The sequence below is a fragment of the Actinomadura nitritigenes genome (genome assembly GCF_017573545.1).
Lineage (GTDB): Bacteria > Actinomycetota > Actinomycetes > Streptosporangiales > Streptosporangiaceae > Spirillospora > Spirillospora nitritigenes.
Window position 1 is genome coordinate 166,716 of sequence record NZ_JAGEOK010000010.1, and the last position, 54,813, is coordinate 221,528.

Here is a 54,813-nt window from a genome sequence, read left to right on the forward strand (position 1 = left end):
CGTCGTCATCCTCACCAACTACGGCCTCGACGAGTACGTCTTCAACGCGCTCCGCGCCGGCGCCTGCGGCTTCATGGTCAAGGACACCGAGCCCGCCGACCTGCTTCAGGGGGTGCGGGTCGCGGCCCGCGGCGACGCGCTGCTGTCGCCCGCGATCACCCGCCGGCTGATCGCCGAGTACGTCGCGCGCCGTCCCGAGCCCGCGCCGCAGGCGCTCGACGTGCTGACCAACCGGGAGCGCGAGGTCACCGCGCTGGTGGCGCGGGGCCTGTCCAACGACGAGATCGCCGCCCGCATGGTGATCAGCCCGACCACCGCGAAGACGCACGTCAGCAGGGCGATGACGAAGCTGCGGGCCAGGGACCGCGCCCAGCTCGTGGTGTTCGCCTACGAGTCCGGCCTCGTCACGCCCCGCCGCACCTGACCCGCGCCCGCGCCCGCGCCCGCGCTCGCGGTCACCAGGGGATCGGGCCCTCCTCGCCGAAGAAGCCGCCGGTCGGCCCGTCCGCGCCGAGCGTGGCCAGCCGGACCACGACCGCCGCGCCCTGCTCCACGGTGAGGACGCCGGTGTGGTCGTTGCCGTCCGTCGCGACGAAGCCGGGCGCGACGGCGTTGACGAGCACGCCGTCCTTGCGCAGCTCGTTCGCGTACTGCACGGTCAGCGCGTTCAGCGCGCTCTTGGACGGCGAGTACGCCGCCGACGGCAGCAGCGACGCCATGGGGCCGTCCGGGGCGCTGAAGATCGTCAACGAGGCGGCATGGCTGCTGACGTTGACGACGCGCGGCTCCGGCGACCGCCGCAGCAGCGGCAGCATGGCGTTGGTCACCGCGATCACCCCGAACACGTTGGTCTCGAACACCCTGCGGACCATGTCCAGGTCGACGGTGCTCGGGACCTGGTCGTGGGCGTCCGCGGGTGCGACCTGCCCGGAGCCGGTGATGCCGGCGTTGTTGACCAGCACGTCGAGGCGGCCGAAGCGCTCCTCGACCAGCGTCGCCGCCTCCCGGACGGAGGCCGCGCCGGTGACGTCCAGGGCGACCGCGTGCACGTCGCCGCCCGACTCGCGCAGCGCCGCGGCGGCCTCCTCGCCGCGCCGCGGATCCCTGGCGCCGACCAGGACCGTCATGCCCGCCGCGGCGAGCTCCGCGGCGACTCCGCGCCCGATCCCCTTGTTCGCCCCCGTGACCAGCGCGACCTTGCGGTCTGCGGCCTGCTCGCTCATGTCCCCGCTCCTCGTCGTGGAAAGGGCGCGTCCGTCTCGGCACCCGTTGTCGGACCCGAGACGACGCAGCCCGTCCGCCTGTGACATGCGGGGCGGAGGAGCCGGGATCAGTGCTTGTGCGCCTCCTCGAAGGGCGTCCCCGCCAGCCGCGCCGCGAGCACGTCGGCGAAGTTCGGGCATTCGAAGACGTTGTCGTGCGGGCAGGCCAGGCCGTGGGCGATCGCGGTGCGCGCCGCCTGCATCCGGGCGATCTGCCGGTCCAGCTCGGCGAGCTTGCCCCGCTGCAGCTCCCGCCAGTCGCCGCCCGACGTACGGGCCCCGACGAGTTCCTTGACCTCGCGCAGCGTGAAGCCGACCTCGCGCAGGAGCAGGATGAGCCCGACGTGTTCCACCGCGGACGGCGGGTAGCGCCGCTGTCCCGACACCCGGGCCGGCGCCGGCAGCAGGCCGAACTCCTCCCAGTAGCGCAGAGCGGAGGTGGCGACCCCCGTCCGGTCCGCCACCTCGCCGATCGTCAGCCGCTCGTCCCCCATGGTGGGTTCAAGCGTAGGTGAAGGGACCGCCACGTGATCGGGAGGACGGGACCGCGGTCGCGCCGCCTTTCCGGCGCCCTCTCCGAACCGGCCGCGATCCCGGCTCTGACCAGGCTTTTCCTGGAATGCCCGGCCTGCGAGGGGGTATCGCGAGCCAATGGGCAGTGAACGCAGGGACGCTCTCCGCGTCGCCGACGACGTGACCGCCGAGCGGGACGCCGTCGCGGCGGACTTCGGCGCGGCCGTCAACATGACGCCCAAGGAACTCGAGGAATGGCTGGACACCGACGAGTCCAAGTCCGTCGGCCAGAAGAAGGACGGCGGCGAGGCGACCGGCCACGCGTCCGGGCGGCGGATCGTCCGGCTGATGCGCACGAAGCGGGCGGACCTGTCCGACGACGACTACGCGCACATGACCAAGGTGGTCGGCTACGTCCACCGGCACCTCGCCCAGCGCCCGCCCGGCGACGTCCGGGACACCCCCTGGCGCTACTCCCTGATGAACTGGGGCCACGACCCCCTGAAATAGCCGCCCCCGCCGGTCGTGAGGCGGTCGTGAGGCGGTCAGAGCGCGGCCTGGGCGCGGAGTCCGCGGACGAACAGGTCCAGGTGGCGGCGGGCGAGGGCCTGCTTCTCCTCGGGCGGCAGCGGACCCGGGAGCGGGCGGGCGATGCGGACGGCCATCATGCCGATGTCGGCGAACGTGACGTCGTCCGGCAGGCTCCCGGCCGCGCGCGCCGCGGCGACGAGGCCCTCCAGGAGCCGGCGGCTCTCCGCCCGCAGCGGCGCGAGTTCGGGATCGCCCTCGAGATCGACCCGGCCGAGCAGCGCCGGCAGCACCGCGGAGACGCGCAGTTCCAGCGTCCGCCGCAGGTACCGGGCCAGCGCCTCGAACGGGTCGGGCTCCTGCTCGCAGGCGTCCCGGGCGGCCTCCAGGGTGCCGGTCAGCGCGTCGAGGGCGACGGCGTGCAGCAGCGTGCCGCGGTCGGGGAAGCGGCGGTACAGCGTGCCGCTGCCGACCTCCGCCCGGCGCGCGACGTCGTCGAGCGGGACGTCCGGGCCGCGTTCGACGATCATGTCCCGCGCGGCCGCCAGGATGCGCTCCTGGTTGCGCCGCGCGTCGGCCCGCATCGGCCTGGCCATCGTCCACCTCCTCGCCCGGAGCCGGCGTTCTCGCAGGGACACGGTAGCAGCAGAACCGGGGAAAATTCCCCCGCTTCTCGCGGGCGGCTACGGCGTCAGGACGACCTTCCCGGCGACGGTCCCGGACTCGGCGAGCCGCATCGCGTCGGCGGCGCGGGCGAGCGGCAGCTCCGCGGCGATCCGGGGCGTGACGTCACCGCGCTGGAGCGCGGCGAAGACCTCGGTGAGGTCGGCGCGCAGCCGGGCCCGGAACCGCTTCTTGGACAGCGCCCGCCCCGCCCAGGCGTTGAAGAAGTAGGCGCGGCGCCCGTTGGGCAGGGCGTTCCACATCCAGACGCGTCCGAGCAGCTTGAAGACGGGCCACTGCTTGGAGCCCTCGTCGTCGCGGGTGGAGGCGCTACCGTAGGAGACGAGGGTGCCGCCCGGGGCGAGGAGGCGCCAGGAGTCGACGATCCCGGCGCCGCCGACGTGGTCGAACACGGCGTCCACCCCGCCGGGGGCGAGGGCGCGGACCTGTGCGGCGACGTCGCCGGCGCGGTAGTCGACGGGCGCGACGCCCTGCTCGCGGAGCAGGTCGTGGTGGCGTGCGGACGCCGTCCCGATCACCTTCGCGCCCGCGGCCTGGGCGAGTTGGACCAGGACCGAGCCGACGCCGCCGTTGGCGCCGTGCACCAGCACGGTCTGCCCGGCGCGGACGTGCGCCTTGCGGTGCAGCATCTGCCAGGCGGTGATGCCGTTGACGACGAGGGTCTCCGCCTCCGCCGCGCCGATCCCGTCGGGGACGGGCACGGTGTCCGCGGCGTCGAGGAGGACGTGGCTGGCCCACCCGCCGACCTTGGTCAACGCCGCGACCCGGGTGCCGATCAGGCCCGGGTCGACGCCGGGTCCCGCGGCCTTCACGGTGCCGACGAGGTCGTAGCCGGGCACGAACGGGAACGCGGGTTGGTCGTAGTAGCGGCCGCGGCGCATCTGCTGCTCGGCGAAGGAGACGCCGGTGGCCTCCATCCGCACCACGACCTGGCCCGGCCCCGGTACGGGGACGTCCCCGTACCGGATCTGCAGCCCCTCCGGCTCGACCCTGCCCGGCAGGACGACCTCGACGAGCTCTTCGGTGTTCATGGCTCCTCCATCGCACTCGGATGATGCTCTAGCTTCTGTTAGAAGTTATAACCAGCATCTCGTGCGAGTGTCAATAGGCTTCGTGATACCCTCTAACTAAATCTTCGAGTCGTAGCGACGGACGGGAAGGCGGCAGGGCATGGCGGAGACGGGGACGCGGACCCCGCGCGAGCGGTACCGCACCCAGGTGCGCGCGGAGATCAAGCAGCACGCCTGGGAGCAGATCGCCACGACGGGCGCGTCCGCGCTCTCGCTCAACGCGATCGCCAAGCAGATGGGCATGAGCGGGCCCGCGCTCTACCGCTACTACGCCGGCCGCGACGAACTGATCACCGAGCTCGTCAGGGACGCGTACCAGAGCCTCGCCGACACCCTCCGCTCGGCCGCCGACGCCGGCGCCGGGCTCGCCGAGCTGGCGCACACGCTGCGCGCCTGGGCCCTGGAGGACCCCCAGCGGTACCTGCTCATCTACGGCACCCCCGTCCCCGGCTACGACGCGCCGGACGACATCACCCGCATCTCGGCCGAGACCATGGCGGTCCTGCTCGACGCCTGCGCGGCGCTTCCGGCCGACCGTCCCGAGACGCCGTTCGACGCCCACCTGGCGGGCCACCGCGACTGGGCCGGCGACCACCCCGCCCAGCCCGCGGCCCTGTGCCGGGCCCTGACCTTCTGGACCCGGCTGCACGGCGTCCTGTCGCTGGAGCTCGCCGGCCACTTCACCGGAATGGGATTCGACGCCGCGCAGCTCTTCGACGCCGAACTGGACGCCCTCCTGTCGCCCTGACCCCGCCGGCCCCGCTCCTGCTCCGGCTCTCCTGGCGCCTCCTGAGGCCGCCGACGACGGCCGTTGCCGGGAACGCGATGTCAGGCGAGGGTGGTGAGCAGGCGGGCCAGGGGGACGGCGAGGTCCGGGCGGCTGGACGCGGCGGTGTGCTCGCGGAGGCGGTCGAGGCAGTGCAGGTAGAGCGGCACGAGTTCCCGCCGGAGCAGTTCGGCGGCCGCGGCGGCGTCGCCGATTCCGTTGGACCGCCAGCGCCCGGCCGCGGTGACCAGGCCGCTGGACGGCTGCGGCGGGGCGGTGTACCAGTGCGCGGCGTCGTCGTTGCGGCCGAGCAGCCCGGTGGCGGCGGTGTAGAGGAACCGGACGGGGAACAGCACGGTCTTGGTGGCCGCGCGGGCGCCCTCGGCGGCGAGGCCCTCCGGGTGCTTGAGCGTGTGCGCGTAGGCGGGGTCGGCGAACCTGGTCGCGGCGAAGGCGGCGCTGTCGAGGAGAAGTTCGTCCCGTCCGGGCCGGGCGCAACCGGAACGGCGGTCGGAGCCGTACAAGAGGATGCCTGAGTCAAGGAGGTCGAGCCGGTCGGTCGCGGGGAACCGGCCGGCTTCGGTGCCGTCCGCCAGGTTCTCCCAGTCGCTCCAGAAGAGGGAGAGGCGCGACGCGAGGGCGTGGTGAGGGGTGCCCGCGTACCGCCGGATCGTGTCGCGGCGGACCGCGTCGACGGCCGTCGCGGCGGTGGCGTCGGCGCGATCGACGACGAGGGCCACGTCCACATCGCTGACCAGGGGAGCGAACCCGCCGTGCGCCAGGCTGCCGATGGCGAAGGCGGCCACGAGCCGCTCGTCCAGACGCATCATGGCCTGGGCGAGCGCGGCCTGGACGACTTCCTGGCCGGTGGGATCGGACAGGGCGGGCGGAGGGGAACGGTGCTTCATGCGTTCAATGGTGGCCGTGCAGGGCGGCGTGGTGGTCGGTTCCGTCCGTGCCGTCGGGATCGGCGTGGACGGTGGCGGCGCGCAGCCGGGGCAGGCCGTGGATCAGGCGGTGCTCCGCCTCCACCGCCACCGCGTGCGCCTGCACGAGGGACAGGTCCGGGTCGAGCACGATGTCGGTCTCGGCGCGCAGGGTGTGGCCGACCCAGCGCAGCCGGACGCCGCCGACGCGCCGAACCCCCTCCACCCGGGCGAGGATTCGCTCGGCGGCGGTGACCAGTTCCGGATCCACGGCGTCCATCAGCCGGTGGTAGACCTCCCTGATCGCGTCGCGCAGCACGAAGCAGATGGCCAGGGTGATGAGCAGGCCGATGACCGGGTCGGCGACGGGATGGCCGAGGGCGGACCCGGCGGCGCCGGCCAGCACGGCGAGCGAGGTGAAGCCGTCGGTCCGCGCGTGCAGGCCGTCGGCGACCAGGGCGGCGGAGCCGATCTCGCGGCCGACCCTGATGCGGTACCGGGCCACTCCCTCGTTGCCGAGGAACCCGACGACGGCGGCCGCCGCGACCCAGCCGAGGGCCTTGACGTCCTGCGGGGCGAGCAGGCGGCGGAACGCCTCGTAACCGGCGAGGGCCGCGGAGGCGGCGATGACCACGATGATCACCAGCCCGGCCAGGTCCTCGGAGCGGCCGTACCCGTAGGTGAAGCGGCGCGTCGCGGCGCGCCGGCCGAGCAGGAACGCGATGCCGAGCGGTACGGCCGTCAGCGCGTCCGCGACGTTGTGCAGGGTGTCGCCGAGGAGCGCCACCGACCCCGACAGCACCACGATCGCCGCCTGGGCGGCCGCGGTGGCGGCCAGCACCGCGAGGGACAGCCCGAGCACGCGCAGCCCGCGGCCGCTGGTCTCCAGCGCCTCGTCGGTCTTGTCGGCGGAGTCGTGGCCGTGCGGGGCGAGCAGGTGCCTGGCCCGGGCGAGAAGGGACGAGGCGGTCCCGTGCCCGTGCCCATGGCCATGCCCGTGACCGTGTCCATGCCCGTGGCCTGGCGAGAATTCGGGGCCGGTGGAATCCGACATGGGCCTCCTCGGTTGCGAGCGAGCCGTGCGCCCGAGTATATGTAGTCGAGTATGCACGCGGCTACATTGCAGGTGCGAGGTCCATGCAACAGCATCCTTCGAGCGCTCAGATCGAGGCGGCCACGGCGGCGTTCCGGATGCTCGCCGACCCGACCCGGCTGCGGCTGATGTGGCTCCTCACGTCCGGCGAGTACGACGTCACGTCGCTCGCCGACCTCCTGGAGACGTCCCGGCCGCTCGTCTCCCAGCACCTGGCGAAGCTCCGGATGACCGGTCTGGTGCACACCCGCCGGGAGGGCCGCAGGGTCCTGTACCGGGCGCGCGACACCCACGTGCGGACGCTGATCACCGAGGCGTTCTCCCACGCCGGCCACGAGGTGACGGGCAGGCCCCGGCACGACGGCTGACCGGCGCCCCGGCCGGGGCCGCAGCGGTCTGGGGCGGTCAGGGGCGGTCAGGGACGTAGGCCGGGAGGACGGCGCGGGGGACGGGACCCTTGTTGCGCCGGCCGCTCTGGGACTCCTCCCAGGCGTGGGCGAGGATCCCGACGCTCCGGCTGAGGACGAACAGGCCGCGCGCCAGCGGCGCGGGGAACCCGAGCTCGGCGTAGATGATGGCGGTGGCCCCGTCGATGTTCATCGGGACGGGCCTGTCGCGGCCCTCGGCGAGGCGGGCCTCGATCGCCTTGCCGGCCCGCAGGTGGCGGCCGGGGACGACGCCGTCCCGCACGGCGTCCTCCACCAGGGCGAGCAGCGGGTCGCGGCGGGGGTCGCGGGGGTGGAAGCGGTGGCCGAAGCCGGGCAGGTAGCGGGGCCCGTCCGCGATGGCCCGATCGGTGGCCGTGCGCAGGTCGAGCCCGGCGTCCTCGCGCCGGATGACGTCGTCCAGCAGCCGGACGCACTGCTCGCCCGCCCCGCCGTGCGCGTCGCCGAGGGTGTTGACGGCGCTGGCGACGGCGTTGTTCAGGCCGACGCCGCAGGTGGCGGCCATCCGGGCGATGGCGATGGACGGCGCTTGCGGCCCGTGGTCGACGGCGGCGACGAGCGCCGCGTCGAGAAGGGCGGCCTGGCGGGGCGCCGGGAGGTCGCCGCGCAGCATCAGCCAGATCATGGACGTGAGGCCGGTCGTGCCGATGAGGTCCTGGACGGGGCGGCCGCGCAGCTCGATGACGCCGGGTTCCATCCGGGAGACGGCGGTCGCCCACCAGTCCGCGACGGCGCCGGTCGGGTCGATCTCGTTCACGGGAGCCTCCTGCGCTGCACGGTCGGTCATGGGGTGACGGCGTTCTCGGCCCGGCCGTTCCAGCGGTCCGCGAGGGCGTCGCGCCCGGCGTTCTGGTCGCCCAGCAGCGGCGGGGGGCCGGTGGGCCGCAGGGGCTCGCCGTCGTGCAGGACGCCGCCGCCGGAGACCTTGAGCACCCGTCCCGAGCCGTCGGGGAAGGGCAGCTCGGTGAAGAAGCCGCGGTGCTCGAGCTGGTCGAGGCCGACGGCCTGGGGGACGGTCACGACGCGGGCGGCCGGGACGCCCGCGGGGGCGAGGATCCGCTCCCACTCGCCGGCGGTGCGGCGGCGCAGCGCGCGGTTGAGCTCGCCGGTCAGCTCGTCGCGGTGCCGCTTGCGCCGCTCCCGGTCGGTGAAGCGCGGGTCGTCGAGGAGGTCGCGGCGGTCGAGGAGGTCGCACAGCGTCTCGAACTGCCGCTGCCGGTTCGCGGCGATGTTGAGCGGGCCGTCGGCCGCCTCGAAGGTGCCGGACGGGGCGGCGGTGGCGTTCTGGGTGCCCATCGGCTCCGGCGGGACGCCGCTGACCAGGTAGTTGGAGACGGCCCAGCCCATCGCCGAGACGGCCGACTCCAGCATGGAGACGTCGAGGAACGTTCCCTTCCCGGTGCGGGCGCGGCCCGCGAGGGCGGCGGAGATGTGCAGCGCGGCGGTGAGCCCGCCGACGGTGTCGCAGACGGGGAAGCCGATCCGCAGCGGGGCGGTGTCCTCGGTGCCGGTGATGCTCATCATGCCGGAGAGCCCCTGGATGATCTGGTCGTAGGCGGGCGCCTGGCTCATGGGGCCGCTCTGGCCGAAGCCGGAGATGGCGCAGTAGACCAGCCGGGGGTTCAGCTCGCGCAGCCGCGGCCAGCCGAACCCGAGCCGGGCGAGGACGCCGGCGCGGAAGTTCTCCAGCAGCACGTCGGCGCCGCGGACCAGGTCCTCGAAGGCGGCGCGGTCGGCGGCGTCCTTGAGGTCCATCTCGACGGACTTCTTGCCCGCGTTCTGCGCCAGGAACGAGGCGCCGAGCCCGGCCCGGTTCAGCTCGGCGTCGGGACCGAGGTGCCGGGCGAGGTCGCCCTGCCCCGGCACCTCGATCTTGACGACCTCGGCTCCGAGCAGCATCAGCTGGTAGCTGCAGTACGGGCCGGCCAGCACGTTGGTCAGGTCGAGGACGCGTACACCGCTGAGCGGTCGCTCTGACATGCGCTTTGCTCCTTCAGGTCACGCCGTGGGTCCGGCCGCGGGTCAGCGCGCGGGGCTGAGCGGGTGGTCGAAGCCGCGCTCCGACATCTCCGCGGCCACCTGGCGCAGGTCGGCGGCGTACTGCTCGACGACGTCGTCGGGGAAGCGGACGGTGGGGCCGCTGAGGGACAGCGCGGCGACGACGGTCCCGGACCGGCCGAGGACGGGCACGGCGACGGCGGACAGGCCGTCCTCGCGCTCCCCGTGGCTGACGGCCCAGCCGCGGTGCGCCGCCTCGTCGATCCACTCGCGCAGCCGTTTGACGTGGCCCTCCCCGTAGGGGGAGCTGACGGCGACGCGCCGGAGGAGGGAGTCGGGCGCGTCGCGGAGGAGGGCCTTGGACGAGGCGCCGGCCCAGAGGGGGAGTTCGTCCCCGACGTGCACGACGTGGCGGAGCGGCTGCGGGCTCTCCTGCTGGGCGACGCAGACGCGGTAGATGTCGCGGAGCATGTAGAGGTTGACGGTCTCGCGGCGGCGGGCGCCGAGGTCGCGCATGTACCGGCGGGTCTCCGGGGGCAGCTCCCAGCTGCTGCGCGCGAGGTGGGCCCAGCGCCAGAGGCCGGGCCCGGGGAGGTAGCCGTTGGGCGCCGCCCACAGCAGGCCGTTCTGCTCCAGCGTCTGGACCAGCCGGATGACCGTGGTCTTCGCCAGGCCGGTCGCCTCGACGATCTCGCGGATCGAGATCACCGGGCGCTCCTCGCTGAGCAGGGACAGGATCTCGACGGCGCGCTGGACGCTGCGGACGCCCCCGGCGTCGGCGGCCGGCTCGGTGCCGGGCTTCTTGGCTGGGCTCACTGGTCCTCGATCTCCCCGATGTCGGCGGTAGTGTCCGGGAAACCCGGCGTGCTGCGCTCGGCCGCGGATGGAGAGCGGGAGCCGGCGCGGGGCCGTGCCCGGTGCGGCCGGGGACGGCTCGTACGTTACACGCAGTCCACACAGTGGTCTAGTTGGACCGTCAGTCGGTATCCGTGGGCGGTTTCGGAACTTTTCGGTGCACTCTTCCCCTCGGTGAGCCACGTCACCTATAACTAACTCACTGGTTCGAACATTAGGAGTCGACCCGGGAGGTGGCAGAGCCGTGCGACCGGCCGTCCCGCTGAGTTCCCGCCCCCAACTTTCTCGCCGCCGACCCTTGTCAGCGCGCGGCACCGACCCGTACGTTGACTCGAAGTCCACATGATGGCACTAACGGTCCGCTTGGTGGATCTGGAGGAACGGATGCTGGAAGCGCTGCTCGCGGCCGCGGCCGAGGGTGAACCGGTGCAGGCCGCGGCGCTGGTCGCCGGCCGCTGGGAGTCGGCGGGTCCGCAGGGCGAACGCGTCGGACCGTTCGTGCGCAGGCCCGTCAGCCGAGCCCCGGCCGCCGGTCCGGACGACATCGAGGCGGTCCGCGGCTGCGCGCGCGCCTTCGCCCGGACGGTGGCGCGGCTCGCACCGGCCTCGCGGGCCGAGATCCTGGAGAGGGCCTCGCGCGCCGCCGCCGAGCACCGCGAAGGCCTCGCCCGGCTGCTGGCCCTCGAACTGGGCAAACCGCTCAAGGACGGGCGCGGCGAGATCGACCGGGTCGCCGACACGTTCGCGGTGTGCGCCGCCGAGGCGCGGCAGATCGGCGGCGACACGCTCCCCGTCGCGGGCTGGGCGCGCGGCACGGGCACCACCGCCTTCACCTACCGGGCCCCCGCGGGCGTGGCCCTGGCCATCACGCCGTTCAACGCGCCCGCGAACCTGCTCGCGCACAAGCTGGGCGCCTCGTTCGCGGCGGGCAACACCACGATCGTCAAGGCGCCGCCGCAGGCGCCCGCCGTCTCCACGGCGATCGTGGCGCTGCTGGTCGAGGCCGGGATGCCGTACGAGGCCGTCCAGCTGCTGCACGGGGACGGCTCCGTCGGCGCCGAGCTGTGCGCGGCCGACGAGGTCGCCGTCATCAGCTTCACCGGCGGCGCCGCGACCGGGAACGCGGTCGCCCGCGCGGCGGGGGCCAAGCGCCTGGTCCTGGAACTGGGCGGCAACGCCGCGACGATCGTGTGCGAGGACGCCGACATCGCCGAAGCCGCTCGCGTGTGCGCGCGCACCGGCTACAGCAACTCCGGCCAGAGCTGCATCTCGGTCCAGCGCGTGTACGTCCAGCGTTCCCGCTTCGAGGAGTTCCTCGGAGCGTTCACCGGCCAGGTGGAGGCGCTGACCGTCGGCGACCCGCTCGATCCCGGCACCGACGTCGGCTCGATGGTCGACGAGGACGCCGCCGAACGCGTCGTCCGGTGGAGCGCGGAGGCCGCCGCGGCCGGGGCACGCGTGCTCCTCGGCGGCAGGCGCGACGGCGCCACCGCGCTGCCCACGATCGTGGCCGGCCCGCCCGCGACCTGCTCGGTCGTCCGGGACGAGGTGTTCGGCGCACTCGTCGCCGTGCTCCCGTTCGACGACCTCGAGCAGGTGATCGCGGAGTGCAACGAGAGCCGGTACGGGCTCCAGGCCGGCCTCTTCACCCGCGACATGGACCGGATCGTCACCGCGTGGCGGGACCTGGAGGTCGGCGGGCTCGTCGTCAACGGGTCGTCCAACTTCCGGCTCGACCACGTGCCGTTCGGCGGCGTCAAGGACTCCGGGTTCGGACGGGAGTCGCCCCGCTGCATGATCGACGACTACACCGTGGTCAAGACGATGATGCTGCGCGGGACCTCGCTGTGGGGTGCGGCGTGAAGGCGGTCGTCCTCACCGCGCCGGACGAGGTGGCCGTCGTGGACGACCGGCCGGAGCCGTCCTGCGGGCCGCGGGACGTCGTCGTCGCCGTCCACGGGGTCGGGCTCTGCGGCTCCGACCTGGCCGTGGTCGCCGGCCACCGCCCGGTGCCCGCGCTGCCGTGGGTGCTCGGGCACGAGGCGTTCGGCGTCGTCGCCGCCGCCGGCGAGGAGGTCGCCGACCGGTTCCCGGGGCAGCGCGTCGTCGTCGAACCGAACTACCCGTGCCTGGCGTGCCCGTCGTGCCGCACCGGCGCCACGGCGGGCTGCCCGAACCGCAGGGCGGCCGGCATCACCGACCCCGGGCTGCTCGCCGAGCGCGTCGCGGTCCCCGCCCGCTTCACCTGGCCCGTCCCCGACTCCTGGGACGACGCCGACGCGGTGTGCGTCGAGCCGCTCACGGTCGCGCTCAACGCCGTCCGGATGAGCGGCCTCGCCGCCGGCGACCGGTGCCTGGTCGTCGGCGCCGGCTCCCAGGGGCTGCTGGTCACCCTGGCCGTGGCGCACGCCGGGGGAGTCCCCTTCATCGTCGAACCCCACGAGGGGCGCCGCGCGCTGGCCGTCGAGCTCGGCGCGCGGGACGCCGCCGGGGACGCCTCCGCGACCGCCTTCCCCGCCGTGATCGAGACGTCCGGCGCGCCCGAGGCGTTCGAGGAGGCGCTTGAGCGCACCGCCCCCGGCGGCACCCTCATCGCCGTCGGGCAGAGCGTCCGGCCCGCCCGGCTCTCCACCTTCTCCCTCGTGCAGCGCCGCCTGACCGTGCGCGGCTGCCTCATCTACGACCACCCCGCCGATTTCCCCCGGACCATCGCGACGCTCGCCGGGCACGACCTGCGCCCCGGCCGGATCCTGCGCGAGCGCTTCGACCTCGCGGACGCGCCGAAGGCGTTCGCGCGGGCGGCGGAGACCGCCGGCAAGACCTGGATCAGCATGCCCCGAGGGGGGACGACCCCCCACGCCTCCCGGGCCGACTCCGTCGGCGCCTCCGTCACCCGAACCGAGGAGACCCCCTCATGACCGTGGACGCCCACCCCCAGACCGACCCCGCCGTGTCGGTGTCCGCGGCGGAGGCGCTCGTCCGGCAGCTCGAGCGCTACGGCGTCGAGTACGTCTTCGGGACCTGCGGCCACACCAACATCGCCCTGCTGGACGCGCTGGGCCGCAGCACGATCGAGTTCGTCATCGCGCGGCACGAGCAGGCCGCCGCGCACGCCGCCGACGGGTACGCCCGCGCGTCCGGGCGGCCGGGCGTGCTGCTCGTGCACGTCGGGCCCGGCATGATGAACGCCGTCACCGGCGTGGCGACCGCCGCGCTCGACTCCGTCCCGCTGGTCGCCATCGCCGGCGACGTCCCGTCCTACTACCGGGGCAGGCACCCGCACCAGGAGGTCAACCTCCACAACGACGCCGACCAGACCGCGATCTACAGGCCGTTCGTCAAGCGCGCCTGGCACGTCCACCGCGCCGAGGACCTCGGGCGGTTCACCGAGCGCGCGTTCTGGACCGCCACCTCCGGACGCCCCGGCGCGGTGCTGCTCAACGTCCCGATGGACCTGTTCTCCCGGCCGGTCGCCCCAGCAGAGCACCCACTGCCGGCGCACGGGGCCGTCCCTGACCTGCCGGCCGCGACCGCGGAGCGGATCGCGGCGCGGCTCGCCGAAGCCGAGCGCCCGCTGATCTACCTCGGCGGCGGGCTGCGCGGTGAGGCCGGCCGCCGCGCGCTGCTCTCGCTCGCCGAGCACCTCGACATCCCGATCGCCCATTCGCTGATGGGCAAGGGCGCCGTCCCCGACGACCACCCGCTGCTGCTCGGCATGCCGGGCTTCTGGGGGCTGGAGACCACCAACGACTACGCCCGCGGGGCCGACGTCGTCCTCGCCCTCGCGACGCGGTTCGCCGAGACCGACGCCAGCTCGTGGGACGACCGCTACACCTGGAACCTCGGCGGCCCGGACGCCCCGGCGACGTCCGGGCGGCTCATCCAGATCGACATCGACGCCGCCGAGATCGGCCGCAACTACCCGGTGGAGATCGGCGCCGTCGCCGACGTGACCCTCGCCGTCCAGGCCGTCGCCGAAGCGGTGCGGGCCGTCCACCCCGACCCGGTCGACCGGCCCGGACTGCGCGAACGGATCCGCGCCGCGCGGACCGACCTGTTCGAGCGGAGCCGCGCGCGCGGCCGCTCCGGCGACTTCCCGCTCCGGCCCGAACGCATCCTCGCCGACCTCCGCGAGGCGCTGCCGGCCGACGCGGTGCTGGTCACCGACGTCGGCTGGAACAAGAACGGCGTCGCCCAGTGCTACGAACTGCCCGCCGAAGGCCGCTTCATCACGCCCGGCGGCGCGTCCACCATGGGCTTCGGCCCGGCGGCGGCGGTCGGCGTGCAGATCGGCGCGCCCGGCCGCGTCGTGGTCGCGCTCGTCGGCGACGGCGGCATGAGCGCGCAGTTCCCCGCCGTCCCCATGGCCGTCGAACAGGGCCTGCCGGTGATCTTCGTGGTGATGAACAACCGCGCCCACGGCACGATCGCCGACCTGCAGGCCGCGAACTTCGGCGCGAGCCACGGCTGCGAGTTCCGCGACCCCGACGGCCGGCCCTACAGCCCCGACTTCGCCGCCTACGCCGAGGCGTGCGGAGCCGACGGGCACCGGATCACCGCACCGGACGCCCTCCTGCCCGCCCTGCGCGCGGCCGTAGCCGCGCGCCGCCCGGCCGTCCTGGACGTGCCGATGGTCAACGAGCCCGTGCCCACACCCGGGCACTGGAACATCAACGACATCTACCAGGGTGTCTTCCCCGGCGGCAGCGGCCACCCCGTGCCGCCCGCCTCCTGAGCCGACCTCCGAGCCCACCCCGCACCCACCCCCGACATCTCCACCCACCGAGGTGAATCCATGCGCACCATCCCCCGACTCCGTGTCTCCGCCCTGGCCGCCGGAGTCCTCGCCGCGGGCCTGACCGCGGCGTGCGGCGCCCCCGGTGAGTCGAAGGACTCCGGCTCCGGCGGCAGCGGCCCCATCAAGATCGCCGTGGTCGACGCGCAGAGCGGGCAGCTCAGCTCGCTCGGCAAGTGGGAGTACAAGGGCGCCAAGCTCGCCGTCGACGAATGGAACAAGGCCGGCGGCATCGACGGCCGCACCGTCAAGCTGGACGTCTTCGACGACCAGGGCGACCCGACCGTCGGCACCAACATCGCCCGCAAGATCGGCAGCCAGCACTACATCGCGATGATCGGCACCGCCGAGAGCGCCGTCACCATCGCCATGGCGCCCACCCTGCGCCAGGAGGAGATCCCGAACATCGCCTCGGGCCAGTCCAACGGGATGGTCGCGCTCAAGAGCCCGTTCCTGTTCCTCAACGGGCCCACGTCCACCACCTACGACGAGACGCTCGCCAAGTACGTGGTGGACGCCAAGAAGATGAAGAAGATCGCGATGATCAGCAACAACGGCTCCTACGGGAAGGGGGAGCACGACGCGTTCCTCAAGGCGCTGAGCGACCGCGGCGTCAAGCCCGTCGCCGACGAGGTCGTCACCACCGACCAGAAGGACTTCAGCGCCCAGCTCACCAAGATCCGCCAGCGGTCACCGGAGGTGATCTTCATCGGCTCGGAGGAGGTCGAGTCCGGGCTCATCGTCAAGCAGGCCCGCGACCTCGGCATCGACGCGCCGTTCGCCGGCGCGGCCCCGCAGGGCACCCCCGTCTACCGCGACACCGCGGGCGTGAAGAACGTCGAGGGCACCATCGTCAGCTCGCCCTACCTCAGCAACGACGTCAGCGACGCGTCGAAGAAGTTCGCCGCCGCCTACAAGGCCGCCTACGGCGAGGACGCCGAACTGCACGGGGCCAAGGCCTACGACGGGACCTCGATCCTGCTCACCGCGCTCAAGAACAGCAAGGTCGCGACCGGGAAGAAGCTGGCCGACGCGATCCGCGCCGTGCAGTACCAGGGGCTGCTCGGCGACTTCCGCTACGACGAGACCGGAGTCGGCATCAAGGCGACCTCCATCGGGATCATGAAGAACGGGACGGTCGTCAAGGCCGACGGCTGACGGCGGACCACCCGGACGACCGAGGGCGGCCGGGCCCCGCGGGCCCGGCCGCCCGCCCTCGTCCCCGCCGGCTCCGACGCCGGCCGCGCAGAAAGAGAACCATGCAGGTCTTCCTTCAGACACTGATAGGCGGACTGAGCCTCGGCGCGATCTACGCCCTGGTGGCGATGGGATTCTCCCTCGTCTACCGCACCATGGGCCTGGTCAACTTCGCGCACGCCGACGTGCTCATGATCGGCGCCTACGCCGCGTCCACGTTCTCCATGTCGACCAAGCTGCCGTTCGCCCTGGCCATGGTGCTGGCCATCGCGGTGACCGGTCTCATCGGGCTGTTCATCGAGCGGGTGCTGCGCCCGCTGGAGAACAAGGACTTCACCCTGATGCTGATCGGCACGATCGGGTTCGGGATGGTGCTGCAGGCCGTGGCCGTCCTGATCTGGGGCGCGACCGGACGGGCCGTCCGGACCCCCGTCGGCGGCGCCCCGCTGGAGTTCTTCGGGCTCCGCGTCCGCACCTACGACCTGGTCGTGCTCGCCATCGCCGCGGTGGCGGTGTTCCTCCTGGTCGCGTTCCTGCAGCGGACCAAGATGGGCGCCGCGATGCAGGCGGTCGCGATGGACCACGAGGCGGCCACCGCGGTCGGCATCCACGTGGGGCGCAGCAACGCGATCGCGTTCGCGATCGGCGCCGGGCTCGCCGCGCTCGCCGGCGGGCTCGTCGGCCCGCTGCTGTACGTGAACCCGACGATGGGCGGCACCATCGGCATCAAGGGCTTCGCGGCGGCCATGCTCGGCGGCTGCGGCAACATCCCCGGCGCCATCGCCGGCGGCTTCGCGATCGGGGTGCTGGACTCCTTCGCCGCCGGCCACTTCCAGGGCTACTCCGAACTCGTGGTGTTCCTCGTCTTCACGGTGGCCATCATGATCCGCCCGACCGGCCTCTTCGGCGAGACGACGGTGAGCCGAGCATGAGCACCCTCCTCAGGAACCGGTACGCGCCGAAGCTCGGGACGCTGGCGGCGTTCGTCCTCATCGCCTGGCTGCTGCCGTACACGGTCGGCGGCTACGCCATCCACGTCGTCGACATCGCGCTGGTGTTCGCGCTGCTGGCGATCGGCATGGGGCTCGCCATGGGCATCGCCGGGCAGATCAACCTGGCGCAGATCGCCTTCTTCGGGGTGAGCGCGTACGCGACCGCGATCCTCACCACCCACAACGGGCTCGGGTTCTGGCCCGCCGCGGCGCTGGCGCTGGTGGCGTCCGCGCTGATCGGGCTGCTGGTCGGCGTCCCGGCGCTGCGGATGCAGTCGCACTACCTCGGGATCGTCACGCTGGGGCTCGCGCTCGGCTTCATCAACTGGACCACCAACGCCGAGATCGCGGGCGGCGCCGAGGGCATCTCGGCGATCCCCGTCCCGCCGATGTTCGGCGTCGACCTGTCCAGCGAGTACCTGTACTACTACCTCGAAGTGGTCGTGTTCGCGGTCGCGCTGGCCTTCGGGCTGTTCGTGGTCCGCACCGGCCTCGGCCGCCGGCTGATGGCGATGCGGGACGACCCGCTCGCCGCCGGCGCGGTCGGCGCGGAGATCCCGCTGCTGCGGATGACGGCGTTCATGCTGTCGAGCGTGTTCGGCGGCCTCGCCGGCGTGCTGTACGCGGGCCTGATCCGCTACATCGCGCCCGACACGTTCAACATCGCCAACATGTTCCTGCTGCTGGCGATGGTCGTGATCGGCGGCCGGCAGAGCCTCGTCGGCTGCGTCGTCGGCGCGGTCGGCCTGACGCTGATCCGCGAGAAGCTGGTGGACCATCCCACCTACGCGCAGCTCGGCTTCGGCGTCGTCGTGGTCCTCATGGTGGTCTTCGCGCCCACCGGGCTCGCCGGCGTCCCCGCCCGGCTGAAGGCCCTGCTGGACCGCCGGCTCGGCAGGACCGCGGAACGGTCCGTCCTGCGGCCGTTCCAGCCCTACGAGGCCGCCGCCGACGCGTCCCGGGACGGCGGGGGACCGGCCGGCGGGCCGCGGCCGATGCTGGAGATCGACGGCATCGCCAAGCAGTTCCGCGGGCTCAAGGCGCTGAAGGACGTCTCCCTCACGGTCGAGCGCGGCGAGATCCGCGGCATCGTGGGGCCGAACGGTTCGGGGAAGACCACGCTGTTCAACGTCATCAGCGGCTTCTACCGGCCGTCCGGCGGGCGGGTCCTGATGGACGGGCAGGTCGTCTCCGGGTCCCGCCCGTACCGGCTCTCCCGGCACGGCCTGGCCCGCACCTTCCAGAACCTGCGGCTGTTCGGGGAGCTGACCGTCCGGGACAACCTGCTGGTCGCCCTCGACCGGTCCCGGACGTACGCGATCTGGAGGTACGCGCTGTGGCCCGTCGGGATCTGGCGGCAGGAGCGCCGCCTGCACCGGCGGGCCGACGACCTGCTCCGCCGCTTCGGGCTGACCGAGTTCGCCGCGGCGGCGCCGGGGGCGCTGCCCTACGGCATCCAGCGCCGGATCGAGATCGCCCGCGCGATGGCCGGGTCGCCGCGCCTGCTGCTGCTCGACGAGCCCGCCGCCGGGCTCAACGGCGAGGAGGTGCGCCAGCTCTCGGAGATCGTGCGGTCCATCCGCGACAGCGGCGTCACGGTCGTGCTCATCGAGCACAACATGGGCCTGGTGATGTCGCTGTGCGAGCGGGTGACCGTCCTCGCCGGCGGGTCGGTGATCGCCGAGGGCACCCCCGCCGAGGTCGTCGCCGACCATGCGGTCATCGAGGCGTACCTCGGCGACTCCGCGATGGCGGACATCCCCCTGCCGAACAGCACGGAGGTGAGCTCATGAACGCGGGCACGGCCGCCAAGGGCGGCGAGGAGGCCGGGGCCGAGACGGCTCCGGAACCGGCGACGCTGACGGTGGAGGGCCTCTCCGTCCACTACGGCGGGGTCTGCGCCGTCGACTCGATCGGCTTCACGGTGGGACCGGGCCAGTCGGTCGGGATCATCGGGGCGAACGGGGCGGGCAAGACCTCCACGCTCAAGGCGCTGATGGGACTCGTCCCGCGCAGCGGAGGACGCGTCACGTTCGGCGGCACGGACCTCACCCGGGTCAAGGCGCGTGACATCGTCCGGCACGGCATCGGCTACGTCCCGGAAGGCCGGCACGTCTTCCCGGGCCTCACGGTCGAGAAGAACCTGATGCTCGGCGCCTACGCGCGCGCGTGGCGCGGCGCGGAGACGAAGCGGTCGCTCGCCGAGGTCTACGAGCTGTTCCCGGTGCTGGGGGAGATGCGGTCGCGGCTCGCGGGCGCGCTGTCCGGCGGCCAGCAGCAGATGCTGGCCGTCGGCCGGGCGCTGATGGCCCGGCCCCGGCTGATCCTGCTGGACGAGCCGTCCATGGGCCTGTCGCCCAAGCTCGTCGAGGACATCCTCGCGGTGCTCGTGCGGCTGCGCGAGGAGGGGCTGAGCCTGCTGCTGGTCGAGCAGAACGCCAAGCTGACGTTCGAGGCGACCAGCGACTGCGTCGTGATGGAGAACGGCGAGGTGGCGATGGTCGGCACTTCCCGCGAGCTGCGCGACGATGTCCGGGTCCGCCGCATCTACCTGGGCCTCTAGGTGCACCGTCGCCGGGCTCGTCCTGATCGTCCGGTCCGAGCCCGGCCTGGAGACGGGGTGGCGCGCCGCGGGTCAGCGGCAGAAGGGCTTCATGCCCATCGCGGACTCGATGCCGTTCAGCACCAGGCTCTGGAACCGCTCCGCCCCGGCGAAGCCCGTGCCGTCGTCGGTGAACGCCTTGGCGTCGTGCCCGAGGGTGGTCAGGAACGCCCGGCCGCCGTCGTAGTACTGGCACCACGCGACGGGGTGGAACGAGCCGTGCCCCGGATGGTTCATGTTGCCGGTGACGCCCTGGGCGAGGGTCTTCTCGTCCACGGTGGCCAGGAACCGCACTTCGCTGGGGAACGGGACGAGGTTGTACCACTCGTCGCTGAAGTCCCACCGGCCCGGCAGCCCGGCGGTCGAGGCGTCCTTGCGGTCGACGGTCTGGACGGTCCCGGGCTGCGCGCGCCCGTGGTCGTAGAAGTTGGCGCCGCCGAGGAGCCCCTCGTACCAGGGCCAGTTGTACTCGGTGCCGAACGCGTTGTGGATGCCGACGAAGCCGCCGCCTCCGCGGACGTACTGCCGCAGCGAGGTCTGGGCCGCGTCGTCGAGGGCGTCGCGGGTGGTGCTCATGAAGACGACGGCGTTGTAGCGGAACAGCGCCGACGGCGACGCGAGCTGCGCCACGTCCTCGGTCCAGTCGACGCCGAACCCGTTGTCCTGCCCCATCTTCACCAGGGCCTTCTGGGCCACGTTGGCGTCGCTGAGCGGCGGGTTCATGCCGGGGCCGAGGGCGGGGCCGAGGTTGGCGTGCCGGGGCCCGGCGGTGCGGCTGTAGACGAGGACCCGGTAGCCCTCGGCCGGGTCGAAGTTGCCCCAGTCGTGGTAGCAGCGGGGGTCGGTGCCGCGGCAGACGCCGTAGACGGGGTCGCCGAGCTCCTGGGCGCCGGCGTTCCTCGGCTCGGCGCGCGGGCCGGCCGCGGCCGGCCCGCCGGTGAGCGCCGCGGCGGCCAGCACGGCGGCGGTGCCGAGGGCCGCCGCGGCGGCCGACAGCACGGGGGACGGGGGCCTCTTCATGGGGCGGGTCCTTTCCGGTGTTCCCGTTCACGCGGTCCATCTAGTGGACCAGTTGAACCGTCTAGAGGTTCTAGGACGATCTCACGCGGATCGGCCGTCGGCAATACCCCGGGTGTCGCCTGCTCGCGGCGGACCACGAAGATCCCCTGTCATGACTGGTGAAATTACCGATGTGCAGGAGCCGTTCGAGATGCAGGCTATTGCCAGAGCAGCGGAAGCGGCTTACCGTGTCGTCCGTCGATCGGACCTTTGAGTCCGTCTAGTGGACCACGGAACGGGAGAGAGCATGGATCGACGGAACTTCCTGACCGGGGCCGCCGCGGTCGTCGGCGGCACCGTGGCCTTCACGCCGCTCCGCGCTCCCGCGGCGAACGCCGACGCCGCCTCGACCCGCCTCGCCCTGCCCGTCCCGCCGCAGCCGACCGCCTTCGGCGCCACCGGCCGCGACTTCCCGAAGGTCTGCGGGAACCTCGGCAACCAGAACCACTCCACGCTCCGCGGGATCGACCGCGGCAACGTCCGGCGCCTCGGCGGCGCCTGGCACGTCAACCTGGAGGGCGGCAGCACGTCGGCCCGCTCCCAGCAGAGCACGATCGTCGTCCAGGACGGCGTGCTGTACGTGCAGAGCGGCCAGCAGAACGTCTTCGCCGTCGACGGCCGCACCGGCGAGGTCAAGTGGAAGACCAACGTCGGCTCGCAGCAGACGAACATGCGCGGCGTCGGGCTGGGGGAGGGGCTGGTCTTCACCACGTCCGGTTCCAACATCGTGTACGCGCTCGACCAGAAGACCGGCGCCGTCGTGTGGCAGCGCGAGTTGCTCGTCGCCGGGGAGGGCGACCCGAACTGCGACCCGCAGGAAGGGCAGTGCGGCGGCAACCGCGGCGGCCTCGCCGGCGCCGTCGTCTACTGGGACGGCCTCATCTACGTCGGCACCGAGGGCAGCACCGCCGGCGCCCGCGGCCGCGCCTACGCCCTCGACGCCCGGACCGGCGAGATCGCCTGGACGTTCTGGGGCCCGCCCGGACCCGGCGAGTACGGCAACGACACCTGGGAGGGCGACACCTGGAAGACCGGCGGCGTCGTCTGCTGGATCCACCCGGCGATCGACCCCGAGCTCGGCCTCGTCTACTGGACGTTCGGCAACCCGTACCCGCGCACCAACGGCTCCACCCGCGGCGGGACGAACCTGTTCGCCAACTGCCTGGTCGCGATCGACGCCAAGACCGGGAAGCGCCGCTGGCACTTCCAGTCCGTCCACCACGACATCTGGGACTTCGACAACGTCATGGCGCCGGTGCTGATCGACCTGAGGATCGGCCACCGCACGCGCAAGGTCGTCGTGTACGGCAGCAAGGTCGGGATGTTCTACATCCTGGACCGGGAGACCGGCAAGGGCGTGCACGGCATCACCGAGCGGCCCGTCCCGCAGGAGCCGCGGCAGAAGACCTGGCCGACGCAGCCGTTCCCGGGCGGCGAGCCGTTCGTCCACCAGGCGCCGAGCTTCCACGACACCACACGGCCCGTCCCGTACTACCCGACCGGCGAGATCTTCACGCCCTTCTGGGACGACGCGACCATCCTGTTCCCCGGGGCCGGCGGCGGCGCGGACTGGTCGTACATGTCGTTCAGCCCGCACACCGGGTTCGTCTACGTCGGGTACGGGCTCGTCAACTCCTCCTACTCCAACACCAACGGCGGCCGCGTCAACACCGCCCGGCCGCTCGGCGAGTACTTCTCCGGCGGCATCGCCGCCGTGGACCCGCGCACCAACAAGCCCGTGTGGCGCAAGGAGGGCGAGTGGTCCCTCGCCCACGGCAACGGCATCCTCACCACCGCCGGACGCGTCATGTTCCAGGGCGGCCCGGACGGCGTGCTCCACGCGATGGACGACGCCACCGGCCGCGACCTGTGGAGCTGGCAGTGCGGCGCCGGCGTCCACACCAGCCCGGTCAGCTACGAGATCGACGGCGAGCAGTACGTCGCGGTCTTCGCGGGCGGCAGCTGGCTGCCCTACCCCGACATCCCCAAGGGCGACCACCTGTGGGCGTTCAAGCTGAACGGCGAGGTCGGGCCGGCGCCCGCGCCGACCCCGCCGTCCAAGCGCAACCAGATCCGCACCGCGCCCGTCGCGGGCGCCGATGCGGACAACACCGTCACCCTCGGCCGGATCTGGGACTCCGCCGCCGGCGCGCCCGGCGGCGCGGAGAACACCGTCGCGCAGAACGCGATGTCCCCGCAGCACATGACCGTTCCCGCCGGCACCGAGGTCACCTTCGTCAACCCGTCCGGGAACGAGCACTCGCACGGCGCCGCGTCGTTCTTCGAGCACGTGTTCAACTCGGGGCGGCTCAAGCCCGGCGAGTCCTACAAGCACACCTTCACCGAGCGCGGCGAGTACTTCTACAACGACCCGGTCTTCCCGCAGAGCACCGGGAAGATCGTCGTCCAGTGACCCCCGGGCCGGAGGGCCCCGGGCCGCACAGATCCCCCACGGAAGGGAAGCACCAGAGATGACCCAGCACATCCCCGACGCCGAGACCGCGAACGCCGACGTCCACGACGCCCGGGCGCAGGGCGCCGCCGGGCGGACGGACTCCTGGTCCACGCCCGACTACCAGGTCGTGGAGACCTCCCTGGAAGTCACGGCCTACTTCGGCGTCGAGATCTGATCGCCGGCCGATGAGGGTGCGCGTTCTCGGCACCGCCGCGGGCGGCGGCGTCCCCCAGTGGAACTGCGCGTGCCACGGGTGCGCCGCCGCCCGCGCGCACCCGTCGCGGCGCCGCCGGCACGCCTCGATCGCGATCGAGGCGTCCCCGGGACGCTGGTACGTGGTCAACGCGACGCCGGACATCGCGGAGCAGGTCGAGGCGACCGCGGACCTGCGTCCCGGCCCGGAGCGGCGCCGCAGCCCGGTCGCGGGGGCGGTGCTGACCGACGCCGAACTCGACCACACGCTCGGGCTGCCGCGGCTGCGGGAGGCGGCGAGCCTGCGCGTCGTCGCGACCGCCACCGTCCGCGACGCGCTGGCGGGCGGCCTCCGGCTGGACCGCGTCCTCGCCCCGTACACCGAGCTGACCTGGGCGGAACTCCCCGAGGACGGGGCCGTCCCGCTCGACGGCACCGGAAGCCCGGAGATCGCGGCCGTCCGGGTCTCGGGCAAGCGCCCCCGCTACGCGGCCGGCCTCGACCTGCCGGACGGGGCCTGGTCCGTGGCGTTGCACGTCACCGACCGGCGCGCCGGCACCAGCCTCGTCTACGCGCCGGCGCTCGCCGGGTGGCCGCCCCGGCTCGACCGGGCCCTGTCCGCGGCGGACTGCGTCATCGTCGACGGCACGTTCTGGGACGACGGCGAGCCGTGCCGCTCCGGGTTCACCGAGCGGACCGCCACCGAGATGGGCCACCTGCCGATCACCGGGCCGGGCGGCACGGCCGAACGGCTCGCGGCGCTGCCCGCGGCGCGGCGCCTCTACACGCATCTCAACAACACCAACCCCCTCGTCGACCCCGGCCACGACGGCCACCGTGCCCTCGCCGGAATGGGGATCGAGGTCGCATCGGAAGGCCAGGTGATCGACCTGTGAGCACGACGACGGACGCCGCGCGCCGTCCCGCCCGCCCGCTGCCCTGGACGCCCGGGGAGGTGGAGCGCCGGCTCCGCGGGATCGCCGCCGAGCGCTACCACCACCGGCACCCGTTCAACCTGCGGATGCACGACGGGCTGCTGGCGCCGGAGGAGCTGCGCCGCTGGGTGCTGAACCGCTTCCACTACCAGCGGCACATCCCGATCAAGGACGCGCTCATCCTCGCCAAGCTGGACAGCCGGGAGCTGCGCCGGGCCTGGATCCGGCGCATCCACGACCACGACGGCCGCGACGGCGGCGCCGGGGCGCCCGGGGACGACGGCGGCATCGAGCGGTGGCTGCGCCTCGGCGAGGCCGCCGGCCTGGACCGGGTGCTGCTGCTCTCGGGAGAGGGCGTCCTGCCCGGCGTGCGGTTCGCGGTCGAGGGCTACGTCAACTTCTGCCGCCTCGCGACGCCCCTCGAAGCGGTCGCCTCCTCGCTCACCGAGCTCTTCGCGCCGGACCTGATGGTCACAAGGATCGGGGCCTGGGAGCGCCACTACCCCTGGATCGAGCCGGAAGGGCTGCGCTACTTCCAGGTCCGCGTGGGGCAGGGCCGCCGGGACGCCGACGAGGCCCTCGCGCTGGTGCACCGGTGGGCCGGGACGCGCGCCGACCAGGAGCGGGTGCTGGCGGCGTTCGCCTTCAAATGCGACGTGCTCTGGTCGCTGCTGGACGCGGTCGAGCACGCCACGGCCGCGGGGGGCGCGGATGCCCGCTGAACCCGCTCCGATGACGGCGACGGCGACGGGGGAGACGCGGCCCGCGCTCGCCCGTTCCGTCCTGCTTCGCTACGACCGCGTCCGCCGCGCCGAGCTGCTGCTGATGCCCGAGCGGGCCGTCCTGCTCAGCCCGGAGGCCGGCCGCATCCTGCGGCTCTGCGACGGGCGCCGCACCGTCGACGGCATCATCGCCGCCCTCGCCGCCGACCACCCGGACGCCCCGCTCGACCGGGACGTGCCCGAGTTCATCGAGAGGGTCCGCGCGGAAGGGTGGCTGCGATGACCGAGCCCGCCGCGCCGTGGGCGCTGCTCGCCGAACTGACCCACGCGTGCCCGCTGCACTGCCCCTACTGCTCCAACCCGCTCGAACTCGTCCGGCGGCGCACCGAACTGGCGGCCGACGAGTGGGCGCGGGTCCTCGCGGAGGCCGCCGACCTCGGCGTCGTCCAGGCGCACATCTCCGGCGGCGAGCCGCTCCTGCGCCCCGACCTCGAACGGATCGTGGCGGCGGCGCACCGCGCCGGCGTCTACACCCAGCTCGTCACCAGCGGCCTCGGCCTCACCGCCGGCCGGCTGGACGCGCTGATCGGCGCCGGGATCAACAGCGTGCAGCTGTCGGTCCAGGACGCGGATCAAGCGAACTCCGACCTCATCGCCGGGCGCGCCTCCTACGCCGCGAAGGAGCGGGCCGCGGGCGTCATCCGGGCGGCCGGGCTTCCCTTCGGGCTCAACGTCGTCCTGCACCGGCACAACCTCGACCGCCTGCCGCAGATCATCGAGATGGGCGAGCGCTGGGGAGCCGACCGCGTCGAACTGGCCAACGCCCAGTTCTACGGCTGGGCCCTCCGCAACCGGGACGTCCTGCTCCCCACGGCGGAACAGCTCGACCGCGCGAAACGGACGGTGGCCGACCACCGGGCGAAGGCGCGGCGACCGGAGCTGGTGTGGGTCCTTCCCGACTACCACGAGGGCGTGCCGAAACCGTGCATGGGCGGCTGGGGCGCCCGTTCCATCACGGTGGCGCCCGACGGGACGGCGCTGCCGTGCCCGGCCGCCTACGCGATGACCGGCCTGCGCCCGCCGAACGTCCGCGACCGCCCGCTGTCCTGGATCTGGCGGCGGTCCGGCGCCTTCAACGCCTACCGCGGCACCGCGTGGATGAGCGGGCCGTGCGGTGAGTGCCCGCGCCGCGAGACCGACTTCGGCGGATGCCGGTGCCAGGCGTTCGCCCTGACCGGCGACGCCTCCCGCACGGACCCGGCCTGCGCCCTGTCGCCCGACCACCACCTGGTCCGCGACCGCGCCGGCCGCGCCGGACGGGAGGACGGCGAGGACGGCGCCGCGCCGGACTTCGTCTACCGGCGGCCGGCGAACGCCCGCGACTAGGAGCCGCCGCGGCCGGGACCGCCGCGGCCCGCGCCGGTCAGGTAGGCCACGACCATCTCGCCGATCATCTCGCGGTGCCGCTCCCGGTGCTCGGGCGCCGTCATGTCCCGTCCGAACAGCGCGCCGAACGTGTGCTGGTTCGCGATCCGGAAGAAGCAGAAGGAGCTGATCATCATGTGCACGTCGATGGCGTCCGCCTCGGCGACGAAGTCGCCGGAGGCGCGGCCGGCGTCGAGGATCTGCGAGATCAGCTCCGCCACCGGGCCGCTGAGGGTCGGCAGCGCCTCCGACTTGCGCAGGTGCTCCGCCTGGTGGATGTTCTCGATGCTGACGAGCTTGATGAAGTCCGGATGCGCCTCGTGGTGGTCGAACGTCAGCTCGGCCAGCGTGCGGATCGCCTCCACCGGCGCCAGGTGCTGGACGTCGATCGTCGACTCCAGCTTCCGCACCTCGCCGTACGCCTTCTCCAGCACCGCGACGTACAGCTTCTCCTTGCCGCCGAAGTAGTAGTAGATCATCCGCTTGGTGGTGCGCATGAGCGCCGCCATGTCGTCCACCCGGGCGCCGGCGTACCCGTGCCTCGCGAACTCCCGCTGCGCGACCTCGAGGATCTCCGCGCGGGTGCGGTCGGCGTCGCGCTGGCGCTCTCCCGAGGCGGGCGTGACGGAGTGCGACGGCATGTGACTCCATGAGAGGGGTGCGGACGAGGACACATCCTATGGTGCTCCGGGCGCCCGCCCCGCTCGCTGACCACGAGTGGTCCCGGGGCGGCGCCCGCCGGGGGCTAGCCCGCGCGGCGGCGGGGCCGGGCGTGCTGCGCGGCGAGCCGGACGGGCGCGTTGACGGCGCCGTACCCGCGGTAGCCGCCGATCCGCTGGACGACCTCGAAGAAGACGCGGCCGGTCGTCTCGGTGTAGAAGTGCAGGAACTCGCCGTGCTCGTCCCGGTCGTACAGCAGGCCCAGTTCGCGGAGCAGCCGGTGCCTTTCCGCGCCGAGGTCGTGGCGGGCTTCGAGGTCGTCGTAGTAGTTCTCCGGGATCGCGAGCACCGGGCCGCCCGACGCGCGGAACCGGCGCGCGGCCGCCACGATGTCCCCGCTGGCGAACGCGATGTGCTGCCATGCCAGGTCGTGCGAGCCGTCGTGCGCGCCGACGTGCGCGACATTGAGCGCGATCCGCACCCCGCCGTCCTCGGTGGAGACCGCCCGGCTGCGCATCAGGCCGTACGGGTCCGGCAGCTCGAGGCTCTCGTGCGGACGGAGGCCGAGGACGCTCCGGTAGAACAGCGACGCCTCGTCGAAGTGGTGCCACGGCTGGGTGAGCGCCACGTGGTCGACATGGGTGATCTCACCGGTCGCCGCGGCGGGGCTCCGCCGGCCGGTGGAGAAGTCGTCCGTCCAGCTCGGATGGTCTGGACGCGCCGTCCGGCAGAAGAACACCTCGGTCCCGTCCGGTGCGGCGACGGCGTCCAGCGGGGCGTCGTGCGGTCCCCGCATCCGCGGCAGGACGGGGGCGAGCAGCGCCTCGGCGCGCTTGACCGACGCGGCGGGGTCCGGCGACTCCAGGCCGATCGCGCCGAGCGCGGGACCGTCCGGGCTCTCCGCGCTCCCGCTGTTCACCAGCACGCGGGCGGCGCCCTGCTCCCAGAGCTCCACCGGCTTGCCGGAGTGCACGCCCGTGCGGGCGAACCCGAGGGCCTCCAGCAGTTCCCCGAGCGGGGCGGCGGACGGGGCCGCCAGCTCGGCGAACGCGAAGCCGCTCGGCACGACCGGGCGGGGCGGCGACGTCACCCCCGCCGCCGAGCCGCCGGCGCGCAGGCCGACCTGCTCCTCCAGGGCGATGAGGGAGCGCATGGCGTCCTGCGCCGTGCGCATGGACGCCGCCTGCCGGAAGATGTCGTTGAACACCTCCAGCGACAAGGGCCCGTCGTAGCCCGTCCGCAGGACGTGCGCGACGAGACCCGCCACGTCCATGTCGCCCTGGCCGGGGAAGCACCGGTAGTGGCGGCTCCAATAGAGCACGTCCATCGGCAGCGACGGGGCGTCGGCGAGCTGCAGGAAGAAGATCTTGTCGCCGGGAATGGCGCGGATGGCGTACGGGTCGACGTCCCGGGCGGAGATGTGGAAGCTGTCCAGGCACAGTCCCAGGGCGGGGTGGTCGGCCATGCGGACGATCCGCCAGGCGTGGGCGTAGTCGCTGACGTGCGTTCCCCAGGCGAGGGCCTCGTAGGCGATCCTGATCCCGTGCTCGGCCGCGCGCTCCGCGAGCCGCCGGAGCTGCTCGGCGGCGAGCACGTCGTCGTCGATCGCCGCAGGGGAGACGTTCGAGCACACCAGCATCCGCCGGGCGCCGAGCCGCTCCATCACCGCGAACTTGTGCTCCACGCGGCGCAGCCCTCCGGCGAGCAGGTCCGGCGGCACCGCCTCGAAGTCGCGGAACGGCTGGTACAGCTCCACGGCCAGGCCGAGGTCCGCCGCGCGGTCCCGGACGTCCTCGGGGCTCATGTCGCTGACGAGCAGGTCGTTCTCGAAGATCTCCACGCCGTCGAAGCCGGCGGCGCCGATCGCGGTCAGCTTGTCCGCCAGCGAGCCGCTGAGCGACACGGTCGCGATTGACCTGCGCATGGCGCGATACGCCCCCTCTTTATGGACGAACTAGTACGTTAGCGTAGCAAGGGCGCCGCGCCGGCGCCCCCTTCACGCGGAGCCGCGTTCCCGGCGGAGCCGGCCCCACGGCTTGTAGACGGCGAGGATCGTGGCGAACGCGAGCGCGGAGAGCGACACCGCGGGCGGGAAGAAGAGCGTCCTCACCCTGCCGCTGGACGGCGACCCCGTCAGGAGCCGTTCTCCGTAGTCCGCGACCGCGTCCATGCCCGGCTGGAGCACGACGAGGATGAGGACGCAGAGAAGCAGGTTGAGCGCCAGCTTGACGGCCACCCACCAGTAGCGCACCAGGCCCCACTTGCCGCCCAGGCCGAGCAGGAGGCCCGTCGCGAGGCAGAGCAGCCCGGACAGCAGCATCGGCAGCGCGGCGAACTCCGCGAGCGCCCGGTACGCCAGGCTCCGCACCTCCACGTCGGAGGCGAACCGGCCGGTCAGCACCAGCACCGCGACGATCACGTCGATGCCGAACCACGCGCCGGCCGACAGCAGGTGGAGGACCAGCGCGGCGCGCCGCCACCTCCGGGAGAGCCGCCACGCCCCCGCCGTCCGCTCCCCGGTCACGGCGGCCGGTTCCACGGCCGCACCGCCGGGGTCGCGCCGCGGCTCCTGCTCTCGGTCGCGGGTGGGACGCACGGTCATGATCGGCTCCTTCGGGACGGACCGGTACGCCCGAGGGCGGCGGGTGTCCGGTGGCGATGACCGCCAGCATCCAGGCCGGACGTCCGCCGGGCATCGGCCCGGCGGCGACACCCGGCCTACGCCCCGCGCGGTACGGACCGCGACCGCGCGTGCGCCCTTGACCTTCGAGCCGGGTCGAAGGTCTACCGTCCGGGTGTGAAGACGATGCGGATCTCCCAGCTCGCCGAGCGCTCCGGTGTCCCGGCCACCACCCTGCGGTTCTACGAGACCGCCGGCCTGCTGCGGGCCGACCGGTCCGCGGCCGGGTACCGGCTCTACGGCGAGGAGGCGGTGGAGCGCCTGGCGTTCATCGGTGCCGCCAAGGACCTCGGGCTGCGGCTGGAGGAGGTGTCGGAGCTGCTGCCGGTGTGGGAGTCGGGGGCGTGCGCGGACGTGAAGGCCGATCTCCGCCCGCGCATCGCGGAGCACGCGTCCGCGGCCCGGGCGCGCGCCGCCGAGCTGTCGGCGTTCATCGGCGTCCTGCACCGGGCCTTGGAGCGGCTGGACGAGCTGCCCGACCGGCCGGGCCCCTGCGACGACGAGTGCGGGTTCCCGGCCGCCGAGGCGCCGCCGCTCGCGCACGGCGCCCCCGGCGGAGAGCCCGCCGGGGGCGGGGGTGAACGGTGGCGGACCGCTCCGGTCGCCTGCTCGCTGGAAGGCGGCGCGCTCGGCGAGCGGACCGAGCAGTGGCGGCGGCTGGTCGGTGACGCCGCAAGGCGCCGGGTCGAGGACGGGGTCAGGCTCACCGTGCCCGCCGACCGCGCCACCGACATCATGGCGCTCGCCGCCGCCGAGCAGCGGTGCTGCCCGTTCTTCGACTTCCGGCTGCATCTCGACGGCCCGGTGCTGCACCTGGAGGTGCGCGCGCCCGATGAGGGCGCAGGGACGCTCACCGAGCTGTTCGGCCCGGGAGACTGACCCGTCGGCCGGAGGCGCGCGACCTTCGTCGACGGTCCGGCCGGTGCGGGGCCTGGCGGATCAGCGTGAGGCGTGATCCGGACCGGCCGGGCGTATCGTCCGGCAGAGCAGCGAGGCTCCGGCGGCCAGGGCCAGCAGGGTCCCGGCGAAGGCGCCCCAGCCGGGCGGCGTACCGAGCAGCGCGTGGCGCGCCCCGTCCGGGATCTGCTCGGTGACCACGAACACGGCCATCGCCACGACGAACCAGCCGAAGGCGCGGCGGAGCCGGTCCGGCTCGACGCGTCCGGTGAGCCGCGAGCCGGCGAGGCTGCCGGCCACGGCGACGCCGGTCACCGCGAGGGTGAGGGGCCAGTCGAGCTGGACGCTCTGCAGGTGCCCGGCCAGGCCCGCGAACGAGTTGGCCGAGATGACCAGCAGGGAGGTGCCGACGGCGGCGGGCAGGGCCAGCCCGCCCAGCAGGACGAGCGCGGGCACGATCAGGAACCCGCCGCCCGCGCCGATCAGGCCGGTGACCAGCCCGACCGCGGCGCCGTTCAGCAGGGTCCGGCTCGCCGGCCGAGGCTGCGGGGCGTCGCCGGAGGCCCCGGGACGGGTGCGCGAGCCCCCGCACAGCATCGCGAACGCGGTCATCGCCATCATCACGCCGAAGCCCGCCAGCAGCACTCCCGAGGGGAGGAACGTCGCGAGCCGTCCGCCGAGATAGGCGCCCGCCATGCCCGCGGCGCCGAACAGCAGGCCGGTGCGCCAGCGCACCCGTCCCGCGCGCGCGTGCGGGAGCACGCTGACCGCGCTGGTCACGCCGACGACGAACAGGGACATGGCGATGGCCCGCTCCGGGGCGGCGCCCGCCAGATACACCAGGACCGGGACGGTCAGGATCGACCCGCCGCCTCCCAGCAGGCCCAGGGTGACGCCGACGGCGACGGCGGCGGCGAGAGTGAGGGCGAGCGTCATCCGGGACCTCCGTCCGCCATGTGGCGCACCGGGCGTTGGGCGGGCGTGCGCACGTCCGGCGGCCGCGGCGAATCAGGCGGGGCCGGGCGCGCGCGGAGGGGCGCGGCGTCGAGCAGGGCAGGGGCAAGGGGCATGGGAGGTCTCCTCGATGTCAGGCGGCCGCGACGATCGGAAGGCCGGTGAGGGAGCCGGCGCGGTACTCGTCGTCGATCGCCACGACCCGCCGGCCCGCGGCGGCCAGGATCGACGCGGCGATGGACGCCCGGTAGCCGCTCTGGCAGTGCACCCAGACCTCGCCCGCGGGGACGTCGTCCAGGCGCCGGAGCAGATCGTGCAGCGGGACGTGCACGGCGCCGTCGATCCGGGACCCGGACCACTCCTGGTCGCGGCGGACGTCCAGGACCACGACCGGACGGTGGTGGCGGACGGACGCCAGATCGGCGAACGTCGCCGTCGGCAGCGTCCTCGGGTCGCCGGACGACCAGTCCTCCGGGCCGCCGGTGGCGGCCGCGGCGGGCCGGTCGATGCCGATCCGGACCAGCTCCCGCTGCGCGGTCGCGACGTCCTCGGCCGTCTCGCCCAGCAGGGTCACCGGCGTTCCCCAGGGGATCAGCCAGCCGAGGTAGGTCGCGAAGGCGCCGTCGAGCCCGAAGTTGAGCGCGCCCGCCGCGTGCCCGGCCGCGAAGGCCGTGCGGCTGCGCAGGTCCACCACCCATTCGCCGGCGTCGATCCGGTCGCGGATCTCCGCGGCGTCCGCGCGGTGCGGCTCGGACAGGTCCGGGGCGTCCGGGCCGGCGGTGTTCGCCGGGCCCATGTGGGCGTAGTACGCCGGGTAGGCGTCGAGCCCGGCGAGCAGCGTCTCGACGTACTCCCGCTCCTCCAGGGTCAGCGCCGGGTTCGCGCCCTTCTCGCGTCCGATGGTGGACGCGGCGGCCTGCGACTGCGTGGAGGAGCAGAAGCTGCCGAACCCGTGCGTCGGGAAGACCTCCGCGTCCTCGGGGAGTTCGTTCGCCAGCCGGTGGGCGGACCCGTACTGGGCGCGGACGAGCGCGCCGGTGTGCTCCGGGCCGAGCAGGTCGGGCCTGCCGGTCGACCCGTACAGCAGGGATCCGCCGGTGAAGACGGCGGGGGCGCGTCCCGGCGCCTCCAGCACGTACGACAGGTGGGTGAAGGTGTGGCCGGGCGTCGCGATCGCGCGGACGCGCATCTCCTCGCCGATCTCGACGACGTCGCCGTCGCCCACCGGGTGGCGGTCGAACGCGACGGGGTCCGCGGCGTTGACGTGGTAGGCCGCCCCGGTCGCCCGCGCGAGCGCGAGCCCGCCGGTCACGTAGTCGTTGTGGACGTGGGTCTCGAAGACGTCCGTGACGGTGACGCCCCGCTCGCCCGCGAGGTCCAGGACCCGGTCGATGTCGCGCTGCGGGTCCACGACGAACGCGACCCGCCCGTCCGTGACCAGGTAGGCGCGGTCGCCCAGGGTCGGCGTGTCAATGGAGACGATCTCGATCAACGTGGCCCTCCTCCGATGCGGATATACCCCATGGGGTATCTCTCCGCCCCAGGTTAGCCCGCGGCCGGCGCCGTCCGCAAATACCCCCCGGGGTATTCAATGTCACAGGCGATCCGCGGCTGGAGGCGCTCTTCCCGGGTGCCGGCGGCGGCTGGGCCGGATACCCTGGGGGGTAACCAAGGAGGGGACGTATGGAGCTCGAGCGGGATTCACTGGCCGACGTCATCGTGCGGCTGAAGCGCGCCCAGGGACAGCTCGGCGGCGTGATCCAGATGATCGAGAACGAGCGCGACTGCAAGGACGTGATCACGCAGCTCGCCGCCGTCTCCCGGGCGCTGAACCGGGCCGGATTCAAGATCATCGCCACGGGCCTGGAGCAGTGCGGCGCCCAGGGCGGCGACGACCCGGCCCAGGCCGCGGTCGACCGGGCTCAGCTGGAGAAGCTCTTCCTCACCCTCGCCTGACCCCCCCGGCTCCGGGCCCGCGGGCCCGCGCGGAGCAGGGCGTCAGGCGAGCGGGAGGCCGAGTTCGCGGCCCTGCTCGCGCAGCTCGTCGCGGGCGGACGGGTGCGCGACGTTGTCGATGATCTGCTCGGCCTGCGACACGGCGTCGTTGCCCCAGACGGTGGCGGCGCCCTGCTCGCTGACGATGTAGCTGTGCTGGAACGACGTCACCGGGCCGGCCAGCCGCGCGAGGACGGTGGAGACGTCCGCGCGGGGATGCCAGGACGGCAGGGCGATGACGGCGTGCCCGCCCGGGGAGTGCAGCGCCCCGACGACGAAGTCGGTCTGCCCGCCGAAGCCGGAGTAGATCGTCCCGCGCACGCGGCTGGCGTTGGCCTGGGCGAACAGGTCGACCTGGAGCGCGGAGTTCACCGAGACCATGCGCGGCCTGCGGGCGATGAGGCTCGGGTCGTTGGTCTTCTCGGTGCGCAGCATCCGGATCCGCTCGTTGCGGTCGGCCCAGTCGTAGAGCTCGCGGCTGCCGAAGGCGAACGAGGCGGTGATCGGGGCCCCGGTGTCGAGCGCGCCGGCCTTCTCCAGCGCCAGGACGCCGTCGCTGAACATCTCCGACCAGACCCCGAGGCCCCGGCGGTCCAGCAGCGAGGCGAGCACCGCGTCCGGGACCGCGCCGATGCCGAGCTGGAGCGTGGCGTGCTCGGGGACGAGCCGCGCGACCCGCTCGCCGATCAGGTGGGCGACCTCGCCGGGCGGCCGCGGCACCGGCGTCGCGAGCGGCTCGTCGACCTCGATCGCGTAGTCGATCTCGTCCTCGGCGAGGACGGCGTCGCCGAAGGTGTAGGGCATCTGCGGGTTGAGCTGGGCGATGACCAGGCCGCCGCGGGCCCGGACGGCCTCGATGGCCGCCGGGAGGATGTTGACCTCGATGCCCAGGGAGACGGTCCCGGCGGACGGCGCCGAGGTCTGCACGATCACCACGTCCGGCGGCAGCGACTCCTTGAGCAGGTTCGGGACCAGCGACAGCCGCGACGGGAAGTACCGCAGGTTCGCGCGGCCGCGCATCCCGGCCCCGACGAACGGCGTCTCGAGGTCGACCCCCTCGCGCTCGGGAAATTCCCCCTGCGCGTTGAGCATGAACAGCCGGTACTCGCCCATCGCCGCGTCCGCGATCTCCAGAGCGCGGCGCGGCGCGGCGAAGTTGCCGCCGGCCACGATCCTCGGGCGTCCCGGCATCCCGGCCAGGACGCGGGCGAGGTGCTGCTCTGAGATGACGCGCATGGAGATGCCTTTCCCTGGGGAGGCGGGGGCCGCTCCCACCCCATCATGGCCCGGGCGGATCATGATCTCCGGGTCCGGTTCCGGGTCGTCCGTTACACCTGCCTCACGGGGGAGATGTGTCGGGAATGAACGGACTGGACAGGGCCCAGCGACCGCACGTCCTGCTCGGCTACGACGCCACCGAGGATAACGAGGCCGCCCTGCGCTGGGCGGCCGACGAGGCGCGCCTGCGAGGGCTGGACCTGGTGCTGTGCCATTGCTGGCACTGGCCGTACTCCGCTGACCACGTGGACGACGACGTCGAGGCGATCATCAAACGGGCGGGGGAGAAGCTCCTCGAGCGAGGGGAGGCGCGGGCGGCCGGGCTCGGCGCCCCGGGGGCCGTCGGCGGGCGGCTGAGGGCCGGGCCGGTGGCGGACGCGCTGGTGCGCGAGTCCGAGGACGCGGAACTGATCGTGATCGGCTCCCGCGAGCGGCACGATCTGCCGACCGGGTCCACCGCGGCGCGGCTGCCGGCGCGGGCGCGCCGTCCCGTGGTGACCGTCCGCCGCAACGGCCGGACCCGCGGCCTCGTCGTCGCCGGCGTGGACGGTTCCCCGGGCGGTGACGCCGCGCTCGGCTTCGCCATCGAGGAGGCCGCGCTGCGCGAATGGAGCCTGCGGGTGGTGTTCGGGGTCTGGGAGCCGGGGGCGGTCGATGAGGCGGAGCTGGCCCTGTTCGCCGACAAGGAGCGGCTCGCCCAGGTCAAAGCCGTGACGCTGGAGCGGGCCGTCGCCCCGTGGCGGGGGCGCTACCCGAAGGTCGATCTCCGGGCCTCGCTGGTCATGGGCCGCCCGCGCGAGGCGCTGCTGGAGGCGGCGGAGGACGCCGACCTGCTGGTGGTCGGGGACCGCGGCGCGGGCGGGCTCGGCCCGCCGCTCCTCGGAGCGACCAGCTCGGCGATGCTCCGGCACGCCCCCTGCGCGGTCGCCATCGTCCCGTCCCCCGCCTGATCCCCGCATGCCGGACGGCGGTCCGAGGCGTGCCGAACGGCATCGCACGCATGGACCTTCGGCCCTGTCGCAGCTCAGGCCGCGGATGGTGGGCTGGAAGGGCACAGGGAGGGAGCGACCAGATGCAGACCAGGAGCGAGGTGCCCGCCGGCGCGGCCGGCACCGTCCGCGACGCCGTCCGCGGTGCGGTCGAGGACGCGATCCAGGCACCGTCGGTGCACAACACCCAGCCGTGGCTCTTCGGCGTGCGCGGGTCGCGCATCAGCCTGCGCGCCGACCCGGAACGCCGCCTCGACGTCGCGGACCCGCAGGGCCGGGAGATGCTCATCAGCTGCGGCGCGGCCCTGTACAACCTGCGGCTGTCGCTGCGCGCCCGGGGGTTCGAGCCGGTGGTCCGGCCGCTGCCCGATCCCGACCGCCCGCACCTGCTCGCGGACGTCTACGCCGAGCCCGACCCCGAGCAGGCGGACGCCGACACCTCGCGCGACCACGCGCAGATCGCACGGCGCCGCAGCCACCGCGGCGGGTTCCGGGACGTCCCCGTGCCGGACGGCGTGCTGAACGCCCTGCGCCACGAGGCCGAACGCGAGGGGGCCCGGCTCGTCCAGGCGGTCGACGCGCACGTCAAGGGCGCGCTCGCCGCGCTGACCGACGCGGCCGAGCACGTCCAGCGGCGCGTGCCGTCCTACGCGGCGGAGATCGCCCGCTGGGCCCCGTCCCCGAGGACCGCCCGGCGGGACGGCGTCCAGCAGGGCTCCTACCCCGCGCGGACGCCCCGGACGGAACCGAACTTCGCGGCCCGGGACTTCGCCCGCGGCCACGGATGGGGCGTCGAGCCGGCCGGCGACCACGGCGACGCCCTCGCCGGGATCGTGGTCCTGCTCGTGACGGCCGAGGACACGCCCGGGGCATGGCTGCGGGCGGGACAGGCGCTGGAGCGCGTCCTGCTGCGCGCCGCCGAGCACGACCTGGCGGCCGCCTACCACACGCAGGCGCTCCAGGTCCCGGAGCTGCGCGCGTTCATCCGGCACCACTTCTGCGGCGACGCCCATCCGCAGATGCTGCTGCGCATCGGCGTTCCGGAGGGCGGGGACCTGACGACCGTGCGCCGGCCCGTCGAGGACGTCCTGAGCGAGGAGACCTGATCAGAGAGCCCGCCCCCGCGTCGCCGGCTCCGCCGGGCACCGCCGGGTCCAGGCCGTCCAAGGGGGTCGGAGATACTGGGGGCGTGGGCGACGATTCCCGGCCGGGCGAGGATCGCGCCCGGCTGCTCCTGCCCCAGCTGCAACTGGACGATCTCCTGGCGGAGCTGCAGGCGCGGCTGGAGACCGCGCGGTCGACCCGTGACCGGGTGCACGCCCTGCTGGAGGCCGTCGTCTCCATCGGCGGCGAGCTGGACCTGGAGACGGTGCTGCAGCGGATCGTCCACGCCGCGACCACGCTGGTCGACGCGCGCTACGGCGCGCTGGGAGTGATCGGCGAGGAGGGGGAGCGGCTCGTCCAGTTCGTCACCGTGGGCGTCGGCGACGAGGAGATCGCCGAGATCGGGCACTGGCCGCACGGCAGGGGCATCCTCGGGCTGCTGATCAAGGATCCGCGCCCGCTGCGGCTGCCGGACCTGAGTGATCACCCCGAGTCGTACGGGTTCCCGGCGAACCATCCGCCGATGCGGACGTTCCTCGGCGTGCCCATCCGGGTCCGCGACGAGGTGTTCGGCAACCTCTACCTGACCGAGAAGGCCGGCGGCGGGGAGTTCGAGGAAGAGGACGAGATCGTGGTGACCGCGCTGGCGACGGCCGCCGGCGTCGCGATCGAGAACGCCCGGCTGTACGAGGAGGGGCGGCGCCGCGAGCGGTGGCTGGAGGCGTCGGCCGAGATCTCCACCACGCTGCTGTCGGGCATCGACCCCCACGAGGTCACCTCGCTGGTCGCCGAGCGCGCGCGCCAGATCGCCGACGCCGACCTGGCGAACGTGGCGCTGGCCGACGAGGACGGCCGCGTGTTCATGGTGGAGGCCGCCGACGGCACCGGCGCCGACCGCCTGCGCGGGTTGCGCGTGCCGCTGGGCCATCCGGTGGCCGGGCCGGTGTTCCGGGAGGGCGTCGCCGTGCGGCTGCCCGACGGCGCGGAGGCGGCGCGGCAGGCCGGCGCGCCGGCCGACGTCCCGGTCGGGCCGGTGCTGGTGGTGCCGCTGGGCGTGGGCTCGTCGGCCCGGGGCGTCCTGGCGGTGGTCAACCGGCCGGGCGGGCCGGTGTTCTCCGAGGCCGCCCAGCGGCTGCTGGAGGCGTTCGCGGGACAGGCCGCGGTGGCGCTGGAGCTGGCCGACCGGCGCCGGGACGCCGAGCGGCTCGCGCTGCTGGAGGACCGCGACCGCATCGCGAAGGACCTGCACGACACCGTCATCCAGCGGCTGTTCGCCACCGCGATGACGCTGATGGCCGCGATCAAGATCGCGCAGCGGCCGGAGGTGGCGGCCAGGATCCAGCGCGCCGTCGACGACCTCGACGACACGATCCGGCAGATCCGGTCGTCGATCTTCGCGCTGCAGGCGAACGGTGACGAGGAGTCGCTGCGCGGCCGCGTGCACGCCGTGGTCGACGCCGCCGCCGAGCACCTCGGGTTCGCGCCGTCGGTGCGGGTGGACGGCCTGCTCGACACGGCGGTCGGCGACGAGATCGGCGAGCACCTGCTCGCGGTCCTGCAGGAGGCCCTGTCGAACGTCGCGCGGCACGCCCGCGCGGGCCGGGTCACCGTGGCGGTGGACGTCGGCGACGAGCTGATCCTGCGGGTGGAGGACGACGGGGTCGGCATCCCCGAGGGCGGCCGCCGCAGCGGCCTGCGCAACATGCGCGAACGCGCCGAGGGGCTGGGCGGCTCGTTCGGCACCCGGCCCGGCGCGGCCGCCGGCACCGTCCTCGTCTGGCGCGTCCCGCTGCCGGACTCCTGACCTGCGCCCCCCTGACGGCCGGCGCCGGCCGTCCGGTCAGGGGCCGATGCTGTGCCGGTCGAGCCCGGCCCAGGCGGCGTCCCACCGCTCGTCCCGGAGCCGGTCGCAGCGGCGCCGGACCAGCATGTACAGGCCGCCGAACGTCAGTCCCACCGCCGCCAGCGCACCGAGTTCGTAGGCCGCGGTGTCGCTGACGGTCCGCGCGTGCGTCCGGGGCGGCTCGTCCCTGACGCCTTCCGGACCCGCCCAGAGGTGCAGACGCGCGCCCACGGCGGCACCGCGCCAGGTCACGTAGCCGGCCGTGCGCCGCGCCCCGGTCGCGTCGGTCCAGGTGACCGTCACCTGGCGCCCGGACACCTCTTCCTTGGCCGCGGTGACGGTGGCCTCGACCTTCCGGAGCGTCGCGGCCTCCCGGTGCTCGGTCCGGACGCCGGCGCCGTAGACGTCCTGGGCGACGCGGACCGAGACGAGGGAGGCGACCACCGCGCACCCGGCCAGGAGGAGCAGCCCGATCAGCCACTGGGCGCGGTCCACGTCGCGCCGCAGCTCGTTGCGGTCGAATCCGCAGCAGCGCCGCAGGCGATTCAGCCGCTCCCCGATACCGCCGGTTCCCATGGCGTCCTCCAGCCGTTCTCCCTGCCAGCAGGTTAGGAACCCGGCCGGGCCGCCGGAAGGGCCGGAAGGCCCTTGTCAGGAAACTCCCTGGAAAGCGGCGGCCGGTCCGACCCGCGGCGGCCCTTCAGCGGCGCAGGACGAAGGTGGTCATGCGGACGCCGGGGCGGCCGTGCAGGTCGGGGCGGTCCGCTCGGTGGACGAGGCGCAGGCCGACGCTCTCGGCCAGCGCGATCGTCTCCTCCGCCGGAACGTCGAACATCCGGCGGCCCGGCGGGACGGGACCGTGCCGGACGACCAGCACGACCGTGGCGTCCGGCGCGAGCAGCTCGGCGACGCGCTTGATGCCGTGCGCGCGCTCCGAGGCGTCCAGGTGCATCCAGACGGCGCTGAGGAGCAGCAGGTCGAACTCGTCGCCGCGCCCGCGCAGCACGGGCAGGTCGGGCAGCCGGTCGTCCACCCACTCGATCGGCCGGCCGGCGTGCAGGCGCCGCCCGTGCGCCCGCATCTCGGCGACGGGTTCGGCGGCGACCACCCGGTGCCCGAGGCCGGCGAGCGCGGCGGCGTCGCGGCCCGTCCCGGCGCCGATGTCGAGGACGCGCGCGGGCGCGGCCGGCAGGAACGGCAGCGCCTCCTCGTGGACGTCGGCGAACGCCACGCTCTCGTACTGCTCCGCCAGCGCGTCCGCCGCCCCGGCGTAGCCGGCGGTGCCGTCCGCCAGGCCGAGCAGGCGGGGGAGATCGCGCATGTCGTCGAAGACGACCGTGCCCGGCCCCTCGAGCCAGTCCGCCGGAGTCAGGCCGCCCGCGTACCCGAGGACGCGCATGCCGGCGGCGCGGGCCGCCTGGACGCCGTAGCGGCTGTCCTCCACCACGACGCAGCGGGCGGGGTCGACGCCCATCTCCCGGGCGGCGAGCAGGAACAGGTCGGGGGCGGGCTTGCCCTGCGCGACCTGCGTCGCGCTGAAGATCCGGCCCTCGAAGTGCCCGTACAGCCCCGTCCGGCCGAGCGTGTGGCGCATCTTGTCGTGGCTGCCGCTGGACGCCACGCAGGTCGGCAGGGTGATGGCCGCCAGCGCGTCGGCGATGCCGTCGACCGGCGCCAGCTCCGCGTCCACCGCCTCCCGGTGCAGCCGCTCGAACCGGCGGCCCGCCTCGGCGGTCAGCTCCGGCCCGAGCCGCGCCTCGATCAGCTCGTTGATCGACGCGGTCGACCGGCCCACGAACCGTTCGGTCACCTCCGCCTCGCTCAGCGGCCAGCCCAGCGCGGTCAGCACCGCCGAGTGGGTGCGCACCGCGATGGGTTCGCTGTCGACCAGCACGCCGTCGCAGTCGAAGATCACCAGTTCGATCGAATCAGTCACGAGGCACTTATACATGCATAACCGGCATGGGTGCGCTCGCCGCGAGGGTGCCGCGGATGCGGAACTCGTCCGCTATCGACCGAAGGATCCCGCGAGGCGGTGCCCCGTCAGTAGGGTGTGATCACCCCGGCGAGCGCCGCCGGTCCGGCCGACAAGGAGATCTGAGCAGTGGTCGTCACCTTCAACACGACCGGCCTGCAGCGCGTCGACGAGACGACCTGGGTCCATCCCGGCACCGGCGACTGGATCACCCAGAAGGTCACGAACTCGCCGCTGGGGGAGCCGGCCTGGCTGGAGGACGTCTCCGCCATGCGGCGCAACCTGGCCGCCGGATACGCGCGGATGGGCTGCCTCATCGAGGCCGAGCCGGTGGTGCTCGGCGGTGTCCGCGGCGTGTGCCAGGTGGTGAAGGCGCCGATCCCGAACGCGCCCAGCGGTCAGGTGTTCATGGCGAACATCTTCCTGGCCAAGGCCGACCGCTACGTGATGTTCGGCTGCTCCGCCGCCGAGAAGGGCGTCACCGGGATGCGCGAGGCGACCATCATGGCGACGCTCGGCGTCGGGCTGGACGGATGGCTGCTCCCGCATCCCTACGCGCCCGAAGTGACGGGCGCGCTGCCGTTCCACCGCGGCGACGACCCGGCATGGGACGCGCAGTTCCCCGACCACCCGCTGTCGCGGGTGCGGGCATGGGTGCGGTGGGCGACGGCCACGGCGACGGTCGACCCCGGCTTCGCGGCGCTGCCCGAGTTCGCGCCCGGCGGCGCGGCCCCGGGCGCCGGCTCCGGCCGCTGACCGAACGGGGCGCCGGCCGTGGACCCGACGCGACCGGGGGAGCGAGGACGGATGGCGGCGGGCGGCGCGTGGCGGGCCGGCCAGGTCGTCGACGGGCGCTACCAGGTCCTCCAGGTGCACGAGGGCGGCGCGATGGGCGTCGTGTACCGGGTCCGGCACCTGGAATGGGCCACCGACCTCGCGGTGAAGTGCCCGCGCGCGGAGCTGTTCGCGAGGGAGGCGGAGCGGGACCGGTTCATCGCCGAGGCGGAGATCTGGGTGTCGCTGGGCCTTCATCCGAACGTGTGCGGCTGCCACTACGTGCGCGTCCTGGACGGCGTCCCGCGGGTGTTCGCCGAGTACGTGCCCGGCGGCAGCCTGCGCGACTGGATCGATGACCGCCGGCTGTACACCGGCGGCCGGACCGAGGCGCTCGCCCGGATCCTGGACGTGGCGGTGCAGTTCGCGTGGGGACTGGCGCACGCCCATGACCGCGGGGTCGTGCACCAGGACGTCAAGCCCGCCAACGTGCTGATGGACGGCACCGCGGACGGGGCCGTCGCGAAGGTGACCGACTTCGGGCTGGCGAGGGCGCGGGCCGTGGCCGGCCCGGCGGCGGACGCCCCGGCCGGGCCGGCGGCCTCGGACGCGCCTCCGATGGCGAGCATCATGGTCTCCACCATCGGCCTGACCCCCGCCTATGCCTCACCGGAGCAGGCCGCGGGGCTGCCCGTGGGGCGCCGCACCGACATCTACAGCTTCGCCGTGTCCGTGCTGGAGATGTTCACCGGCGGAATCGCCTGGAGGTCGGGGACGGCGGCGGGCGCCGCGCTCGCCGCGTGTCGCGAGGATCCCGTGCCGGGGATGCCCGGACTGCCGCCGGAGCTGGCCGACCTGCTGGACGGGTGCCTGAAGCCGGACCCGGCCGAACGGCCCGCGTCCCTGACCGAGGTCGCCGCCGAACTCGCGGAGATCCACCGGCGGGCGGCCGGGGCGCCCCGCCCGCGTCCGGCCCCGGTCGTCGCGGACCTGCGCGCCGACGAGCTCAGCAACCGCGGCGTGTCCCTGCTGGACCTCGGGCGCCCGGCCGAGGCGGACGAGGCGTTCGCCGCGGCGCTGGCCGCCGACCCGCAGCACCCGGACGCCACCTACAACGCCGGCCTGCTCCGCTGGCGGCGCGGCGAGTGCACCGACGAGGACCTCGTCTCGGCCCTCGACGCGGCGGGTTCCGCGGGCGCCGACGCGGGCGGCGCCCGCCGGCTGCTGGCGCAGGTGCACCGCGAACGCGGCGACCACGACCTGGCGGACGCGATGCTCGGCCGCGACGGGCCCGCCCCGTCCCGGCCGTCGAGCGGCACGCGCCGCATCCCCTGGTACTCCTACCAGGAGCGCGTCGAGACGTTCGACGGCATGCGGATCCCGCGGCAGCCCCCGACGATGGGCGTCCGGTTCACCGGCGACGGGCGGCGGGCGGTCGTCGCCTGCGACGGCGTGCTGCGCGTGTGGGACGTCGCAGACGGCCGCTGCCTCGGGGAGCTGGCGGCTCCGGGCGTCGAGTCCACCCTCGGCGTCAGCGGCGACGGCCGTTCCGCGATCACGGCCGGTCCGGACGCCGTGCACTTCTGGGACCTGGCCGGGGGACGCCGCCTGCGGGCGATCGGCGCACCCGACGGCTGGAACCGGGCCATGTGGTCGTCGTCGGTGTGCCTCTCCGGCGACGGGCGGACCGCCGCGTCGGCCGCGTACGACGGGACCGTCCTCGTATGGGACTTCCCCGGCGGCGGGCTCCGGCTCGCGATCGACGGGCACCAGGGCAGGGCGGTCACGGCGCTCGACGCCGGCGGGCGGCTCGTCCTCACCGCCGGCCGCGCGGACGGCACGGCGCGGCTCTGGGACGTCGCGACGGGCCGCTGCGTCCGCGTCCTGGACGCCCGCGTCCGCGACGGCTTCAAGGCCGTCGACGAGGTCTGCCTCAGCGCCGACGGGAGCCGCGCGGCCCTGGCCGCGGGCGGGAGGATCCGCCTCTGGGACCTCCGCACGGGGGACGTCCGCACCCTGCCGGGGCATGCCCGGGTGGTCGGCTCGCTGTCGATGTCGGACGGCTTCCTGGTGTCGGTGGGCGCGGACGACACCGTCCGGCTCTGGACGCTCGACGGCGGGCAGTGCCTGCGCACCTTCCGCGGCGACGGCCCGGCACGGGCGGCTCACCTCGTCCCGGACGCGGGAGTGCTGCTGTCGGCCTGGCAGTCCGGCCTGCGCTGGTGGGCGGTGCCTCCGCGGAGCGCCGCGCCGTTCCAGCTGAGCAGGCCGCGGCGGCACGCCGAGCTGAGCGGGCTCGACGCCACGGTGACCGATCTGATGGACCGGGCGCGCCGGGCGGACCCGCGGACGGCCCTGTCCCTGCTCGCCGAGGCCAGGTCCGTCCCCGGGCACGAGCGGGAGCCGCGACTGCTCGGCGCGTGGCGGGACCTCGGCCGCTCCGCGACCAGGACCGGGCTCCGCTCCGCGTGGCCGGCCGGGGTCTTCGAGTCCGGCGCCGCGCCCTTCGCGGTGGACCCGCACCCGGACGGCCGGACCGCGGTGGCCGGAGGGCTGGACGGCACGGTCCGGCTCTGGGACGTCGAGAACGGCACGCGACTGCGGGAGTTCGCGAAGCACCCGAGCGCCGTCAACACCGTCGCCATGGGTCGCGACGGCTCGCGGGCCGTGGCCGTGAGCCGCGATGGAACCGTCTCCGCATGGTCGCCGGCGACCGGCGAGCGCATCGAGACGATCGAGCGGCTGGGCCCGCTGGGCGCAGGCGCCGCCGCGTTCGACGGCGACGCGCGGCGCGCCGCCGTGGCCGGCGCGGACGCGGTGATCCGGATCTGGAACCTCGACACCGGCGCGTGCGAGCGGGAACTGCCGGGTCACACCGGGAAGATCACCGCGCTCCACACCGGACCGGGGCCGATCGCGTCCGCCGGAGCGGACGGGACGGTGCGGCTCTGGGACCCCGAGACCGGCGAGTGCCTGCGCGTTCTGCAGGGCCACACCGACTGGGTGATGTCGGCGTGCCTGAGCCCGGACGGCCGCCGCGTCCTCTCCGCCGGCGGCTACACCGACCGCACGATCCGCCTGTGGGACGCCGCGACCGGCGAATGCCTGCGCGTCTTCGGCGACGAGCCCGATGATCCCCGGGGCGTCGACTCGGTGCCGGCGGTCCCGTCCAAGCGCGTCCGTTTCACCCCCGACGGCCGGTTCGCGGTCTCCGGCGGATCCGACGCCGCCGTGCGGATCTGGGACCTCGGCAGCGGACGCTGCCTGCGCGTCCTCGACGGCCACACGGGAGCGGTGAACGCCGTCGCGATCAGCGCCGACGCCCGGTTCGCGCTCTCCGCGAGCATGGACGGGACCCTGCGGCGCTGGGAGCTCGACTGGGACCTGCACGTCCCCTGACAGCGGAGCCCGCCGCGAAGAGGCGGAGCGAGCGCGCGGCCCGCGGGGTCGTCGGCTCGGCGGTCGGCGAGGGCAAGGGGCGGTCAAGTGTGGGCGCTGCCCGTTCCAGGATCAAGGTCCGGGCGGAGGCATCGGGAGCGTCGCGGGAAGGGGCCGGTGGACGGAGGCATCTGGTGACCAGGGGAAAGCGGTATGACGGAACCCGGCGCTCCACGTGAGGGCGACGCCCGGTTGCAGGGGCGGACGGTCGTGGTGATCGGCGGAAGCTCGGGCATCGGGCGGGAGACGGCGCGCCTGGCACGGGGCGAGGGCGCCGACGTCGTGCTGGTGGGGCGGGATCCCGGGCGGCTGCGGGACGCGGCGTCCGACGTCGGCGCGACGCGCACCGAGGCGTTCGACGCGACCGACCCCGAGCGCCTCCAGCGGTTCTTCGAGGGCGTACCGGGACGGATCGACCATGTGATGGTGACGGCCGGGAGCAACTACTACGCGCGCCTGGCCGACGTGGACTTCGCGGAGGCGCAGCGGCAGGTCGAGGAGCACCTGTGGCTGCCGATCCGCATCGCCCGCGCCGCGGCGGGGCGGATGCCGGCCGGGGGCTCGCTGGTGTTCATGGGCGGGACCGGCGCGCGGCGCCCGGGCCTCGGGCTGGTGGTGTCGTCGCCGCTGACGGTGGCGCTGCCCGCGCTCGTCGCCGTGCTGGCGCTGGAGCTGGCGCCGGTCCGGGCCAACCTGATCGCGGCGGGATTCGTGGACACGGCGCTGTCGGCGCGGCTGCTGGGCGACCGGCTGGAGCGGCGGCGCGAGCAGCTGCGCGGCTCGCTGCCGATCGGGCGCGTCGTCCAGCCGGACGACGTCGCGGCGCTCGCGGTGCAGCTGATGGTCAGCACCGCCGTGACCGGCGCGACCTTCGATGTCGACGGCGGCCAGCAGTTCGTCTCGGGCGCGTGACCGCACGTTCCCGGTGGGAGGAGAACGCCATGGAGTTCCTCGTCGAGTTCCAGGTCGACGTCCCGGAGGGGACGCCCGAGGACGAGGTGAGGCGGCGGCAGGACGCGGAGGCGGCCGCCGCGGCCGACCTGGCGGCGCGGGGCCACATCATCAGGATCTGGTCGACGCAGGGCGAATCGGGTGAACGCCTGATCCTCGGGCTGTACCGCGCCGACGACCGCCCCCGGCTCGACGCCCTGCTCCGCGGCCTGCCGCTGTACGACTGGATGCGCATCACCGTCACGCCGCTCGGCGCCCACCCCAACGACCCGGCCGCGGCCGGCGGCGGCCGGCTGCCCGATCCCCGGCTGACGCCGGTGTACCGGCTGGAAGCCGTCCTCGCCCCGCCGCTGGACCTGGGGGAGGTCGCCGCCGGACGCCGCCGGATCGTGCCGCTGACCGGCGGGACCTTCACCGGTCCCCGCCTCCGGGGCGTCCTCGTGCCCGGGGCCGGCGCCGACTGGCAGGTCGTCCTGCCGGACGGCACCGCGCTGGGCGACATCCGCTACACCCTGCGGACCGACCGCGGCGACCTGCTCTCCGTCCGGTCGCGCTCGGTGCGCCACGGCAGCGCGGACGTCCTCGCCCGGCTGGGCCGCGGCGAGGACGTCGACCCGAGCGAGTACGTCTTCCGCGCCTCCACCTCGATCGAGACGGCGGCCCCTGATCTGGACTGGCTGAACAAGGGCGTTTTCGTCACCGTGGGCGGCCGCCTCCCGGACGCGGTCGTGTACGAGACCTACCTCGTCGGATAGCGCGCACCCCCACGGCGCGAAGCCAGGCAACCAAGCGGTTGTTTCTCCCTCGTGCCGGTGCCAGCCTTGGACGATGGACGGCCTTGACCTGACCGATCTGGATCGGTTCGCGCACGGGTTCCCGTACGAGGTCTTCGACGCGCTCCGGCGGGACGCGCCGGTCTGGTTCCACCCCGCGACCGCGAACACCCCCGGCGGCGAGGGCTTCTGGGTGGTCAGCCGGTACGCCGACATCGTGGCCGCCGCGTCCGACGGCGAGACCTTCTCCTCGGAGGGCGGGCCGGGACGCGAGGGCGGGGGCACGCTCATCGAGGACCTTCCCGGCGGGTTCGCCGCGGGCGTCCTGCTGAACATGATGGACGACCCCCGGCACCGGCGGTTCCGGCGCCTGCTGACGCCGAGCCTGGCCCCGCGCGCCATGCGGACGATCGAGGCGGACCTGCGGCGGCGCGCCGAGCGGATCGTGGACGCCGCGCTGGCGAAGGGCGAGTGCGACTTCCTGGCGGACGTGGCGGCCGAACTGCCGCTGCAGGCCGTGGCGCAGCTGCTCGGCGTCCCGCAGGAGGACCGGCACCGGCTGCTGCTGTGGGCCGATGCCACGCTCGACCACGAGGACAGGGCCTTGGGGGAGAGCACCGAGCGCACCCAGCAGGCCGCGGCGGAGATGTTCGCCTACGGGTCGGCATTGCTGGAGCGCAAACGCGCCGAGCCGGCCGGGGACCTGCTCTCGCTTGCCGCGCACGCCCGCATCGACGGCGAGCCCCTGTCGGACCTCGAACAGCAGATGCTCTTCAACCTGCTGATCGCGGCGGGCAGCGAGACCACGCGGAACGCCATCGCCGGCGGGATGCACGCCCTGATGGACGACCCGGGGGCATGGAAGCGGATCCGGGACGACAGGAGCCTGCTCCCGGCCGCGGTCGAGGAGATGCTGAGGTGGTCCTCACCGACGCCCTACAACCGCCGGACCGCCACCCGGGACGTCGTCCTGGGCGGGCGGACGATCCGCGCGGGGGACAAGGTCACCCTCTGGTGGGCGTCGGCGAACCGCGACGGCGAGGTCTTTCCCGACGCGTACCGCTTCGACATCGCGCGCAGCCCGAACCCCCACCTGGCATTCGGGCGCGGCGGCCATTTCTGCCTCGGCGCCGCACTGGCCCGCGTGGAGATGCACGTCGTGTTCGACACCCTTCTCGACCGGATGGATTCGGCGGAACCGGCCGGCCCGATCGAATACACGCGAAGCAACAAGCATTCCGGCGTCCGCCACATGCCCGTCCGCCTCCGTCCCCGGTAAGGGCGCCGCCCGTCGGCCGCCGCGTGCCGCGCCGCCACGACCGCGGAGGACGCGGGCGCCGTCACGCGTACGGTGACCGTATGAAGATCTGCGTTTTCCTCTCCGCGGCCGATCTGTCCGCGACCTACACCCGGCCGGCGCGCGAGTTCGCCGAGCTGATCGGCAAGGCCGGGCACACCCTGGTGTGGGGCGGCTCCAACACGGGCCTCATGCGGGTCGTGGCCGACGGCGTGCACGAGTCGGGCGGGCGGCTCATGGGCGTCTCGGTGCGGTTCCTGGCGGACAAGGTCCGGTCCGGCGTGGACGACATGGTGATCGCGAAGGACCTGGGCGAGCGCAAGAGGCTGCTCCTGGAGAAGGCGGACGCCGTGGTCATCATGGTCGGCGGGACCGGGACCCTCGACGAGGCCACCGAGATCCTGGAGCTCAAGAAGCACGGCCAGACGGAGATGCCGCTGGTACTCCTCAACACCGCCGGCTTCTATGACGGGCTGAAAGAGCAGTTCAGGCGAATGGAGGACGAGGGGTTCCTCCCGCGACCGCTGTCCGAGCTGGTCTTCTTCGCCGAGGAGCCGGCGAAGGCCATGGCCTACCTCGAGGAGACCGCGGGCGAAGGCTGAGCCGGGCGGCCGAGGACGGGAGACCGCAGCTCGGCGGCCGTGCGGACGTCCTTCAAGACCGGTAGTCGCCGAAAGCAGGGGTGCCGGGTTCGGGCTGAAGCCTCAGGGCGCGCGCGGCGAAGGAGATCGCGTGGTACCAGCCGCAGAGCAGGAGCAGGTCCACGGCCCCCTCCTCGCCGACCGCGCCGGCCAGCTCCCCCCATTCGTCGTCGGAGAGGTCGTTCGTCGAGCACAGGGCATCCACCGCGCGGAGCACGGCCCGGTCGCCGGGGTCGGTCCAGCAGCCGTCGTCCGGGCCGCCGTCGACGATGGAGCGGATCTGCTCGGCGTCGAGCCCGGCCTTGGCGGCGAAGACCGCGACGTGGACGCCCCACTCGTACTCGGCTCCGCACCGCCGCGTGGTGCGGTCGATCACCAGCTCGCGATGCCGCAGGCTCAGGGCCGCCCGGCGGGACAGGTAGTACCGCCCCCACCCGTGGAGGCCGTGCGCCCGTTCCGGCCGGCGGGCGAAGACCCTGAACAGGGCGATCGGCGCCCCGAGCGCCTCCAGGGCCGCGGCCGTCTCCGCGTCGTGGGGCGGCTCGACGGGGGCGACGCGCGGCCCTGCGGTGTGCTGTGAAGATCGAGGCATGCGGTCACGCTAACACCGCTGCTTCGAAAAAAGAAGCGCTCGCTCCGCGTCATCCGGGAGCTCGCCCAGGGCCCGGCCGCCACCTTCCGCGAACTCCGGCGGCGGTGCGACGGCGTCTCCTCCACCGGGACAGCGCACCGGGGCGGGATGTGACATTTCCCGCCCGCTTTCGGCTGTGATCCCGAAAATCCTGCCGAAGTGTCACAAGCCGCGAGTCCCGCCTGTCTTAGCTGTCGACCGGGCGATGACCGACGCTCCTGAAAAGGGAGCAGCGGCCATTTCCCAGGGAACCGAGTGTTCGCCGAACCAGGCGATCGAGCCGGCCTGCCCAGCGATGTGCTGCCGCCGTTCGGGCAAGGATGAACGCGGTTCCCCGCTGCCGTTCCCTGAGGGAATTCCGCGAGCAAAGGAGACAGACATGATCGTGGTGGTGGCCGACGACTCGCAGGCGGGGCTGCGGGCCGTCGAATGGGCCGCGCGCGAGGCGGCCCGGCACTCGATCCCGCTGCACGTGCTGCACGCCGTCTCCGTGGCGTGGCAGGCCACGGTCCGGGAGGACGGAATCGCCGGAGCCGCGGGGGCGATCGTCGAAGGCGCCGGCGCGGTGCTGGAGCGGGCCCGTGCCGTCGCCCTGACCGCCGAACCCCGCGTGCCGGTGACCACGGCGGTCGTCCGGGGCGACCCCCGGCCCGCGCTGATCGAGGCCGCGCGCGAGGCCGAGCTGCTCGTGATCGGCGATCGGGGGCTCGCCGATCACGGCCTCGGCACCTTCAGCGAGCCGCCGGTCAATTCGGCGGGCCTCGGCGTTTCCACCTACGTTCTCTGCGACATGGTGGTGGTCCGCCGGCCCGCGGACGTCCTCCGGCTTTCGCCCGCCCAATGGCTGTTCGATCCGGCGGACGTCCGGCTCGACGAAATCGACCCTTACGGGCTCCTCGGAATGATCCGGCCCCTCGAAACGCACTTCGGTTCCGGCCTTCCCCTCCCGAGCGAATGGGCATGAAGGCGGTTCGCGCGGGAGGCCGGCGGGCGGCGACGCGTCCTTGCAGATCGACCTGGTCCGGTCGGGCCCCGGCAAGGTCGAGCGCGAGGAGATCGACATGACCGAACAGACCGTCGAGGGCGCGCCCGAACCGGCGGGGGCCGGTACGCGGCCGGCACCGCGCGCGGGCCTGCGGGTCCGCAGCGCGCAGCTGCGCCTGGACGGCACCTTCGAGCCGCCGCACCTGGTCGTGGACGGGGAGATCGACATGAGCACGCTCCCCACGTTCGACGAGGCGCTGGCCAGGTTGGTCGCGCACAGCCGCGGCGACGTGTGGGTGGACGTGGAGATGCTCGACTTCATCGACGTCGGCGGGCTCCGGGCGCTGGCCGCGACCGCGTGCCGGCTCGGGCTCCAGGACCGGCGGCTCGTGCTGCGCTCGGTCGCCCCCCATCTGGCCAAGCTGATGGACCTGGTCGGGTGGAGCCAGATCTCCAGCCTGCTCATGCTGGCCAGGGTCGAGCGGCGGTCCCCGGCACCGCGCGTCGCATCTCCCTGCCGCTCGGCGGGCTGAGCCCGTCCCGCCGCATGACGTCGCGGGACGCTGAGGAGGAGGCCATGAAACCGACCGGAGTACGGGCGGGCGTCGGCCGGCTGCGGCGGCGCATCGGCTTCGACGGGAACGAGCTGCGCCGCGACGTGGACCGCCGGCAGCGGGCGGCCGGCCTGCTCCTCCTGCTGCTGTTCCTGGGCGTCGGCCCGCCCGTCTGCTGGCGGATCGCCCGGAACGCGTACGACTCGGGGGTCCGCGCCGAGCGGTACGAGGCCGCGACGCGGCACGAGGTCGACGCCACGGTGCTGAAAGTGGACGACCTGGCGTCCGGGCACCGGGTCACCGTGACCTGGCGGGAACCGGGCGGGCAGGCGCGGACCGGCTCCTACGACACCTGGTACCGGGCCGTCGCGGGCGAGCACCTGAAGCTGTGGGCCGGCCCGGCCGGGGCGTCGGACGTCGAGCCGCGACGGCACGCGCGGACGGTCGGCGAGGCCGTCGGCGCCGGCCTCGGCGCCGCGACCACGGCCGGCATACCGGTCCTGGTGGCCTACCTGGTGATCCGCCGCCGCTCCGACGTGCGGCGCGACCGGCTCTGGGACGCCGAGTGGGAGCGCCTGGACGCCGACCGCTCCCGCTGACCTCGGAGCGGGCCACGGCGCGCCCGGTCGAACCCGCCCGCCGCCGCGCGGCGGCGGCGCCCGACGTCCCTAGGGAGGCCCGGGCCTTCCCTAGGGACCCCGACCAGGGTCCTCCACTGATGCGACCCGGGCGCGCCCCCGGCGACAGTGAGGGAGATCGGCGAGGCGCTCCGGCCCGCCGACCGGACGGAGGGCCACGGCGAATCCCGCGGCCGCCTGTCGTGAAGGCGACTTCTCATCGAAGGTTCCCATGAACATCCAGCTTGACGAACGAGACCGGGCGACCTCCCTCGACCAGGCCGCCGCCGTCTTCGGCGACGTGCGTTCGCGCCTCTTCGGCATCGCCTACCGGGTGCTCGGCGGCCCGGCGGAGGCCGAGGACATCGTGCAGGAGACGTGGCTGCGCTGGCAGGACGCCGAGCACGCGGTCATCGCCGACCCCGGGGCGTTCCTGGCCCTGATCACGACGCGGCTGTCCATCAACGCCGCGCGGTCCGCCCGGGTCCGCCGCGAGACCGGCATCGGGCCCCGGACGCCCGAGCCGGTGGACCTCGGCGCCGACCCCGCCGCCGGCGCCGAGCGGGCCGAGGCCGTCGAACGGGCCCTGCTGCTCCTCCTCGAGACGCTGACGCCCGCGCAGCGGGCCGCCTACATCCTGCGCGAGGCCTTCGACTACCCCTACGCGCGGATCGCCGAGCTCATCCGGCTCAGTCCGGCCAACGTCCGGCAGGTGGTGAGCCGCGCCCGCAGGCAGCTGAGCGCGCCGCGGCGCGGCTCGATCGGGGCCGGTGAGCACCGGCGCCTCCTGTCGACCTTCCTCGAGGCCGCCCAGGAGGGGAAGGTGCGGGCTCTGGAAGAGCTGCTGGTCGCCGACGTCGTGGGGTCCTCCGGCGCTACGCCCGCGTTGCGGCGGGAGCCGTCGCCCGCCCAGGAGACCGTGGTGAGCCGCCGGGTCGCCAGGTGCACCGTCTCCGGCCCGGGCGGTCGCCGGGGGAGCGCCCGGCGCCCCGTGCCCGCCGACGCCTGAACCTGACGGATCGCCGGAGCAGGCGATGACCACCGATTCCGCAACGAGAGGAGAGCGACATGAGCGACCGGGTCGATGTAGTGGTGGTGGGACTGGGGCCGGGCGGCGAGTTCGCCGCGGGCGCGCTGGCCGAGGCGGGGCTGGACGTGGTCGGGATCGAGGCGGAGCTCGTCGGCGGGGAGTGCCCGTACTGGGGCTGCGTCCCCAGCAAGATGATGGTCCGGGCCGGCGACGTGCTCGCCGAGGCCGCCCGCGTCCCCGTCCTCGCCGGTGAGGGGAAGGCCGTCCCCGACTGGAGCCGGGTCGCCGCCCGCGTCCGGTCGGAGGCCACCGGCGGCTGGGACGACCAGGCGGCCGCCGATCGCCTGGCGGCCAAGGGCGTGCGCCTCGTCCGGGAGAGGGGGCGGCTCGCGGGCCCGCGCCGGGTGACCGTGGGCGACCGCACGTTCGAGGCCGCGCGCGGCGTCGTCCTGGCCACCGGCTCGCATCCCTCGATCCCGCCGATCCCGGGCCTGGAGGGGACGCCGTACTGGACCAACCGGGACGCCATCGAGACCGAGGAGATGCCCGCCTCCATGCTGGTGCTCGGCGGCGGCGCGATCGGCGTGGAACTCGCCCAGGTCTTCGCCCGCTTCGGATGCGAGGTCACCGTCCTGGAAGGAGGGGACCGGCTGCTCGCCCGCGAGGAACCGGAGGCCGGGGAGCTGGCCGCGAAGGCGCTGCGGGCGGACGGCGTCACCGTCCGCACCGGTGCCCGGGCCGTCGACATCGAGCACGACGGCACGACCTTCGAGGCACTGCTCGAAGGCGGGCTCGAACCCCTCCGCGCCGAGCGCCTCCTCGTCGCGACGGGCCGCCGCGCGGACCTGGCCGCGCTGGCGGTCGACACCGTGGGGCTCGACCCGGCCGCGCCGGCCCTGCGCACCGACGGGCAGATGCGGGCCGCGGACGGGCTGTGGGCGGTCGGCGACCTCACCGGGCGCGGCGCCTTCACCCACGTCTCGATGTACCAGGCGCGGATCGCCGTCCGCGACGTCCTGGGGAGCCCCGGGCCCGACGCCGACTACCGGGCGCTGCCCCGCGTCACCTTCACCGACCCCGAGATCGGGGCCGTCGGGCTGACGGAACGCCAGGCCCGCGACCGCGGCCTGCGGGTGCGCACCGGCCTCGTGCCGATCGCCGCGTCCACGCGCGGCATGATCCACGGTCCCGGCAACGAGGGGTTCGTCAAGCTCGTCGAGGACGCCGACCGAGGCGTCCTGGTCGGCGCCACCTCGGCGGGCCCGGTGGGAGGCGAGGTGCTGTACGGGCTGAACGTCGCCGTCCACACCGAGACGCCCACCGACCGCCTCAAGCACATGATCTACACCTACCCGACGTTCCACCGCGCCGTGGAAGCCGCCCTGCACGCCCTCCGGTGAACCGGAGGGCGCCCCGGCTTGACGCGGTCACACATCCGGGGCTATTCACAGAGAAAACAACGTGGGATTCGGTGGTAACCCGTACATGTACGCCGAGGAACGGCAGCAGGAGATCCTCCGCCGCACGCGCGAGGCCGGGCGGGTGGACGTCATGACCCTCGCCGAGGACTTCGGCGTCACCATGGAGACGATCCGCCGCGACCTGACGGCCCTGGAGCGCTCGGGGACGCTGCGCCGCGTGCACGGCGGCGCGATCCCCGTCGAGCGGCTCGGCTTCGAGCCGGCGCTCGCGGCCCGCGACGCGGTGATGACCGCGGAGAAGGAGCGCATCGCCAAGGCCGCGCTCGCCGAACTGCCCGCCGACGGGTCCGTCGTCATCGACGCGGGGAGCACGACCGGGCGGCTCGTCCAGGTGCTGCCGAGCGACCGGGAGCTGACCGTCATCGTCAACTCGCCGCCGCTGGCCACGGTGCTGGCCACCCGGTCGAACCTCAGCGTGATCATGCTCGGCGGCCGGGTGCGGGGGCGGACGCTGGCGACGGTCGACGACTGGGCGATGCGCCCGCTCGACCGGCTGCGCGTCGACGTGGCGTTCATGGCCACCAACGGCTGCTCGGTGGAGGCGGGGCTGACGACGCCCGACCCGGCCGAGGCCGCGATCAAGTCGGCGATGATCCGGGCGTCCCGGCGCAGCGTGGTGCTCACCGACCACACCAAGATCGGCAACGACTACCTCGCCCGGTTCGCCGACCTGAGCGACATCAGCGTCCTGATCACCGACACCGGCCTGGACGCGGGGCTGGCCGCGGAACTGGCCGCGGCCGGCCCCGAGG

The 54,813-nt window shown here is 74.1% G+C and carries 53 protein-coding genes (2 of these 53 running past the window's edge); 34 read left to right on the plus strand and 19 right to left on the minus strand.

Annotation, left to right across the window (positions count from 1 at the left end):
* Nucleotides 1-424, plus strand: the 3' portion of a protein-coding gene (locus J4557_RS17310) for a response regulator (RefSeq protein ID WP_208267605.1). The gene continues 236 nt to the left of window position 1, outside the view; the window shows 424 of its 660 coding nt (coding positions 237-660); its start codon lies beyond the left edge, outside the window; the stop codon is at nucleotides 422-424.
* A 31-nt stretch (nucleotides 425-455) separates the two neighbouring features.
* Here J4557_RS17310 and J4557_RS17315 read toward each other — a convergent pair whose 3' ends face one another.
* Together J4557_RS17315 and J4557_RS17320 are read right to left on the minus strand one after the other, a co-directional pair.
* On the minus strand, nucleotides 456-1,223 hold the full coding sequence (locus J4557_RS17315; RefSeq protein WP_208267607.1) for an SDR family oxidoreductase: 768 nt from the start codon (nucleotides 1,221-1,223) through the stop codon (nucleotides 456-458).
* A 107-nt stretch (nucleotides 1,224-1,330) separates the two neighbouring features.
* Nucleotides 1,331-1,756 carry a MerR family transcriptional regulator gene (locus tag J4557_RS17320; RefSeq protein WP_208267608.1) on the minus strand — a complete coding sequence of 142 codons (426 nt, stop codon included), beginning with the start codon at nucleotides 1,754-1,756 and terminating at the stop codon, nucleotides 1,331-1,333.
* 157 nt (nucleotides 1,757-1,913) lie between these two features.
* Between J4557_RS17320 and J4557_RS17325 the strand changes: the two genes are divergently transcribed.
* A complete protein-coding gene (locus J4557_RS17325; RefSeq protein WP_208267610.1) occupies nucleotides 1,914-2,285 on the plus strand; it encodes a DUF3140 domain-containing protein in 372 nt (123 codons plus the stop codon).
* Nucleotides 2,286-2,320: 35 nt separating this feature from the next.
* On the opposite strand, the gene J4557_RS49655 is transcribed toward J4557_RS17325, so the two are convergent.
* Nucleotides 2,321-2,899, minus strand: a complete 579-nt coding sequence (locus tag J4557_RS49655) for a TetR/AcrR family transcriptional regulator (protein WP_243775904.1) — start codon at nucleotides 2,897-2,899, stop codon at nucleotides 2,321-2,323.
* Between the two features lie 87 nt (nucleotides 2,900-2,986).
* Nucleotides 2,987-4,018 (minus strand): medium chain dehydrogenase/reductase family protein, encoded by a 1,032-nt coding sequence (locus tag J4557_RS17335; protein ID WP_208267612.1) that lies wholly within the window; start codon nucleotides 4,016-4,018, stop codon nucleotides 2,987-2,989.
* A 139-nt stretch (nucleotides 4,019-4,157) separates the two neighbouring features.
* Between J4557_RS17335 and J4557_RS17340 the strand changes: the two genes are divergently transcribed.
* On the plus strand, nucleotides 4,158-4,805 hold the full coding sequence (locus J4557_RS17340) for a TetR/AcrR family transcriptional regulator (protein ID WP_208267613.1): 648 nt from the start codon (nucleotides 4,158-4,160) through the stop codon (nucleotides 4,803-4,805).
* Nucleotides 4,806-4,885: 80 nt separating this feature from the next.
* Here J4557_RS17340 and J4557_RS17345 read toward each other — a convergent pair whose 3' ends face one another.
* Nucleotides 4,886-5,731, minus strand: coding sequence for a hypothetical protein (locus tag J4557_RS17345; protein ID WP_208267615.1), 846 nt, complete (start codon nucleotides 5,729-5,731; stop codon nucleotides 4,886-4,888).
* A 4-nt stretch (nucleotides 5,732-5,735) separates the two neighbouring features.
* Complete coding sequence (locus J4557_RS17350) at nucleotides 5,736-6,803, minus strand: cation diffusion facilitator family transporter (protein ID WP_208267616.1); 1,068 nt, start codon at nucleotides 6,801-6,803, stop codon at nucleotides 5,736-5,738.
* 83 nt (nucleotides 6,804-6,886) lie between these two features.
* On the opposite strand from J4557_RS17350, the gene J4557_RS17355 reads away from it, so the two are divergent.
* Complete coding sequence (locus J4557_RS17355) at nucleotides 6,887-7,210, plus strand: ArsR/SmtB family transcription factor (RefSeq protein WP_208267618.1); 324 nt, start codon at nucleotides 6,887-6,889, stop codon at nucleotides 7,208-7,210.
* A gap of 37 nt (nucleotides 7,211-7,247) precedes the next feature.
* Here J4557_RS17355 and J4557_RS17360 read toward each other — a convergent pair whose 3' ends face one another.
* Genes J4557_RS17360 through J4557_RS17370 form a run of 3 tightly spaced genes read right to left on the minus strand, consistent with a single transcriptional unit; the run spans nucleotide 7,248 to nucleotide 10,102 of the window.
* A complete protein-coding gene (locus J4557_RS17360) occupies nucleotides 7,248-8,045 on the minus strand; it encodes a citryl-CoA lyase (protein WP_307799910.1) in 798 nt (265 codons plus the stop codon).
* A gap of 26 nt (nucleotides 8,046-8,071) precedes the next feature.
* Nucleotides 8,072-9,268 carry a CaiB/BaiF CoA transferase family protein gene (locus J4557_RS17365; RefSeq protein ID WP_208267621.1) on the minus strand — a complete coding sequence of 399 codons (1,197 nt, stop codon included), beginning with the start codon at nucleotides 9,266-9,268 and terminating at the stop codon, nucleotides 8,072-8,074.
* A 42-nt stretch (nucleotides 9,269-9,310) separates the two neighbouring features.
* Nucleotides 9,311-10,102 (minus strand): IclR family transcriptional regulator, encoded by a 792-nt coding sequence (locus tag J4557_RS17370; protein ID WP_208267622.1) that lies wholly within the window; start codon nucleotides 10,100-10,102, stop codon nucleotides 9,311-9,313.
* A 405-nt stretch (nucleotides 10,103-10,507) separates the two neighbouring features.
* On the opposite strand from J4557_RS17370, the gene J4557_RS17375 reads away from it, so the two are divergent.
* The 7 genes from J4557_RS17375 to J4557_RS17405 all read left to right on the plus strand — a co-directional run bounded on the left by J4557_RS17375 (nucleotide 10,508) and on the right by J4557_RS17405 (nucleotide 19,688).
* Nucleotides 10,508-12,004, plus strand: coding sequence for an aldehyde dehydrogenase family protein (locus tag J4557_RS17375; RefSeq protein WP_208267624.1), 1,497 nt, complete (start codon nucleotides 10,508-10,510; stop codon nucleotides 12,002-12,004).
* Nucleotides 12,001-13,059, plus strand: a complete 1,059-nt coding sequence (locus J4557_RS17380; RefSeq protein WP_208267626.1) for a zinc-dependent alcohol dehydrogenase — start codon at nucleotides 12,001-12,003, stop codon at nucleotides 13,057-13,059. Before J4557_RS17375 ends, J4557_RS17380 begins: the two co-directional genes overlap by 4 nt.
* Entirely contained in the window at nucleotides 13,056-14,876 is a 1,821-nt protein-coding gene (locus J4557_RS17385; RefSeq protein WP_208267627.1) for a thiamine pyrophosphate-binding protein, read from the plus strand. Before J4557_RS17380 ends, J4557_RS17385 begins: the two co-directional genes overlap by 4 nt.
* 60 nt (nucleotides 14,877-14,936) lie before the next feature.
* Nucleotides 14,937-16,094 (plus strand): ABC transporter substrate-binding protein, encoded by a 1,158-nt coding sequence (locus J4557_RS17390; RefSeq protein WP_208267628.1) that lies wholly within the window; start codon nucleotides 14,937-14,939, stop codon nucleotides 16,092-16,094.
* Between the two features lie 101 nt (nucleotides 16,095-16,195).
* Entirely contained in the window at nucleotides 16,196-17,065 is an 870-nt protein-coding gene (locus J4557_RS17395; protein WP_208267630.1) for a branched-chain amino acid ABC transporter permease, read from the plus strand.
* Complete coding sequence (locus J4557_RS17400) at nucleotides 17,062-18,918, plus strand: branched-chain amino acid ABC transporter ATP-binding protein/permease (protein ID WP_208267632.1); 1,857 nt, start codon at nucleotides 17,062-17,064, stop codon at nucleotides 18,916-18,918. The genes J4557_RS17395 and J4557_RS17400 overlap by 4 nt, the downstream gene beginning before the upstream one ends.
* Nucleotides 18,915-19,688: an ABC transporter ATP-binding protein gene (locus J4557_RS17405; RefSeq protein WP_208267634.1), complete on the plus strand. Its 774-nt coding sequence runs from the start codon at nucleotides 18,915-18,917 to the stop codon at nucleotides 19,686-19,688. Before J4557_RS17400 ends, J4557_RS17405 begins: the two co-directional genes overlap by 4 nt.
* A 72-nt stretch (nucleotides 19,689-19,760) precedes the next feature.
* Here J4557_RS17405 and J4557_RS17410 read toward each other — a convergent pair whose 3' ends face one another.
* Nucleotides 19,761-20,747, minus strand: coding sequence for a ThuA domain-containing protein (locus J4557_RS17410; RefSeq protein WP_208267635.1), 987 nt, complete (start codon nucleotides 20,745-20,747; stop codon nucleotides 19,761-19,763).
* A 262-nt stretch (nucleotides 20,748-21,009) separates the two neighbouring features.
* Between J4557_RS17410 and J4557_RS17415 the strand changes: the two genes are divergently transcribed.
* The 6 genes from J4557_RS17415 to pqqE are packed head-to-tail and all read left to right on the plus strand — an operon-like array spanning nucleotide 21,010 to nucleotide 26,476.
* The gene (locus J4557_RS17415) at nucleotides 21,010-23,199 is read left to right on the plus strand and encodes an outer membrane protein assembly factor BamB family protein (RefSeq protein WP_307799913.1); all 2,190 of its coding nucleotides are present in this window, start codon (nucleotides 21,010-21,012) and stop codon (nucleotides 23,197-23,199) included.
* Between the two features lie 58 nt (nucleotides 23,200-23,257).
* The gene (gene pqqA, locus J4557_RS17420) at nucleotides 23,258-23,416 is read left to right on the plus strand and encodes a pyrroloquinoline quinone precursor peptide PqqA (protein WP_243775905.1); all 159 of its coding nucleotides are present in this window, start codon (nucleotides 23,258-23,260) and stop codon (nucleotides 23,414-23,416) included.
* A 10-nt stretch (nucleotides 23,417-23,426) separates the two neighbouring features.
* Nucleotides 23,427-24,329 (plus strand): pyrroloquinoline quinone biosynthesis protein PqqB, encoded by a 903-nt coding sequence (gene pqqB / locus J4557_RS17425; protein WP_208267637.1) that lies wholly within the window; start codon nucleotides 23,427-23,429, stop codon nucleotides 24,327-24,329.
* Nucleotides 24,326-25,090, plus strand: a complete 765-nt coding sequence (gene pqqC / locus J4557_RS17430) for a pyrroloquinoline-quinone synthase PqqC (RefSeq protein WP_307799915.1) — start codon at nucleotides 24,326-24,328, stop codon at nucleotides 25,088-25,090. Before pqqB ends, pqqC begins: the two co-directional genes overlap by 4 nt.
* A complete protein-coding gene (gene pqqD / locus J4557_RS17435; RefSeq protein ID WP_208267638.1) occupies nucleotides 25,080-25,373 on the plus strand; it encodes a pyrroloquinoline quinone biosynthesis peptide chaperone PqqD in 294 nt (97 codons plus the stop codon). Before pqqC ends, pqqD begins: the two co-directional genes overlap by 11 nt.
* A complete protein-coding gene (gene pqqE, locus J4557_RS17440) occupies nucleotides 25,370-26,476 on the plus strand; it encodes a pyrroloquinoline quinone biosynthesis protein PqqE (protein ID WP_208267639.1) in 1,107 nt (368 codons plus the stop codon). Before pqqD ends, pqqE begins: the two co-directional genes overlap by 4 nt.
* Here the strand turns inward: pqqE and J4557_RS17445 are convergent.
* The 3 genes from J4557_RS17445 to J4557_RS17455 all read right to left on the minus strand — a co-directional run bounded on the left by J4557_RS17445 (nucleotide 26,473) and on the right by J4557_RS17455 (nucleotide 29,777).
* Nucleotides 26,473-27,156: a TetR/AcrR family transcriptional regulator gene (locus tag J4557_RS17445; RefSeq protein WP_208267640.1), complete on the minus strand. Its 684-nt coding sequence runs from the start codon at nucleotides 27,154-27,156 to the stop codon at nucleotides 26,473-26,475. The two genes, pqqE and J4557_RS17445, sit on opposite strands and share 4 nt — an antisense overlap.
* Nucleotides 27,157-27,260: 104 nt before the next feature.
* A complete protein-coding gene (locus tag J4557_RS17450) occupies nucleotides 27,261-29,099 on the minus strand; it encodes a bifunctional sugar phosphate isomerase/epimerase/4-hydroxyphenylpyruvate dioxygenase family protein (protein WP_208267641.1) in 1,839 nt (612 codons plus the stop codon).
* Nucleotides 29,100-29,171: 72 nt separating this feature from the next.
* Nucleotides 29,172-29,777: a hypothetical protein gene (locus J4557_RS17455; protein ID WP_208267643.1), complete on the minus strand. Its 606-nt coding sequence runs from the start codon at nucleotides 29,775-29,777 to the stop codon at nucleotides 29,172-29,174.
* 204 nt (nucleotides 29,778-29,981) lie between these two features.
* Between J4557_RS17455 and J4557_RS17460 the strand changes: the two genes are divergently transcribed.
* Nucleotides 29,982-30,734 (plus strand): MerR family transcriptional regulator, encoded by a 753-nt coding sequence (locus J4557_RS17460; protein WP_208267868.1) that lies wholly within the window; start codon nucleotides 29,982-29,984, stop codon nucleotides 30,732-30,734.
* 60 nt (nucleotides 30,735-30,794) lie between these two features.
* On the opposite strand, the gene J4557_RS17465 is transcribed toward J4557_RS17460, so the two are convergent.
* Both J4557_RS17465 and J4557_RS17470 read right to left on the minus strand, forming a co-directional pair.
* Nucleotides 30,795-31,688 (minus strand): sulfite exporter TauE/SafE family protein, encoded by an 894-nt coding sequence (locus tag J4557_RS17465; protein WP_208267645.1) that lies wholly within the window; start codon nucleotides 31,686-31,688, stop codon nucleotides 30,795-30,797.
* Between the two features lie 151 nt (nucleotides 31,689-31,839).
* Nucleotides 31,840-33,198, minus strand: a complete 1,359-nt coding sequence (locus J4557_RS17470; protein WP_208267646.1) for an MBL fold metallo-hydrolase — start codon at nucleotides 33,196-33,198, stop codon at nucleotides 31,840-31,842.
* A gap of 191 nt (nucleotides 33,199-33,389) precedes the next feature.
* On the opposite strand from J4557_RS17470, the gene J4557_RS17475 reads away from it, so the two are divergent.
* Nucleotides 33,390-33,662 (plus strand): metal-sensitive transcriptional regulator, encoded by a 273-nt coding sequence (locus tag J4557_RS17475; RefSeq protein WP_208267648.1) that lies wholly within the window; start codon nucleotides 33,390-33,392, stop codon nucleotides 33,660-33,662.
* Between the two features lie 42 nt (nucleotides 33,663-33,704).
* On the opposite strand, the gene J4557_RS17480 is transcribed toward J4557_RS17475, so the two are convergent.
* Nucleotides 33,705-34,937: an acetyl-CoA hydrolase/transferase family protein gene (locus J4557_RS17480; protein ID WP_208267650.1), complete on the minus strand. Its 1,233-nt coding sequence runs from the start codon at nucleotides 34,935-34,937 to the stop codon at nucleotides 33,705-33,707.
* 125 nt (nucleotides 34,938-35,062) lie between these two features.
* Between J4557_RS17480 and J4557_RS17485 the strand changes: the two genes are divergently transcribed.
* The 3 genes from J4557_RS17485 (at nucleotide 35,063) to J4557_RS17495 (ending at nucleotide 38,876) form a co-directional block, all read left to right on the plus strand.
* Nucleotides 35,063-35,929: a universal stress protein gene (locus J4557_RS17485; RefSeq protein WP_208267652.1), complete on the plus strand. Its 867-nt coding sequence runs from the start codon at nucleotides 35,063-35,065 to the stop codon at nucleotides 35,927-35,929.
* A 122-nt stretch (nucleotides 35,930-36,051) separates the two neighbouring features.
* Entirely contained in the window at nucleotides 36,052-37,074 is a 1,023-nt protein-coding gene (locus J4557_RS17490; RefSeq protein WP_208267653.1) for an Acg family FMN-binding oxidoreductase, read from the plus strand.
* 83 nt (nucleotides 37,075-37,157) lie between these two features.
* Nucleotides 37,158-38,876 carry a sensor histidine kinase gene (locus J4557_RS17495; RefSeq protein WP_208267655.1) on the plus strand — a complete coding sequence of 573 codons (1,719 nt, stop codon included), beginning with the start codon at nucleotides 37,158-37,160 and terminating at the stop codon, nucleotides 38,874-38,876.
* A 36-nt stretch (nucleotides 38,877-38,912) separates the two neighbouring features.
* Here J4557_RS17495 and J4557_RS17500 read toward each other — a convergent pair whose 3' ends face one another.
* Together J4557_RS17500 and J4557_RS17505 are read right to left on the minus strand one after the other, a co-directional pair.
* Nucleotides 38,913-39,491 (minus strand): Rv1733c family protein, encoded by a 579-nt coding sequence (locus tag J4557_RS17500; RefSeq protein WP_208267657.1) that lies wholly within the window; start codon nucleotides 39,489-39,491, stop codon nucleotides 38,913-38,915.
* 124 nt (nucleotides 39,492-39,615) lie between these two features.
* Nucleotides 39,616-40,851, minus strand: coding sequence for an HAD-IA family hydrolase (locus J4557_RS17505; protein WP_307799920.1), 1,236 nt, complete (start codon nucleotides 40,849-40,851; stop codon nucleotides 39,616-39,618).
* 168 nt (nucleotides 40,852-41,019) lie between these two features.
* Here J4557_RS17505 and J4557_RS17510 point away from each other — a divergent pair, with 168 nt between their 5' ends.
* The 6 genes from J4557_RS17510 (at nucleotide 41,020) to J4557_RS17535 (ending at nucleotide 48,725) form a co-directional block, all read left to right on the plus strand.
* A complete protein-coding gene (locus J4557_RS17510; RefSeq protein WP_208267660.1) occupies nucleotides 41,020-41,646 on the plus strand; it encodes a hypothetical protein in 627 nt (208 codons plus the stop codon).
* A gap of 51 nt (nucleotides 41,647-41,697) precedes the next feature.
* Complete coding sequence (locus J4557_RS17515; RefSeq protein ID WP_208267662.1) at nucleotides 41,698-45,063, plus strand: WD40 repeat domain-containing serine/threonine protein kinase; 3,366 nt, start codon at nucleotides 41,698-41,700, stop codon at nucleotides 45,061-45,063.
* A 192-nt stretch (nucleotides 45,064-45,255) separates the two neighbouring features.
* Nucleotides 45,256-46,014: an SDR family oxidoreductase gene (locus J4557_RS17520; protein ID WP_208267664.1), complete on the plus strand. Its 759-nt coding sequence runs from the start codon at nucleotides 45,256-45,258 to the stop codon at nucleotides 46,012-46,014.
* Nucleotides 46,011-46,808, plus strand: coding sequence for a muconolactone Delta-isomerase family protein (locus tag J4557_RS17525; protein WP_307799922.1), 798 nt, complete (start codon nucleotides 46,011-46,013; stop codon nucleotides 46,806-46,808). Before J4557_RS17520 ends, J4557_RS17525 begins: the two co-directional genes overlap by 4 nt.
* 73 nt (nucleotides 46,809-46,881) lie before the next feature.
* Nucleotides 46,882-48,105 (plus strand): cytochrome P450, encoded by a 1,224-nt coding sequence (locus tag J4557_RS17530; RefSeq protein WP_208267666.1) that lies wholly within the window; start codon nucleotides 46,882-46,884, stop codon nucleotides 48,103-48,105.
* Between the two features lie 80 nt (nucleotides 48,106-48,185).
* Nucleotides 48,186-48,725 (plus strand): TIGR00730 family Rossman fold protein, encoded by a 540-nt coding sequence (locus J4557_RS17535; protein WP_208267668.1) that lies wholly within the window; start codon nucleotides 48,186-48,188, stop codon nucleotides 48,723-48,725.
* A gap of 52 nt (nucleotides 48,726-48,777) precedes the next feature.
* Here the strand turns inward: J4557_RS17535 and J4557_RS17540 are convergent, their stop codons facing one another.
* Nucleotides 48,778-49,356, minus strand: a complete 579-nt coding sequence (locus J4557_RS17540) for a carboxymuconolactone decarboxylase family protein (protein ID WP_208267670.1) — start codon at nucleotides 49,354-49,356, stop codon at nucleotides 48,778-48,780.
* 244 nt (nucleotides 49,357-49,600) lie between these two features.
* Here J4557_RS17540 and J4557_RS17545 point away from each other — a divergent pair, with 244 nt between their 5' ends.
* From J4557_RS17545 to J4557_RS17570, 6 genes are all read left to right on the plus strand, one after another.
* On the plus strand, nucleotides 49,601-50,359 hold the full coding sequence (locus J4557_RS17545) for a universal stress protein (RefSeq protein WP_208267672.1): 759 nt from the start codon (nucleotides 49,601-49,603) through the stop codon (nucleotides 50,357-50,359).
* Between the two features lie 40 nt (nucleotides 50,360-50,399).
* Entirely contained in the window at nucleotides 50,400-50,912 is a 513-nt protein-coding gene (locus tag J4557_RS17550) for an STAS domain-containing protein (protein ID WP_208267674.1), read from the plus strand.
* 44 nt (nucleotides 50,913-50,956) lie between these two features.
* A complete protein-coding gene (locus tag J4557_RS17555; RefSeq protein ID WP_208267676.1) occupies nucleotides 50,957-51,532 on the plus strand; it encodes an Rv1733c family protein in 576 nt (191 codons plus the stop codon).
* 250 nt (nucleotides 51,533-51,782) lie between these two features.
* Nucleotides 51,783-52,559, plus strand: coding sequence for a sigma-70 family RNA polymerase sigma factor (locus J4557_RS17560; RefSeq protein ID WP_208267678.1), 777 nt, complete (start codon nucleotides 51,783-51,785; stop codon nucleotides 52,557-52,559).
* A 59-nt stretch (nucleotides 52,560-52,618) separates the two neighbouring features.
* The gene (locus J4557_RS17565; protein ID WP_208267680.1) at nucleotides 52,619-53,980 is read left to right on the plus strand and encodes a dihydrolipoyl dehydrogenase family protein; all 1,362 of its coding nucleotides are present in this window, start codon (nucleotides 52,619-52,621) and stop codon (nucleotides 53,978-53,980) included.
* An 85-nt stretch (nucleotides 53,981-54,065) separates the two neighbouring features.
* Nucleotides 54,066-54,813: the 5' portion of a DeoR/GlpR family DNA-binding transcription regulator gene (locus tag J4557_RS17570; protein ID WP_190851621.1), read on the plus strand. The gene runs 14 nt beyond the window's last position; only the first 748 of its 762 coding nucleotides appear in the window; its start codon is at nucleotides 54,066-54,068; its stop codon lies beyond the right edge, outside the window.

What these genes read in the sequence shown, in the direction of transcription:
- J4557_RS17315 (WP_208267607.1), bottom strand. Translation starts at nt 1,223, where the DNA reads ATGAGCGAGCAGGCCGCAGACCGCAAGGTCGCGCTGGTCACGGGGGCG.
- J4557_RS17320 (WP_208267608.1), bottom strand. Translation starts at nt 1,756, where the DNA reads ATGGGGGACGAGCGGCTGACGATCGGCGAGGTGGCGGACCGGACGGGG.
- J4557_RS17325 (WP_208267610.1), top strand. Translation starts at nt 1,914, where the DNA reads ATGGGCAGTGAACGCAGGGACGCTCTCCGCGTCGCCGACGACGTGACC.
- J4557_RS49655 (WP_243775904.1), bottom strand. Translation starts at nt 2,899, where the DNA reads ATGGCCAGGCCGATGCGGGCCGACGCGCGGCGCAACCAGGAGCGCATC.
- J4557_RS17335 (WP_208267612.1), bottom strand. Translation starts at nt 4,018, where the DNA reads ATGAACACCGAAGAGCTCGTCGAGGTCGTCCTGCCGGGCAGGGTCGAG.
- J4557_RS17340 (WP_208267613.1), top strand. Translation starts at nt 4,158, where the DNA reads ATGGCGGAGACGGGGACGCGGACCCCGCGCGAGCGGTACCGCACCCAG.
- J4557_RS17345 (WP_208267615.1), bottom strand. Translation starts at nt 5,731, where the DNA reads ATGAAGCACCGTTCCCCTCCGCCCGCCCTGTCCGATCCCACCGGCCAG.
- J4557_RS17350 (WP_208267616.1), bottom strand. Translation starts at nt 6,803, where the DNA reads ATGTCGGATTCCACCGGCCCCGAATTCTCGCCAGGCCACGGGCATGGA.
- J4557_RS17355 (WP_208267618.1), top strand. Translation starts at nt 6,887, where the DNA reads ATGCAACAGCATCCTTCGAGCGCTCAGATCGAGGCGGCCACGGCGGCG.
- J4557_RS17365 (WP_208267621.1), bottom strand. Translation starts at nt 9,268, where the DNA reads ATGTCAGAGCGACCGCTCAGCGGTGTACGCGTCCTCGACCTGACCAAC.
- J4557_RS17385 (WP_208267627.1), top strand. Translation starts at nt 13,056, where the DNA reads ATGACCGTGGACGCCCACCCCCAGACCGACCCCGCCGTGTCGGTGTCC.
- J4557_RS17390 (WP_208267628.1), top strand. Translation starts at nt 14,937, where the DNA reads ATGCGCACCATCCCCCGACTCCGTGTCTCCGCCCTGGCCGCCGGAGTC.
- J4557_RS17395 (WP_208267630.1), top strand. Translation starts at nt 16,196, where the DNA reads ATGCAGGTCTTCCTTCAGACACTGATAGGCGGACTGAGCCTCGGCGCG.
- J4557_RS17400 (WP_208267632.1), top strand. Translation starts at nt 17,062, where the DNA reads ATGAGCACCCTCCTCAGGAACCGGTACGCGCCGAAGCTCGGGACGCTG.
- J4557_RS17405 (WP_208267634.1), top strand. Translation starts at nt 18,915, where the DNA reads ATGAACGCGGGCACGGCCGCCAAGGGCGGCGAGGAGGCCGGGGCCGAG.
- J4557_RS17410 (WP_208267635.1), bottom strand. Translation starts at nt 20,747, where the DNA reads ATGAAGAGGCCCCCGTCCCCCGTGCTGTCGGCCGCCGCGGCGGCCCTC.
- pqqA (WP_243775905.1), top strand. Translation starts at nt 23,258, where the DNA reads ATGACCCAGCACATCCCCGACGCCGAGACCGCGAACGCCGACGTCCAC.
- pqqB (WP_208267637.1), top strand. Translation starts at nt 23,427, where the DNA reads ATGAGGGTGCGCGTTCTCGGCACCGCCGCGGGCGGCGGCGTCCCCCAG.
- pqqD (WP_208267638.1), top strand. Translation starts at nt 25,080, where the DNA reads ATGCCCGCTGAACCCGCTCCGATGACGGCGACGGCGACGGGGGAGACG.
- pqqE (WP_208267639.1), top strand. Translation starts at nt 25,370, where the DNA reads ATGACCGAGCCCGCCGCGCCGTGGGCGCTGCTCGCCGAACTGACCCAC.
- J4557_RS17445 (WP_208267640.1), bottom strand. Translation starts at nt 27,156, where the DNA reads ATGCCGTCGCACTCCGTCACGCCCGCCTCGGGAGAGCGCCAGCGCGAC.
- J4557_RS17450 (WP_208267641.1), bottom strand. Translation starts at nt 29,099, where the DNA reads ATGCGCAGGTCAATCGCGACCGTGTCGCTCAGCGGCTCGCTGGCGGAC.
- J4557_RS17455 (WP_208267643.1), bottom strand. Translation starts at nt 29,777, where the DNA reads ATGACCGTGCGTCCCACCCGCGACCGAGAGCAGGAGCCGCGGCGCGAC.
- J4557_RS17460 (WP_208267868.1), top strand. Translation starts at nt 29,982, where the DNA reads ATGCGGATCTCCCAGCTCGCCGAGCGCTCCGGTGTCCCGGCCACCACC.
- J4557_RS17465 (WP_208267645.1), bottom strand. Translation starts at nt 31,688, where the DNA reads ATGACGCTCGCCCTCACTCTCGCCGCCGCCGTCGCCGTCGGCGTCACC.
- J4557_RS17475 (WP_208267648.1), top strand. Translation starts at nt 33,390, where the DNA reads ATGGAGCTCGAGCGGGATTCACTGGCCGACGTCATCGTGCGGCTGAAG.
- J4557_RS17480 (WP_208267650.1), bottom strand. Translation starts at nt 34,937, where the DNA reads ATGCGCGTCATCTCAGAGCAGCACCTCGCCCGCGTCCTGGCCGGGATG.
- J4557_RS17485 (WP_208267652.1), top strand. Translation starts at nt 35,063, where the DNA reads ATGAACGGACTGGACAGGGCCCAGCGACCGCACGTCCTGCTCGGCTAC.
- J4557_RS17490 (WP_208267653.1), top strand. Translation starts at nt 36,052, where the DNA reads ATGCAGACCAGGAGCGAGGTGCCCGCCGGCGCGGCCGGCACCGTCCGC.
- J4557_RS17500 (WP_208267657.1), bottom strand. Translation starts at nt 39,491, where the DNA reads ATGGGAACCGGCGGTATCGGGGAGCGGCTGAATCGCCTGCGGCGCTGC.
- J4557_RS17515 (WP_208267662.1), top strand. Translation starts at nt 41,698, where the DNA reads ATGGCGGCGGGCGGCGCGTGGCGGGCCGGCCAGGTCGTCGACGGGCGC.
- J4557_RS17520 (WP_208267664.1), top strand. Translation starts at nt 45,256, where the DNA reads ATGACGGAACCCGGCGCTCCACGTGAGGGCGACGCCCGGTTGCAGGGG.
- J4557_RS17530 (WP_208267666.1), top strand. Translation starts at nt 46,882, where the DNA reads ATGGACGGCCTTGACCTGACCGATCTGGATCGGTTCGCGCACGGGTTC.
- J4557_RS17535 (WP_208267668.1), top strand. Translation starts at nt 48,186, where the DNA reads ATGAAGATCTGCGTTTTCCTCTCCGCGGCCGATCTGTCCGCGACCTAC.
- J4557_RS17540 (WP_208267670.1), bottom strand. Translation starts at nt 49,356, where the DNA reads ATGCCTCGATCTTCACAGCACACCGCAGGGCCGCGCGTCGCCCCCGTC.
- J4557_RS17545 (WP_208267672.1), top strand. Translation starts at nt 49,601, where the DNA reads ATGACCGACGCTCCTGAAAAGGGAGCAGCGGCCATTTCCCAGGGAACC.
- J4557_RS17555 (WP_208267676.1), top strand. Translation starts at nt 50,957, where the DNA reads ATGAAACCGACCGGAGTACGGGCGGGCGTCGGCCGGCTGCGGCGGCGC.
- J4557_RS17560 (WP_208267678.1), top strand. Translation starts at nt 51,783, where the DNA reads ATGAACATCCAGCTTGACGAACGAGACCGGGCGACCTCCCTCGACCAG.
- J4557_RS17565 (WP_208267680.1), top strand. Translation starts at nt 52,619, where the DNA reads ATGAGCGACCGGGTCGATGTAGTGGTGGTGGGACTGGGGCCGGGCGGC.